General features: G+C 52.2%; 32 protein-coding genes and 1 pseudogene (1 of these 33 cut by a window edge). 12 read left to right on the forward strand and 21 right to left on the reverse strand.

What is annotated here, in order from left to right; translation table 11 throughout:
* From msbA to ACLD11_RS14135, 9 genes are all read right to left on the reverse strand, one after another.
* Nucleotides 1-1,686: the 5' portion of a lipid A ABC transporter ATP-binding protein/permease MsbA gene (gene msbA, locus ACLD11_RS14095; RefSeq protein WP_183059723.1), read on the reverse strand. The gene continues 63 nt to the left of window position 1, outside the view; only the first 1,686 of its 1,749 coding nucleotides appear in the window; it begins with the start codon at nt 1,684-1,686; its stop codon lies beyond the left edge, outside the window.
* A gap of 36 nt (nt 1,687-1,722) precedes the next feature.
* Nucleotides 1,723-3,987 carry a ComEC family protein gene (locus ACLD11_RS14100; protein ID WP_156010150.1) on the reverse strand — a complete coding sequence of 755 codons (2,265 nt, stop codon included), beginning with the start codon at nt 3,985-3,987 and terminating at the stop codon, nt 1,723-1,725.
* A gap of 229 nt (nt 3,988-4,216) precedes the next feature.
* Nucleotides 4,217-4,501: an integration host factor subunit beta gene (gene ihfB, locus ACLD11_RS14105; RefSeq protein ID WP_000167332.1), complete on the reverse strand. Its 285-nt coding sequence runs from the start codon at nt 4,499-4,501 to the stop codon at nt 4,217-4,219.
* A gap of 155 nt (nt 4,502-4,656) precedes the next feature.
* Nucleotides 4,657-6,330 carry a 30S ribosomal protein S1 gene (gene rpsA / locus ACLD11_RS14110; RefSeq protein ID WP_000140324.1) on the reverse strand — a complete coding sequence of 558 codons (1,674 nt, stop codon included), beginning with the start codon at nt 6,328-6,330 and terminating at the stop codon, nt 4,657-4,659.
* 113 nt (nt 6,331-6,443) lie between these two features.
* A complete protein-coding gene (gene cmk, locus ACLD11_RS14115; protein WP_411011861.1) occupies nt 6,444-7,127 on the reverse strand; it encodes a (d)CMP kinase in 684 nt (227 codons plus the stop codon).
* A gap of 172 nt (nt 7,128-7,299) precedes the next feature.
* Nucleotides 7,300-8,061, reverse strand: a complete 762-nt coding sequence (locus tag ACLD11_RS14120; protein ID WP_080160292.1) for a M48 family metallopeptidase — start codon at nt 8,059-8,061, stop codon at nt 7,300-7,302.
* A gap of 142 nt (nt 8,062-8,203) precedes the next feature.
* Nucleotides 8,204-9,487: a 3-phosphoshikimate 1-carboxyvinyltransferase gene (gene aroA, locus ACLD11_RS14125; protein WP_000445190.1), complete on the reverse strand. Its 1,284-nt coding sequence runs from the start codon at nt 9,485-9,487 to the stop codon at nt 8,204-8,206.
* Nucleotides 9,488-9,556: 69 nt separating this feature from the next.
* Nucleotides 9,557-10,645: a 3-phosphoserine/phosphohydroxythreonine transaminase gene (serC, locus tag ACLD11_RS14130; protein ID WP_000079590.1), complete on the reverse strand. Its 1,089-nt coding sequence runs from the start codon at nt 10,643-10,645 to the stop codon at nt 9,557-9,559.
* Nucleotides 10,646-10,830: 185 nt separating this feature from the next.
* Entirely contained in the window at nt 10,831-11,523 is a 693-nt protein-coding gene (locus ACLD11_RS14135; RefSeq protein ID WP_411015028.1) for a DUF421 domain-containing protein, read from the reverse strand.
* A 136-nt stretch (nt 11,524-11,659) separates the two neighbouring features.
* On the opposite strand from ACLD11_RS14135, the gene ycaO reads away from it, so the two are divergent.
* From ycaO to pflB, 3 genes are all read left to right on the forward strand, one after another.
* Entirely contained in the window at nt 11,660-13,420 is a 1,761-nt protein-coding gene (gene ycaO / locus ACLD11_RS14140) for a 30S ribosomal protein S12 methylthiotransferase accessory factor YcaO (protein WP_411011863.1), read from the forward strand.
* Nucleotides 13,421-13,824: 404 nt separating this feature from the next.
* The gene (focA, locus tag ACLD11_RS14145) at nt 13,825-14,682 is read left to right on the forward strand and encodes a formate transporter FocA (RefSeq protein WP_183059717.1); all 858 of its coding nucleotides are present in this window, start codon (nt 13,825-13,827) and stop codon (nt 14,680-14,682) included.
* 59 nt (nt 14,683-14,741) lie between these two features.
* Nucleotides 14,742-17,024: a formate C-acetyltransferase gene (pflB, locus tag ACLD11_RS14150; RefSeq protein WP_183059716.1), complete on the forward strand. Its 2,283-nt coding sequence runs from the start codon at nt 14,742-14,744 to the stop codon at nt 17,022-17,024.
* Nucleotides 17,025-17,095: 71 nt separating this feature from the next.
* On the opposite strand, the gene sopD2 is transcribed toward pflB, so the two are convergent.
* Nucleotides 17,096-18,058, reverse strand: a complete 963-nt coding sequence (gene sopD2, locus ACLD11_RS14155) for a type III secretion system effector SopD2 (RefSeq protein WP_411011864.1) — start codon at nt 18,056-18,058, stop codon at nt 17,096-17,098.
* A 121-nt stretch (nt 18,059-18,179) separates the two neighbouring features.
* Here sopD2 and ACLD11_RS14160 point away from each other — a divergent pair.
* Together ACLD11_RS14160 and pflA are read left to right on the forward strand one after the other, a co-directional pair.
* Nucleotides 18,180-18,510: pseudogene (locus ACLD11_RS14160) on the forward strand (cytoplasmic protein); the annotation flags it as partial.
* Nucleotides 18,511-18,628: 118 nt separating this feature from the next.
* Nucleotides 18,629-19,426: a pyruvate formate lyase 1-activating protein gene (pflA, locus tag ACLD11_RS14165; protein WP_000067928.1), complete on the forward strand. Its 798-nt coding sequence runs from the start codon at nt 18,629-18,631 to the stop codon at nt 19,424-19,426.
* A 281-nt stretch (nt 19,427-19,707) separates the two neighbouring features.
* Here pflA and ACLD11_RS14170 read toward each other — a convergent pair whose 3' ends face one another.
* The 10 genes from ACLD11_RS14170 to lrp all read right to left on the reverse strand — a co-directional run bounded on the left by ACLD11_RS14170 (nt 19,708) and on the right by lrp (nt 35,206).
* Nucleotides 19,708-21,129, reverse strand: a complete 1,422-nt coding sequence (locus ACLD11_RS14170) for an APC family permease (protein ID WP_411015029.1) — start codon at nt 21,127-21,129, stop codon at nt 19,708-19,710.
* Between the two features lie 217 nt (nt 21,130-21,346).
* Nucleotides 21,347-22,495 (reverse strand): MFS transporter, encoded by a 1,149-nt coding sequence (locus ACLD11_RS14175; RefSeq protein WP_411015030.1) that lies wholly within the window; start codon nt 22,493-22,495, stop codon nt 21,347-21,349.
* 349 nt (nt 22,496-22,844) lie between these two features.
* Nucleotides 22,845-23,708, reverse strand: coding sequence for a dimethyl sulfoxide reductase anchor subunit family protein (locus ACLD11_RS14180; RefSeq protein ID WP_411015031.1), 864 nt, complete (start codon nt 23,706-23,708; stop codon nt 22,845-22,847).
* Nucleotide 23,709: 1 nt separating this feature from the next.
* Nucleotides 23,710-24,327: a dimethylsulfoxide reductase iron-sulfur subunit DmsB gene (dmsB, locus tag ACLD11_RS14185; protein WP_000213069.1), complete on the reverse strand. Its 618-nt coding sequence runs from the start codon at nt 24,325-24,327 to the stop codon at nt 23,710-23,712.
* 10 nt (nt 24,328-24,337) lie between these two features.
* Nucleotides 24,338-26,782, reverse strand: a complete 2,445-nt coding sequence (gene dmsA / locus ACLD11_RS14190) for a dimethylsulfoxide reductase subunit A (protein ID WP_000850250.1) — start codon at nt 26,780-26,782, stop codon at nt 24,338-24,340.
* Between the two features lie 237 nt (nt 26,783-27,019).
* On the reverse strand, nt 27,020-28,312 hold the full coding sequence (gene serS / locus ACLD11_RS14195; protein ID WP_411015032.1) for a serine--tRNA ligase: 1,293 nt from the start codon (nt 28,310-28,312) through the stop codon (nt 27,020-27,022).
* A 258-nt stretch (nt 28,313-28,570) separates the two neighbouring features.
* Nucleotides 28,571-29,914: a replication-associated recombination protein RarA gene (gene rarA / locus ACLD11_RS14200; protein ID WP_411015033.1), complete on the reverse strand. Its 1,344-nt coding sequence runs from the start codon at nt 29,912-29,914 to the stop codon at nt 28,571-28,573.
* A gap of 9 nt (nt 29,915-29,923) precedes the next feature.
* Entirely contained in the window at nt 29,924-30,535 is a 612-nt protein-coding gene (gene lolA / locus ACLD11_RS14205; protein ID WP_183059710.1) for an outer membrane lipoprotein chaperone LolA, read from the reverse strand.
* A gap of 142 nt (nt 30,536-30,677) precedes the next feature.
* The gene (gene ftsK / locus ACLD11_RS14210) at nt 30,678-34,577 is read right to left on the reverse strand and encodes a DNA translocase FtsK (RefSeq protein ID WP_411015034.1); all 3,900 of its coding nucleotides are present in this window, start codon (nt 34,575-34,577) and stop codon (nt 30,678-30,680) included.
* Between the two features lie 134 nt (nt 34,578-34,711).
* Nucleotides 34,712-35,206, reverse strand: a complete 495-nt coding sequence (gene lrp / locus ACLD11_RS14215; protein WP_000228469.1) for a leucine-responsive transcriptional regulator Lrp — start codon at nt 35,204-35,206, stop codon at nt 34,712-34,714.
* Between the two features lie 543 nt (nt 35,207-35,749).
* On the opposite strand from lrp, the gene trxB reads away from it, so the two are divergent.
* The 5 genes from trxB to infA all read left to right on the forward strand — a co-directional run bounded on the left by trxB (nt 35,750) and on the right by infA (nt 41,598).
* The gene (gene trxB, locus ACLD11_RS14220) at nt 35,750-36,718 is read left to right on the forward strand and encodes a thioredoxin-disulfide reductase (protein ID WP_000537406.1); all 969 of its coding nucleotides are present in this window, start codon (nt 35,750-35,752) and stop codon (nt 36,716-36,718) included.
* Nucleotides 36,719-36,831: 113 nt separating this feature from the next.
* Nucleotides 36,832-38,598 carry a heme ABC transporter permease/ATP-binding protein CydD gene (gene cydD / locus ACLD11_RS14225; RefSeq protein ID WP_411015035.1) on the forward strand — a complete coding sequence of 589 codons (1,767 nt, stop codon included), beginning with the start codon at nt 36,832-36,834 and terminating at the stop codon, nt 38,596-38,598.
* Entirely contained in the window at nt 38,599-40,320 is a 1,722-nt protein-coding gene (cydC, locus tag ACLD11_RS14230; protein WP_183060097.1) for a heme ABC transporter ATP-binding protein/permease CydC, read from the forward strand.
* A gap of 44 nt (nt 40,321-40,364) precedes the next feature.
* A complete protein-coding gene (gene aat / locus ACLD11_RS14235) occupies nt 40,365-41,069 on the forward strand; it encodes a leucyl/phenylalanyl-tRNA--protein transferase (protein ID WP_183060098.1) in 705 nt (234 codons plus the stop codon).
* A gap of 310 nt (nt 41,070-41,379) precedes the next feature.
* A complete protein-coding gene (gene infA / locus ACLD11_RS14240; protein ID WP_001040187.1) occupies nt 41,380-41,598 on the forward strand; it encodes a translation initiation factor IF-1 in 219 nt (72 codons plus the stop codon).
* A gap of 90 nt (nt 41,599-41,688) precedes the next feature.
* Here the strand turns inward: infA and ACLD11_RS14245 are convergent, their stop codons facing one another.
* Complete coding sequence (locus tag ACLD11_RS14245; protein ID WP_183060099.1) at nt 41,689-42,600, reverse strand: LysR family transcriptional regulator; 912 nt, start codon at nt 42,598-42,600, stop codon at nt 41,689-41,691.
* Between the two features lie 108 nt (nt 42,601-42,708).
* Between ACLD11_RS14245 and ACLD11_RS14250 the strand changes: the two genes are divergently transcribed.
* The gene (locus tag ACLD11_RS14250) at nt 42,709-43,569 is read left to right on the forward strand and encodes a pirin family protein (protein ID WP_000809969.1); all 861 of its coding nucleotides are present in this window, start codon (nt 42,709-42,711) and stop codon (nt 43,567-43,569) included.
* Nucleotides 43,570-43,588: 19 nt separating this feature from the next.
* The gene (locus ACLD11_RS14255; protein WP_000097893.1) at nt 43,589-44,266 is read left to right on the forward strand and encodes a hydrolase; all 678 of its coding nucleotides are present in this window, start codon (nt 43,589-43,591) and stop codon (nt 44,264-44,266) included.
* The last annotated feature ends 209 nt before the right edge of the window (nt 44,267-44,475 follow it).

A 44,475-nucleotide genomic window follows, 5' to 3' on the forward strand; every position in this document is an offset into this window, starting at 1 on the left:
ATGAGTGCCGCGCTCAACGATAATGCCGTCTTCGACTACAACGATCTCATCCGCCTGTTCGATGGTGGAGAGACGGTGCGCAATCACCAGAGAGGTACGGTTTTTCTGCAGCTCATCCAACGCTGCCTGAATCGCACGTTCAGACTCGGTATCCAGCGCAGACGTAGCTTCATCAAGGATCAGAATCGGGCTGTCGCGCAGTAAGGCGCGGGCAATCGCGATACGCTGGCGCTGACCGCCGGAAAGCAGTACGCCGTTTTCGCCGATAATGGTATCCAGGCCATTATCCATCTTGTTGATAAAGTCCATGGCATAGGCCATGCGCGCCGCCTCTTCAATCTGCTTGCGGCTGTATTCTTCCGTCCTGGCATAAGCAATGTTATTGGCGACCGTGTCGTTAAACAGATGCACGTTTTGCGAAACCAGCGCCACCTGATTACGCAGAGAGGCCAGAGTGTATTCGCGTAGATCGTGACCATCCATCAGGATGTGTCCTTCATCAATATCGTAGAAACGGGTGATCAGGCTGGCGATAGTTGATTTACCCGATCCGGAACGCCCCACCAGCGCCACGGTTTTCCCGGCAGGAATTTTCAAATTGATGTTACGCAATGCCGGCACTTCACGGCCCGGGTAAGTAAACGTCACATTGCGGAATTCGAGATCGCCGGTCGCGCGGTCAATGACACGTTTACCTTCATCTTTCTCCTGTTCGCTGTCCAGAATCGCAAACAACGTCTGACAAGCCGCCATCCCACGCTGGAACTGCGCGTTAACGTTTGTCAGCGATTTTAATGGACGCATCAGCGCGATCATGGAGGAGAACACCACGGTGATGGTCCCTGCCGTCAGGCTATCCATTACGCTTGGGAAGCTCGCAGCATAGAGGACAAACGCCAGCGCCAGCGAGGCAATGAGCTGAATGATAGGATCGGAAATTGACGAGGCAGAGACCATTTTCATGCCTTGCAGTCGCATCTTATTGCTGACTTTATCAAAGCGTTTCGTTTCGACTTCCTGACCGCCGAAAATCAGTACCTCTTTGTGTCCTTTCAGCATTTGTTCAGCGCTGGTAGTCACTTGTCCCATCGTGTTCTGCATATTTTTACTGATGCTGCGGAACCGCTTTGAGACAACGCGAATCGCAATCGACACAATCGGCGCTAAAACAACCAGGATGATCGACAGCTGCCAGCTGTAATAGAACATCATGATAAACAATCCGATGATCGATGCCCCTTCACGCACCACGGTAATCAGCGCGCCAGATGAAGAAGAGGCAACCTGTTCTGAATCGTATGTAATACGCGACAGCAGCGTACCGGTAGACTGTTTATCAAAGAAGGCGACGGGCATTCCCATCATATGGCCAAACAGGCGACGGCGCATGGTCATTACCACCTTGCCTGACACCCATGAAATACAGTAGCTGGAGATATAGCTAGTGATGCCTCGTAATATCATCAGCCCAATAACCACCAGCGGCATCCACAGCAACACTGAGCGATCCGTTTTACCGAAACCATCATCCAGTAATGGCTTGAGGAGCGATAGCATGAAGGTATCGCTGGCTGCGTTGAGAATTAACGCTATGCCCGCCACGATCAGACCTGCTTTAAAAGGCGCTATGGTTGGCCACAGTCGGCGGAAGGTCTGCCACGTAGAGAGATCTTTATCGTTATGCATTCAAAAAACCAGCATTTGTTGAAATAGCCGCATATTCTACCCGTTATCCTCGGACACGCCAAACCACTGATGATACCAGCGAGGTAAAATTTGATCCCGTAAGCCTTGTATGCGCCAGCCCTGCGGAGAAAACAGCAGCGAAATTTGCCCCTGGTGGGGTGTATCAAACCACTGATACGCCTGCTGTCGGTAGCGCTGTTTTACCTTGCGGGACGGCAGCCGCCATGCGTTATAGCGCGATGCGGACGCCAGCGCCGCTTCACCATGTACGCGCTGAATAAATGGTAGCGACGACGACGTATTACTACCATGATGCGGCACCTGGATAAACGTCGCCGCAAGATGTCGCCAGTAACGACTTAGCATTTTTTGTTCAGCGCCCGCTTCGATATCGCCCGTGAGCAGGATGCTATGTACACCGTCATCCACTTTGACCACACAAGAACGGTTATTTCCTCGATCGGCACTTTCGCGTAACGGCCAGTGCGCCTGAAACGTTAGCCCCTGCCATTGCCACTGCTCGCCGCGAAAACAGGGCAAATGTCCCTGCCAGCCTAACGGGCTGCGAATCCACATTGACGGCCAGACCTGCTGTAGCGAACGCAGCCCGCCCCGATGATCCAGATGCTCATGACTCAAAATAACGCCCTCCGGCGTCAGATTATGCCAGCGCAACCAGGGAATAATAACCTGTTGCCCGCTGTCGCCCTCCGGCCATGCCCGACCGGTATCGTAGAGTATTACTTTATCGCCCCTGACGATCGCTATCGCCAGCCCCTGACCGACATCCAGCATATGCACCTGCCATCCGCTGGCGTTTATCGGCCGCCAGAGTGGCCAGCTCATCAACAATAACCCGCATAAACAGACCGCCGGCCAGGTACGCCAGACGTTTAATCGCCACGCGATAAGCATTAGCCAGGGCAAAAACGTCAGCCACTGCCAACGGTTATCAATATTCACCCAGCCCTGCGGTAAAGCATTCAACAGGTAAAATAGCGCGGCTAACGCGCGATCGGTCAGGTACCATACCCACTCTTCAAGAAAAAACGGCCCGGTTAAATGCAGAATCATTCCCGCCAGGATGAGTGGAACCGTCACAAATGTGACCCAGGGTACGGCAAAAAGATTCGCCAGCATTGCGGTAACGCTTATGCCATGAAAAAGCGCCACCTGGAGAGGCAAAAGCAGAAGTGTAATGCCTGCCTGTAGGTGAAGCAGGTTAAGCAACCAACGTAAGCCCCGTGGAAAATTTCCGTTTGGCGCAGGAAACCACTGATACCAGAATAACAGGCCGGCAACCGCAAATGCTGACAGCCAAAGACTTTGTGATATAACCGCCACAGGATCGGCGAAAATAATCGCGGCCAGACAGCAGCACCAGACTTGCCAGCCGCTCCACTGTCGTCCGCTTAATTTTAATCCTCCCCAGACGCTCAGTGCCGCCACCGTGCGCAGCGCAGGCGGTTGTAAGCCGGTAAGCCAGGCATAACATATCGCGCAAAGAATGCCGCCCAGCAATGGCGTCTGCCAACGAATCCATCTGACCGGCAAAAAGAATTGTCCACCACGGATTAATCCGGCAGCCAATAACGCGGCAAAAGCGATATGCAGGCCGGAAATCGCCATCAAATGGGCAGTCCCCGTATCGCGCATAACGGCCTTCACCTCCTGCGACACCTCTCCCCGCTCCCCCATTCCCAACGCCAGAATAACCTGTTGCCACGGATAAGGCGCAAGCGTAGCGCGAATCGAAGCAAGATAGCGCCCACGCAAGCTACACTCAGGGTTAATCGCTTTAGCCTGTAGAAAACGCCCGGTCAATGGTTGGTGCTGCGCCAGCGCGTAACGTTGGCTATCAAAACCGCCTTCGTTAAGCTGTCCGTGTACCGCTCTGACCTTCAGCGTCATCGCCCACTGTTGCCCGGCACACACTTCCGTGGGTAAGTACTGGCCATGCAGGACAATCCCTACAGCAGGAAAGAGCGGCTTTCCACGCAAATGGGTGATTCGCCCATAATGAGTGGTCATATGATCGGTGGCAGTAATGACGACTGTCGCCTCCTGCGTCGCGGCGGGCAGGACGTTTCCCGCCCAGATGGCCTGCCTGGCGGCAAATATCCCCCACATGAAAAAGAGCAAGGTTAATGCCGCGTAGCGCGCATAGTGATGGGGTATGAGGCAAAGCAAACATGCCAGACAAAACAGCACCGCGAGAATCCACGTGTCAGGTAATACTGGCAATATCATGAGCGGAAGTATTCCGCATACTACGCATACGCTGACCGTCGTTATCTTCATAGACACCTCCCTGTGCGGGAAAGTGTGCAGGTTCAGGACGCCATTGTCTGGAGGGGATTTTGTGCTATACGGCGCGGATTCCAGGTTTTTTACCTGATAAATGTAAGACGCAGCAAAAAATGCGAAACGTTTTCCAGTTTTCAGTCGAATAGCGTTTGCGCCTGACGGCGTATAAATGAAAAAAGCACCCTGACGGTGCTTTTTTCGGGTTCAAGTTTTGCGTTAAAACTTAACCGTAAATATTGGCGCGATCGCGCAGTTCTTTACCCGGTTTAAAGTGAGGAACGTATTTTCCTTCCAGTTCCACTTTATCGCCGGTCTTGGGGTTACGTCCGGTACGAGGCGCGCGGTAATGCAAAGAAAAACTGCCGAAACCGCGGATTTCAATACGCTCGCCCTGCGCAAGAGTCGAGGCCATATGCTCCAGCATCTCTTTTACCGCGTCTTCAACCGCCTTAGCGGGAATGTGAGATTGCTGGGTTGCAAGTCTTTCAATCAATTCTGACTTGGTCATGATTCCTCCGGTTCCTTAAAGACAAATTGGCTGCAGCCGTTAGATTGATTAAGGGCGGCCGTAGCCGCCCTTAGTGCTTGATTACAGGCCGAAATCTGCAATCTGTCAAGTAATCTCGTTATACTTCGGACTAAAAGGCCCGAAATTTCAGAGGATTACTCGCCTTTAGCTGCTTTGAATGCTTCAGCCATTGCGTTGTTAGAGAAGTTTGCATCTTCCTGTTTGTTAACAGTTGCGATGGCATCTTTCTCGTCAGCTTCGTCTTTCGCGCGAACAGACAGGCTGATTGCGCGGTTTTTACGATCAACGCCAGTGAATTTAGCTTCAACGTCGTCGCCAACGCTCAGAACCAGAGTCGCATCTTCAACGCGGTCACGGGATGCTTCAGAAGCACGCAGGTAACCTTCAACGCCGTCAGCCAGTTCTACAGTTGCGCCTTTAGCGTCAACGGCAGTGACTTTACCGGTTACGATAGCGCCTTTCTTGTTCAGAGCAACCCAGTTGTTGAACGGATCTTCTGCGAGCTGTTTAACGCCCAGGGAGATACGTTCACGTTCTGCGTCAACCTGCAGAACAACTGCAGCGATCTCGTCGCCTTTTTTGTATTCACGAACTGCTTCTTCGCCTGCAACGTTCCAGGAGATGTCAGACAGGTGAACCAGGCCGTCGATGCCGCCGTCCAGGCCGATGAAGATACCGAAGTCAGTGATAGACTTGATTTTACCTTCAACGCGGTCGCCCTTGTTGTGGGTTTCTGCGAACTGCTGCCACGGGTTAGATTTGCATTGCTTCAGACCCAGGGAGATACGACGACGTTCTTCGTCGATATCCAGAACCATCACTTCCACTACGTCGCCGACGTTAACCACTTTGGACGGGTGGATGTTTTTGTTGGTCCAGTCCATTTCGGAAACGTGAACCAGGCCTTCAACGCCTTCTTCGATTTCAACGAAGCAGCCGTAGTCGGTCAGGTTGGTCACGCGACCGGTCAGTTTGGTACCTTCCGGATAACGTTTAGCGATAGCTACCCACGGATCTTCGCCCAGCTGTTTCAGGCCCAGGGATACACGGGTACGCTCGCGGTCGAATTTCAGCACTTTCACGTTGATTTCGTCGCCAACGTTCACGATTTCGCTCGGATGCTTAACGCGTTTCCAGGCCATATCAGTGATGTGCAGCAGGCCGTCAACGCCGCCCAGATCAACGAATGCACCGTAGTCAGTGAGGTTCTTAACGATACCTTTAACTTCCATGCCTTCCTGCAGGTTTTCCAGCAGCTGATCGCGTTCTGCGCTGTTTTCGGATTCGATAACGGCACGACGAGAAACCACAACGTTGTTACGTTTCTGGTCCAGCTTGATTACTTTGAATTCAAGCTCTTTGCCTTCCAGGTGCAGAGTGTCACGCACCGGACGAACGTCTACCAGAGAACCCGGCAGGAACGCGCGAATACCGTTCAGCTCAACAGTGAAGCCACCCTTAACTTTGCCGTTGATAACACCGGTAACAGTTTCAGCATCTTCGTAAGCTTTTTCCAGCGTGATCCATGCTTCGTGACGTTTAGCTTTCTCACGAGAGAGCAGAGTTTCACCGAAGCCGTCTTCTACTGCATCCAGAGCAACGTCAACTTCGTCACCAACCTGGATTTCCAGTTCGCCCTGGGCGTTTTTGAACTGCTCAGCCGGAATGGCAGACTCAGATTTCAGACCGGCGTCAACCAGTACTACGTCTTTGTCGATAGCAACAACAACACCACGAACAATGGAACCCGGGCGGGTTTCGATTTCTTTTAAGGATTCTTCAAAGAGTTGAGCAAAAGATTCAGTCATGTTTAATCTTCAGGTTTCATATTTAACGTCCACCTGGCTCCGTGCCGGATGGGGTTGTTTAACATACCCGCTGTCAATCCTTTGCAACGGGGGTACTACAAATTCGGTCGCATTTAAGCGAGAGCCAATTTTTGGCGCGCATATTGTAACGCTTTTTCAATCACTTGCTCAATGCTTAATCGGGTAGAATCCAAAACTAATGCATCAGCAGCAGGAACTAACGGCGCTACAGCGCGATTACGATCGCGATCGTCGCGTTCCTTGATCTCGGCCAAAAGGCGTTCAAAGTTAACACTAAAGCCATTCTCCTGCAACTGTAGCATACGTCGATGCGCACGTTCCTCCGAGGAGGCGTCAAGGAAAATTTTTACCGGCGCATCCGGGAAGACCACGGTCCCCATATCGCGTCCATCGGCGATTAAACCAGGCGCTTCGCGGAATGCACGTTGGCGGCGAAGAAGCGCTTCACGCACGCGTGGGAATGCCGCCACCTGGGATGCCGCGTTCGCGACTTCCTGCGTACGAATTTCGCTGCTAACGTCCTCGCCTTCCAGGATAACTTCCAGGTTGCCGTCCGTTGAGACAAAACGCACGTCCAGATGGGACGCCAGCGGCACCAGCGCATCTTCAGAGGCGAGATCGACATGGTGGTGCAATGCCGCCAGCGCCAGTACGCGGTATATCGCGCCGGAATCCAGCAGATGCCATTGCAATGCTTCCGCCATTGCTTTGCACAAGGTGCCTTTACCTGCACCGCTTGGGCCATCAATGGTTATTACCGGGGCAATTGCCGTCATCTTTATCTCCTTAAACAGGCGTACCGTTAACGTAAACGCCGCGCATTATACGCGCCAACGCTCGCGACCGTTAACGTTGCGTGCAAAAACCAGTTTTGTCTGTAATCAGATGCGGAATAATTGCGCAATTATAGCGGGCCGGCGAGAAACCAGCCCGAAAGATGACAATGATTTACTTTTTATCTTCGGCAATTCTGTCGCGCATATGCTGCGCGCGATCGGCTGAGGCCGGGTGGGAGTCCATCAATGATTTTGCATGACCTGCGTCCATTGTGGCGAATTTATCGAATGCCGTGACTAAGCCCTGGGTGTTAATCCCGCGTTTTTTCAGCAGATCGTAAGAGAAGTCATCCGCATCCGACTCCTGACTGCGAGAAAACGCCGAATTGATGACGTCTTCCGCCAGATCGCCCAATTGAGACTGGGAAAGCTGCGCTGCGACGCCGCTGGTGGCGGAAATCGCATCGCGAGCCGCCAACGTGGCATAGGCGGTCTGCATCGCCTTGCGGGAGTGCCCTAAAGAGACATGGCCCAGTTCATGGCCCAGTACGCCTTCAATTTCATTATCGGTCATCAGATCCATCAGGCCGGAGTATACGCGAACGCAACCGTTCGCCATTGCCCATGCGTTGATATCGCTGGTCATATAGACTTTATAGCTAACCGGCGTACCGTCAATGTTGTTACCCAGCGCTTTGGCGATTTTGCTCAGACGTTTGGTGTATTTGCTTTTTGAACCTGCCAGTTGATTCTCGCTGTCCATTTGTTTACAGGCATTATTAGATAATGCCTTAACATCCGCATCGGACAGTGTGGCGGCTTTGTAGGCTGACATGCCGGAACTGGCGATTAAATTGCCATTCACGCCATTTTTACATCCTGCCAGTAGCGTAGCGGAAATCGCCACCGCCAGTAGTAATGATTTATTTTTCATACTAATCTTCCGTTGATAACTATTATAAAAAACACATAAATCAATGTGTTAAATCATCAACAAATTAGCATTAGTCATAATTGTAAAAATAGTGCGAATGCGGACTCGGCGCGCCAGCCTGTCGACTGGCGCAACAGAAAAATTAGGCAGGCGTGCTCATCCGCGCCAGTTGTTCGAAATAATCAGGGAACGTTTTTGCGGTACATTTAGGGTCCAGGATCGTGACTGGCGTATCGGACAGTGCGACCAGTGAGAAACACATCGCCATACGGTGGTCGTTGTACGTGCCAATATCCGCGTGTTGGAGCTTCGCCGGCGGCGTGATACGAATATAGTCGTGCCCTTCTTCGACTTCAGCGCCCACTTTACGTAGCTCGGTCGCCATCGCGAACAGGCGATCGGTTTCTTTCACTCGCCAGTTATAAATATTGCGCAGCGTCGTGGTTCCTTTCGCAAACAACGCCGTGGTGGCAATCGTCATCGCCGCATCCGGAATATGGTTCATATCCATATCTATGGCGTGCAATTCGCCGCGCGTGCAGGCAATAAAATCATCGCCCCAGGTAATAGTCGCGCCCATTTTCTCCAGCACATCGGCAAAACGAATATCGCCCTGCATACTTTTGCGGCCAATCCCGGTCACTTTTACCGTGCCGCCTTTTATCGCCCCGGCGGCGAGAAAATAGGACGCTGACGAGGCATCGCCCTCGACCAGATAGCGACCCGGAGAGTGATACTGTTGACCGCCCTTCACGACAAATTGTTGGTAGTGATGGTTCGTTATCTCCACACCAAAGGTTTTCATTAAATTTAGCGTGATATCGATGTAAGGTTTTGATACCAGTTCGCCTTTAACGCGAATAGTTGTGTCTTCAGGCGCCAGCGGCGCGGTCATCAGCAGAGCGGTCAGGAACTGGCTGGAAACGCTACCATCAACCTCAATGTCGCCGCCGGTAAAACCGCCGCGCAAACGCAGGGGCGGATAGTTTTCCTGCTCCAGGTAATCAATATTCGCCCCGCCCTGACGCAGCGAATCAACCAGATGGCCTATCGGACGCTCTTTCATACGCGGTTCGCCGGTTAACACTATCTCATTTTGCCCCAGACATAGCGCTGCCGCTAACGGACGCATCGCGGTTCCGGCATTACCGAGAAACAGTTCCAGAGCGCCTGGCGCGCGTAATGCGCCGCCATTACCCGTGATGTCACAGCGGGTGCGATCGGCAGAAAGGGTGTAATTGATCCCCAACGCGCTCAGGGCATTGAGCATATGGCGGACGTCATCGCTATCCAGCAGATTCGTCAGAACGGTTTTACCACAAGCTAAAGCCGCCAGGAGCAAAGCACGGTTTGAAACACTTTTGGAGCCAGGTAAATTAATGGCGCCATCGACCCGCGCGATGGGTTGTAACGTCAGGGATTCCATGAAACTCAACTCTCAAAAAACAGAAATAAAAACCCCACAGACTGGCCGTGGGGATGAAAAAGAAACGTTTTAGCCGTGGCGACGCTCAAAATCGATCATGAAATCGGTCAGCGCTTTCACCCCTTCAATCGGCATGGCGTTATAGATAGAAGCGCGCATACCGCCAACAACACGGTGCCCTTTTAAGGCGTGCAGACCGGCAGCGAAAGACTCTTCCAGAAAGACCTTGTCCAGCGCATTGTCCGCTAACTGGAACGGAACGTTCATCCGCGAACGGTTAGCCTGCGCGACATCATTACGGTAGAAATCGCTGTTATCAATCACACCGTACAGCAACTCCGCTTTTTGCTGATTGATTTTGTGCATCGCCGCCACGCCGCCCTGCGCTTTCAACCATTTGAACACCAGACCGGAAAGATACCAGGCGAAAGTCGGCGGCGTATTAAACATTGAGTCGTTATCATTCAGGACGGTGTAGTCGAGGATGGACGGGCAGCTCTCATGCGCCTTGCCTAACAGATCCTCCCGGACGATAACCAGCGTCAGTCCTGCCGGACCGATATTCTTCTGCGCGCCAGCATAAATTACGCCATAGCGAGAGACATCCAGCGGCGCAGACAGAATGGTAGAAGAAAAGTCCGCCGTGACGACCACCTCCGGGCCAAAATCAGGCGTTTCATCGATGGCGATGCCGTCAATGGTCTCATTCGGGCAATAGTGTAAATAAGCGGCGTTATCGGAAAGCTGCCACTCGCGCATCGGTTTTACGGCACGTTTGCCGTCAACGGTGATTTTGGCGTCGATAATCTGCGGCGCACAGTATTTTTTGGCTTCTTTGATGGCGCTCGCCGCCCAGTAACCGGCATCGACATAATCCGCCGTGGTTTTATCGCCCAGCAGATTGAGCGGCACGCCAGCAAACTGCCCGCGACCGCCGCCGTGACAAAATAAAACTTTATAGTTGGAGGGGATATTAAGGAGATCGCGAAAATCCTGCTCCGCCTCTTCAGCGACCTGGATAAACTCTTTGCCTCGATGGCTAATTTCCATTACCGACGTACCAAGACCGTGCCAGTCACGCAGTTCCTGTTGCGCCAGTTTAAGTACTTCCGCCGGTAGCATCGCCGGACCTGAACTAAAATTAAAGACCTGAGCCATTTCCCCTCACCACGCTGCATTGTTTCCTGCCTGACAGACATCAGGCAAACGTTATTCATGTGAATATCGGTTTTATCATTCAGTGACACGCGCCGCAATGGGTAAAACAATGCGAGGAGAAAATGCGGCGTGCGTCACACAACAGAATCTTCCGGATTAACCGTATAAATCCGATATTTTCGCTGTTAAACAACGCGTTTAGCCCGGCTTGCCTTCGTCCATTCTGGATTTGCGCAGCGCGGACATAATTGCTTTTCCTCGGCGTTCATGCGTATCACTTCACTGCAACGCACGCAGGCATAGTCGCCAGCCTCCGGCGCCACGATAAAGCGTGGCGTACAGTACTCAGGAAGAATGCTTAATCCCGGTTTAACGTCTTTATTTTCAAAGAAATAGACGCTGATTTGTCCGTTTGTCTCCAGGATGGCCAGTCTGACCTGCCCCAGTTGCTCAACGCCATTCAAGCGAAGCTCCATAAAAAATTCAAACTCCGTCATGTTCGAGCGCTGCAGTTTTTCCCACGCCAGTTCGCCGTCTTCAACAATGACCACCGACTTGCCTTCCAGCAGATCTTCCAACTTTTCACTATGCGCCATCAGCCACATGACCAGGCGATAGAGCAGCGCCAGGGTGATGAATACCACCAGAACAGGGAGCATCGGAACGTCATCATAAAACGCGACGTCGCCTGCCGCCGACCCCAATGTCAAAATGATCAGCACTTCAAAAAGCGACATTTGCCGTACGCCGCGTCGTCCTGTCACCTTTAAGAAAAGAAACACCAGAGCAAAGGTGTAAAAGCTACGTAGCGCCACTTCCCCCAAAAACGCTACCGGCACGTTATCCAGCGCCATTCGTTGCAAATCAAATGCTTTCATTTTTTATGCTCTTCCTGTGAATTCCTGTGTAAAAGCATAGCCAATACTTTTATTTCCGCCGTTGTCCCGCTGAGATAGCGCCCGTCACATAAAACCCGTATCATTGCGCGCTTTCCGTACGATAAAAGTGATTTTCATGACGCAAACATTTATTCCCGGCAAAGACGCCGCGCTGGAAGACTCCATCGCCCGCTTCCAACAAAAGTTACTCGACCTTGGCTTTCACATCGAAGAGGCCTCCTGGCTGAACCCGGTGCCAAACGTCTGGTCAGTGCATATTCGCGATAAAGAGTGCGCGTTATGCTTTACCAACGGAAAAGGCGCGACCCAAAAAGCGGCGCTGGCCTCGGCGTTGGGCGAATACTTCGAGCGTCTGTCAACCAACTACTTCTTTGCTGATTTCTGGCTTGGCGAAACGGTCGCCAATGGGCCATTCGTGCATTACCCGAACGAAAAGTGGTTCCCGCTGACTGAAAATGACGACGTACCGGAAGGCTTGCTTGATGCCCGTCTGCGCGCGTTTTACGATCCGGAAAATGAACTCACCGGAAGCCAGTTAATTGATCTTCAGTCCGGCAATGAAGCACGCGGCGTCTGCGGTCTGCCATTTACCCGTCAGTCCGATAACCAGACCGTGTATATTCCGATGAATATCATTGGCAACCTGTACGTCTCTAACGGAATGTCCGCCGGCAATACGCGTAATGAAGCCCGCGTTCAGGGACTGTCGGAAGTCTTCGAGCGTTATGTGAAAAATCGCATCATTGCGGAAAGTATCAGTCTGCCGGAGATTCCCGCAGAGGTGATGGCGCGTTATCCGGCGGTAATGGAGTCAATCGCCACGCTGGAAGCCGAGGGTTTCCCGATTTTCGCCTATGACGGCTCGCTGGGCGGTAAGTATCCGGTTATCTGCGTCGTGCTGTTCAACCCGGCTAACGGTACCTGCTTTGCTTCTTTTGGCGCGCATCCTGACTTTGGCGTTGCGCTGGAACGTACAGTGACCGAGCTACTCCAGGGACGCGGTCTGAAAGATCTTGATGTCTTCACGCCACCAACGTTCGATGATGAAGAAGTCGCGGAGCACACTAATCTGGAGACCCACTTCATCGACTCCAGCGGCCTGATTTCCTGGGACCTGTTCAAACAGGACGCCGATTACCCGTTCACGGACTGGAGTTTCTCCGGCACTACCGAAGAAGAATTCGCCACGCTGATGGCCATCTTTGCTGCTGAAGATAAAGAAGTTTACATTGCCGATTACGAGCATCTCGGCGTATACGCCTGTCGTATTATCGTACCGGGAATGTCTGATATTTATCCTGCAGAAGATCTGTGGCTGGCCAACAACAATATGGGTAGCCATCTTCGTGAGACTCTGCTTTCGCTGCCCGGTAGCGCCTGGAATAAAGAAGACTATCTCAATCTGATTGAACAATTGGATGAAGAAGGTTTTGACGATTTCACCCGCGTGCGTGAACTGCTGGGTCTGGCGACCGGGGCGGACAATGGTTGGTATACACTGCGCGTCGGCGAATTAAAAGCAATGCTAGCGTTAGCGGGCGGCGATTTGGAGCAGGCGCTAATCTGGACAGAATGGACGATGGAGTTCAATTCGTCGGTCTTTAGTCCGGCACGCGCAAACTATTACCGTTGCCTGCAAACGCTGCTGCTCCTGTCGCAAGAAGATGCACGTCAGCCGCTGCAATATCTCAATGCTTTTATAAAAATGTATGGCGCGGAGGCTGTAGAAGCCGCCAGCGCTGCGCTTAGCGGTGAAGCGGCTTTTTACGGACTACCGGCTGTCGACCGCGATCTACAAGCGTTCCCGGCGCATCAGTCTTTGTTAAAAGCGTATGATAAATTACAGCGCGCGAAAGCGGCATACTGGTCAAAATAAGGCCATATGAGTGACTTAGGGTAGGTTTACCCTCTCGGCTGCGTTATATTACGGGGCGCCTTTGCGGCCCCGTTTTATTTATTTTCGCTAAACGGCGAAAAATGTAATAGCCAGGTTAAATATTGGTTGTTGATATTAAATTAATTGACATAGTGATGTTACTTTATTTGTTGATTACTCCATATTAATTAACCGTGCAGCAGGAGGATTCAGGAAAAAATTCAACTCTATTTATAATTTTTAAAATTTATTTTTATTAGGATAATCAAAAAGTTACACCGTAATTGCATAAAAGCCATGCGATTTACGGGCCTATAAGCCAGGCGAGATATGATCTATATCAAATTCTCATCTATAATGCTTTGTTAGTATCTCGTCGCCGACTTAATAAAGAGAGAGTTAGTGTGAAAGCTGACAACCCTTTTGACCTTTTACTCCCTGCAGCAATGGCCAAAGTGGCTGAAGAAGCAGGCGTCTATAAAGCAACGAAACATCCGCTTAAGACTTTCTATCTGGCGATTACCGCCGGCGTATTCATTTCAATTGCCTTTGTTTTTTATATTACTGCGACAACCGGTACTGGCGCGATGCCTTATGGCATGGCGAAACTTATCGGGGGTATCTGTTTCTCTTTGGGACTGATTCTCTGTGTTATTTGCGGCGCTGATCTTTTCACCTCTACTGTTCTGATCGTTGTAGCTAAAGCTAGCGGTCGCATCACCTGGGGGCAACTGGCTAAAAACTGGTTAAACGTCTATTTTGGTAACCTGATTGGCGCTCTGCTTTTCGTGTTACTGATGTGGCTTTCCGGCGAGTATATGACTGCCAACGGTCAATGGGGACTTAACGTCCTGCAAACCGCCGACCACAAAATGCACCACACTTTTATTGAAGCTGTCTGCCTCGGTATTCTGGCGAACCTGATGGTTTGTCTGGCCGTGTGGATGAGCTACTCAGGTCGTAGCCTGATGGACAAAGCGTTCATCATGGTACTGCCCGTCGCCATGTTTGTCGCCAGCGGTTTTGAGCACAGTATCGCAAACATGTTTATGATTCCTATGGGTATTGTAATACGCGATTTCGCTACACCGGCGTTTTGGACCGCGGTTGGTTCGTCTCCGGAAAGTTTTTCTCACCTGACCGTGATGAGCTTCATCACTGATAACCTGATTCCGGTCACGATCGGTAATATTATCGGCGGCGGTTTGTTGGTCGGGTTGACATACTGGGTCATTTACCTGCGTGGTAACGAGCATCATTAATCTGTTGATGCCCATTACACGCAGTAAATAAAAAATCCACTTAAGAAGGTAGGTGTTACATGTCCGAGCTTAATGAAAAGTTAGCCACAGCCTGGGAAGGTTTTACCAAAGGTGACTGGCAGAATGAAGTAAACGTCCGTGACTTCATTCAGAAAAACTACACTCCGTATGAGGGTGACGAGTCCTTCCTGGCTGGCGCTACTGACGCGACCACCAAGCTGTGGGACAGCGTAATGGAAGGCGTTAAACAGGAAAACCGCACTCACGCGCCTGTTGACTTTGACACCTCCGTTGCTTCCACCATCACTTCTCACGACGCTGGCTACATCAACAAAGCGCTTGAGAAAATTGTTGGTCTGCAGACTGAAGCTCCGCTGAAGCGTGCGATCATTCCGTTTGGCGGCATCAAAATGGTTGAAGGTTCCTGCAAAGCGTACAATCGCGAGCTGGACCCGATGCTCAAAAAAATCTTCACCGAATACCGTAAGACCCACAACCAGGGTGTATTCGACGTTTATACTCCGGACATCCTGCGTTGCCGTAAATCTGGCGTTCTGACCGGTCTGCCGGATGCGTATGGCCGTGGCCGTATCATCGGTGACTACCGTCGCATAGCGCTGTACGGTATCGACTACCTGATGAAAGACAAATTTGCGCAGTTTACGTCTCTGCAATCCGATCTGGAAAACGGCGTAAATCTGGAAGCGACTATCCGTCTGCGTGAAGAAATCGCTGAACAGCACCGCGCTCTGGGTCAGATCAAAGAAATGGCGGCTAAATACGGCTGCGATATCTCTGGTCCGGCGACTAACGCTCAGGAAGCAATCCAGTGGACTTACTTCGGCTACCTGGCTGCGGTTAAATCTCAGAACGGCGCAGCAATGTCCTTCGGTCGTGTATCCACCTTCCTGGATGCGTACATCGAACGTGACCTGAAAGCAGGCAAAATCACCGAGCAAGACGCACAGGAAATGATTGACCACCTGGTCATGAAACTGCGTATGGTTCGCTTCCTGCGTACCCCTGAATATGATGAACTGTTCTCCGGCGACCCGATTTGGGCAACCGAATCTATCGGTGGTATGGGCGTTGATGGCCGTACTTTGGTTACCAAAAACAGCTTCCGCTTCCTGAACACCCTGTACACCATGGGGCCGTCCCCGGAGCCGAACATCACCGTTCTGTGGTCTGAAAAACTGCCGCTGAACTTCAAAAAATTCGCCGCTAAAGTGTCCATCGACACTTCTTCTCTGCAGTACGAGAACGATGACCTGATGCGTCCGGACTTCAACAACGATGACTATGCTATCGCGTGCTGCGTAAGCCCGATGATCGTTGGTAAACAAATGCAGTTCTTCGGCGCGCGTGCAAACCTGGCGAAAACCATGCTGTACGCAATCAACGGCGGCGTTGATGAAAAACTGAAAATGCAGGTTGGTCCGAAATCCGAACCGATCAAAGGCGATGTTCTGAACTTCGACGAAGTGATGGATCGCATGGATCACTTCATGGACTGGCTGGCTAAACAGTATGTCACCGCGCTGAACGTTATCCATTACATGCACGACAAGTACAGCTACGAAGCCTCTCTGATGGCGTTGCACGACCGTGACGTTATCCGCACCATGGCGTGTGGTATCGCAGGTCTGTCCGTTGCGGCTGACTCCCTGTCTGCCATCAAATATGCGAAAGTTAAACCGATTCGTGACGAAGATGGTCTGGCTATCGACTTCGAAATCGAAGGCGAATACCCGCAGTTTGGTAACAACGACGCTCGTGTAGATGACATGGCAGTTGACCTGGTAGAACGTTTCATGAAGAAAATTCAGAAACTGACCACCTACCGTGGCGCTATCCCGACGCAGTCTGTTCTGACCATCACCTCTAACGTTGTGTATGGTAAGAAAACCGGTAACACCCCGGATGGTCGTCGCGCTGGCGCGCCGTTCGGACCTGGTGCTAACCCGATGCATGGTCGTGACCAGAAAGGCGCTGTCGCTTCTCTGACCTCCGTTGCTAAACTGCCGTTTGCTTACGCGAAAGATGGTATTTCTTATACCTTCTCTATCGTTCCGAACGCACTGGGTAAAGACGACGAAGTTCGTAAGACTAACCTGGCAGGTCTGATGGATGGTTACTTCCACCACGAAGCGTCCATCGAAGGCGGTCAGCACCTGAACGTCAACGTCATGAACCGTGAAATGCTGCTGGACGCGATGGAACATCCGGAAAAATATCCGCAGCTGACCATCCGTGTATCTGGTTACGCAGTACGTTTTAACTCCCTGACGAAAGAACAGCAGCAGGACGTTATTACTCGCACCTTCACGCAGACCATGTAATGGGTTTGACTGAAATTACGCTATAAAAAGCGTACAAAAAAGGCTCCATGTCTGTGGGGCCTTTTTAATTTTTATAAAAGCATATTTCGACAACCAGAATTTTTACTTATAAATAAAGTGTTATTATGTAATCTATATATTCTTCTCAGAATAGCATCAATTTCTCTTTTATTATTTTGATACTCATCATAATCCTTATTTAATACATCAGAAAACAGCATGGTGTTAGCTTTTGTAAAATCACATAACAATGACGGTATATATCCATGTAGCAGATAGATAAGTGTTGGATGAAACATATCAAACAGGACTTCCTCCTCCTCTAATTCCCAGTAACCTATTTTACAAAATTGGGTAGAAATCTCAAAAGACCCCATTTGAAGACAGCGTAGTTTATCCATCTCATCCTCAGTAAGCGTACCATTCCATTCAACACATGCCATTTTTCGATTTTCTCCAGATCGCATAAGCTTATAAACTTCATCCCTAATTTCATCATCCTCATTAACTGCCCCTCTAAGTTTATTAGCAAAGCCTTCTAATAATTCAGGATAGCGAGAAATTTTTTCTCCATACTTAGTACATATTTTAAAAAACAACTCTTCTTCATCTTCTTCCATCACTTTAAAAATACAGTGTTCTGAAACGTTGAGGAGACGATGCAAATTAATTTTATCAATAACATTGCCATCAATCTCAAATAAAACTTGTGTCTGATTCATATCAAAACGCATAACAAAGCGCTCTTGTTGGGATGGATCAGCGTATTGTTTTAATTGTACAAAGGCATGTATCTTCTCCATGCCGACTATATCAACATTAAGTTCAGCTTGATTTTCACGTTCACATCCATGGATGAGTGTATATAATACCTTCAGCACCTCTTGTTTTTTTTGTGTTCTGAAGTTGTCCTTAAATCTATCCCATACCCCCATGTATAGCGCTTGTTCTTTATCAGAATTCATCAAACGGACTAGCCGTGAATGATTAATTTCATAGTGATGATGATTACCAAAACTTAACGTAACTGGCATAATAACTCCCTTGATTATTTACCGCGAAAGCAAAATCCAATCCGTTGCTCTCATTCACTCTATTTAAGAGATTGAATCAGTCCGGGTTTAGAAATGGCATCAGATTTACACCTGATAACACGTTGAATGCAACGCCAGGCACTGGACAGGCATAACGTTCTTTGGACACATCTGAATTATGTTGAGAATTATTTTCGTTCTGACCACAACAAAACGGCGCCAACCATTCGAAAAAAGAGGTGGATCATAAACAGCAAAACCAGGGCGCTATGGATGATACACTTGCAGTATGTATTGCGGTTCGGGCGTTAAACAGAGGTACTGGGCTGATTAATGAGCCAGAATTTCTGGCGGTGCAAGTTATGCAGCATAGATTTGCCGTATATTTTATACTGAATAGAGGTAAAATAGCTCCATTGCAGCACATTCTGGAACAGCCACACATTCTGTAGTCCAAAATTTACGCTCGCAGTACCGCTTTTTTACAGGATGCAACCCCCTTAACAGGGTGCTCAACATGCCCGGAATGTGTCCATAAACCCCATGTTATTTAGAGCTAGCCGAAGCGATATGAGTAACTTAACCGATTGTATTACAAATGAAAGTGTTGCAGTAACTGCTGATAAAAAGCCGGTTATTGGTCGCATTCACTCCTTTGAATCCTGTGGCACCGTTGATGGCCCAGGCATCCGCTTTATTACCTTTTTCCAGGGCTGCCTGATGCGCTGCCTGTATTGCCATAATCGCGACACATGGGATACGCATGGCGGTAAAGAAATCACCGTTGAAGACTTAATGAAAGAGGTGGTGACCTATCGGCATTTTATGAATGCTTCTGGCGGCGGCGTGACGGCATCCGGCGGCGAGGCCATTTTGCAGGCAGAATTTGTACGCGACTGGTTTCGCGCCTGTAAAAAAGAAGGTATCCACACCTGTCTCGACACCAATGGCTTTGTGCGCCGTTATGACCCGGTGATTGATGAACTGCTGGACGTTACCGATCTGGTGATGCTCGATCTCAAGCAGATGAATGATGAGATCCACCAGAATCTGGTCGGTGTCTCTAATCACCGGACGCTGGAATTCGCGCAGTATTTATCAAAGAAAAATGTGAAGGTCTGGATCCGTTACGTTGTCGTTCCCGGCTGGTCTGACGACGATGATTCCGCGCATCGCCTGGGTGAGTTTACCCGCGATATGGGGAATGTCGAAAAAATCGAACTGCTGCCCTATCATGAGCTGGGCAAACATAAATGGGTGGCAATGGGCGAAGAATATAAACTGGACGGCGTAAAGCCGCCTAAAAAAGAGACCATGGAGCGTGTAAAGGGTATTCTTGAGCAGTATGGTCATAAAGTGATGTATTAATCGCCTGCTATCTTACCCGCTTTTAAACGGCTACCCATGACGGTAGCCGTTATGCTGTCTGGATAACGCTCTTACCGCTAAAATACCCGACCCTGCCGTCAGACAGGCCTGGTTAACAATATTGCGCTTACCAGGAATTAAACTTATCTGCTGCTGAGTTGAAGGTCTGACAACTATTGCTGCCCCGGCGCCTGTTAATACCGTTGTCTCCGCCTGGAACCCAGGCACCTGCAACCTTAAAAGGCGCTCGCCTGGCAGGAGCGCCGTGGAAAAGAGCGTCGTTATGTGTTTCTACGCGCCAGCAGTGGGAAAATTAATCCCAACCCGACCAGGACAAAAGGCGTCACGATGTTCAACGTCAGCTGGAATGTCCACTCCGGCGTGAACGCCTCCATTTTGGGGAAAATACCGGTAAGGCAGGCAAACGCGGTGAAGGCAAAACACCATATTCCCACAGTTAACGCCAACGCCCGGTTGCGAATAAACACATATTCGGGGTTGTACTTTTGTGCCAGTCGAATGACAGCAATAAAGGCGACAAATACCCACAGATAGCGCAGCGGCATAACAACTGAGTTGAGATTAAGCAGCCATTTGTACAGGTTGTTCATATCGCCGATGCCAAGCGTTGGCAACATAATCAAGATAGCGACCAACACCAATGTCAGCAAATAACCGTTAACTGGCGTACCTGAAGCGTTAGTACGACATAAGCGCTGCGGGATATATTTACTGTCTGCATCACCCAGCAATACTTTTAGTGGCGCATCAATAGAAAACACCAGCGCGGCGATTTGCCCCAGAGTATTGGCAATGGCATAAATCACCATTAATGCATTACCCATATGGTAATACTCACCCAATTTCTGAAATGCGTAATATTGCCCATTGGTCATTAAATCGTCAGGTATATGCCGGGAATCAAACATCATTCCCATCGCCAACGAACCGAGGATAGCACAGACCGCAACCATGACGGCTAAAAAGAGCATCCCCTTCGGGAATTCTTTTCCTGGATTCCGCGTCTGGTTGACGTAAGGCGAGATCTTCTCCGCCCCACCAACCGCAAAGACCAACATAGAGATGGTGGTGATATAGGTAAAATCGATATGAGGAATAAATGACTGCCAGGTGATGTTTGCGGTCGCAATTTCAACGTTTGTAATTGCTGGCGCGGTCACTGCCATCACAACATATAAAATTGACATGATAAACATGGCAATTCCGGCCACAGACCCAACAACCTTTAGCGATTTCATCCCCCTGGAAGCAACCCACATAAAGAAAACAAACAATGCCAGCGTCAGCCCCTGCAAGGCAACGACGGTATATTCTTTTATCAACGAGCCATCGCCTTTTAAAGCCCATCCCAATGCAATGAGTATCGCCTGCGGCTTTTGCGCCAGGTAAGGAATATGCACGACCCAATAAGTCCATGCCGCAAGGTAAGCCAACCCCGGCCCCATCGTATGCTTAATCCATGTACTGACGCCCCCTTTTCCCTCTTTGAAGGTTGAGCCCAGTTGCCCCACGATTAAGGCATAAGGAATAAAATAGAGCGCAAAAATAAACACCCAGGAGAAGACAACCACTAACCCCTGGTTAGCATAGTTATTGACAACATTGCCGAATCCCCAAACGGTAATAAACGACATCAAGGCGATGTTGTACCATCGCAACTGTTTTTCCTGCACATTCGGCATAACGCGATCCTTCGTGAACACAATGCTATTACTATAAATGAAGCGGGGAATTATGCGCGGTAAAGACGAAGAGAGAAAATAGAGGAACGCAAAATTATAACCTTCGACACATTTTATTTTTCAGCAAAGCAAGAAAATTATGCAGGTCAATTATTTTACGTAAAACATAAACAAAGAGTATGCAAGACTCACGTCCTGCATACGATTCAGAGAACAGTTAGGTATGGGCGACAGGATTGGGCGTCTGGCCGGCGTTACGTAACAGCATCAGCAGATAAATAAACGATACGCTGGCGATCATAATAAACAGCAGATTATCTGAATAATTCTGCATTAACATCGCAGCAAAAGACGGCCCCAACAGGCTCCCTACCGTATAACTTAACAGCAGCGCCTGGTTCATTGCCACAAGCTGGTGATGTTCGACTTTTTCACAGGCCCAGGCCATTGCAACGGGATAAAGCGTAAAACCCGCCGCCCCCAGAATAAACAGAGCTGGCGCCATCGCCGCCTGGGTTAACATAGCAATACTGCCGAGTATGACAACGAATACCTGTACGCGTAACACCAGCAAGCGACCAAATTTGTCCGCCAGACGTCCCATTGGCCATTGCCCCAAAATACCGGCGCTCACCAACACCGCCATCCAGAAACCAATGCTGGCGTTAGCCATCCCCTGATGCTTCAGATATAACGGCATCAGACCATATAATGAACCAAGAACAATGCCGGAAATAATACAACCATTCACACCAAGACGCGCCTGACGTAGCTTCAGCATGGCGCTAATAGAAGTGGAATGACGTGTCTGCGTTTGCTGATTTACAATCCGGGTAAAGAGTAGCGGCAGAATTCCCGCCAGAATCATTCCGGTCACCCAGGGAAGGACGTGCAGCAATTCACCAGACACTTTACTGACCAATAATTGTCCAAGGAAGGTCCCCATGTAGTAGACCATCATATAAGCAGCAAGCAGGCGCCCGCGATTATGCGAGGTTCCGCTGCACATCAACGCGCTTTCGACAACAACCCAAATCATGGCGCAGCCGATACCGGCAATAAAACGCCAGCTCATCCAGCTCCAGAACCCCACCATCACGCCCAACCCGACACAACCCGCGGCGAAGATCAGCGAGGCAAGATAATAGCTACGGTTAAACCCAATGCGTTTAATTAAATACCCGGTAAATAACGTCCCGACCAGATTGCCGGTAAAATAAGACGAGCTGACCATCCCCACCTGCCAGGTCGGAAGGTTTGCCTGAGCAAGCCACAGCGGCACAAGCGTATTCAGTACCGCAATGGCCAGAGTCAACAAAAGTAGCCCGCACAGCAAAAGCATGACGGGACGGGTATAGGTGGACATGAATAAAAACCGTGAGGAAGTTCAAATTTCATGCGCATCATGCCATCGCCAAAAACATTGTCAATCGGCTCCGCATGGGCGATCCGCAAGTTTTGAGACTATCGATTTGATTTACTTATTCTGCACGTGAATATATTAAAAGGCTAAAAATTCATCCCCTTGTTTTTATTGATCTAACCCGCAAAATCGGCGTTTTGTTCAGTCGAAAAATTTCATGGTTCCTTTAGCTTCGTTTTCTTCTCTATGGATTTATATGCGCCTTCTCCGCCCCGGTTATATTCCTTAGATTGATGGCGGCTAAAGGCGAATTCGGCCTGCACGTTCTGCAGGCCGAATGCACGTCAACGCGTTAGCTGGCTACCGCCATGCCCACGGTCATATGCAGCCCATAGAATACGCCGCGGCCAATCAATTCCCCCGCCAGCATCAGAATGAAGGCGACAGAGAGCAACGGTACCGCAGGTTGATACCCTTTTAACTGTGGCACAATCCAGCAGCACAACGCCGCCGCAAGCAGCACCATACGCCAGGCCATCAGGGAACCATAATCCGGCACCAGAGCAGACGCCTGCTGAATGGAACTGTGAATCGTCGCCAGTTCCGCGCCCTGCATGGCCACCATAATGGCAATAACCACCAGCGCCAGCACCGACACCGCAGGCAACAGACGCATCGCCCAACCGTTCACGCCCGCGATGCGCAGCAGCAGATAACCCAGTAACGGGCCACCCATAAAGAGCGTCAGGAAGAAGCCCAGCGGCGTCCAGAAGCTATACCAGGTCGGTACTGTATCGATGCTGTTATAGACGCGTACCATCATCCAGACGAAGACGACGCCCAGTACCATCGTGATAATCAGCCAGAGTGTGCGCAGTGCCGACGGCAGTTTTTTCAATACCGCCAGCAGCCAGCCAATCCCGCCGACCGCAAAAAACACCGAGCCGCTGGCAATTTCATTGCTCAGTGCGGAAGCACCCACGCGGTTAAGCGAGTTAAACGCGCGCATCGGCGAGCCCAGATGCAGCATCGAGGCGATAAAGCCAATCCCCATCAGCACCCACAGACCAAACATACAGGCGATCACCCGCTGCTGCGTTTCCGCACGCAGGTCGCCCTTCATCAGCGCCAGAGCCAGAACAATAAAACCACCGGCCACGCACTGACCAAAGACCGTGAAGATCATCAACGGCCATTCATGCCATCCACTTCCCATCTTATACCTCCTTCGGATTGGCCAGATAACCGGTGGTGTCCCCGGTCGGGCGGCTGTTGGCGTTGGGTTTAATCACAATATTCGGCTTCGTGAAATGCGCGCGCGGCAACGGCGCGACGGCAGCCAGCTCACCGTGTTTTTTGCGCAGTTCGTCTATCGGGCCGAAATCCAGCGCCCGCAGCGGACAGGATTCGACGCAGATCGGTTTCTTGCCTTCCGCCACCCGGTCATAACAGCCGTCGCACTTGGTCATATGACCTTTGGCCGCGTTGTACTGCGGCGCGCCGTACGGGCAGGCCATGTGGCAGTAGCGGCAACCGATACAGACCTCTTCGTTCACCACCACAAAACCGTCATCGCGCTTGTGCATCGCGCCGCTCGGGCAGACTTTGGTACAGGCCGGGTCTTCGCAGTGGTTACAGGAGATGGAGAGATAGTAGGCAAAGACGTTCTGGTGCCAGACGCCGTTATCTTCCTGCCAGTCGCCGCCCGCATACTCATAAATGCGGCGGAAGCTGACATCCGGGGTCAAATCTTTGTAGTCCTTGCAGGCCAGTTCGCAGGTTTTGCAACCGGTGCAACGGCTGGAATCAATAAAAAATCCATACTGGGTTGTCATCGGTTACTCCTTACGCCTTTTCAACCTGAACGAGGTTCGTATGTGACGGGTTCCCCTTCGCCAGCGGAGAAGGACGTTGGGTCGTCAGTACGTTAATACAGCCGCCCTGATCCACGCGTTTTGCATCCGGGTCATACCATGCGCCTTCTCCCAGGGCGACCACGCCCGGCATCATGCGCGGCGTCACTTTAGCCTCGATATGTACTTCGCCGCGATCGTTGAAGATGCGGACTTTATCGCCATTGTTGATACCGCGTTTCTGCGCATCCATGGGGTTAATCCACATTTCCTGGCGACAGGCGGCTTTCAGTACGTCTACGTTGCCATAAGTGGAATGTACACGCGCTTTATAGTGGAAACCCGTCAACTGCAGCGGGAATTTATCCGTTAGCGGATCGTTATAGTTTTCAAAACCTGGCGTGTAGATCGGTAATGGATCGATCACGTCGCCTTCCGGCAGCTCCCAGGTGGCGGCGATATCCGCCAACGCCTGTGAATAGATTTCAATCTTGCCCGATGGCGTTGTAAGTGGATTCGCTTGCGGATCTTCGCGGAAGTCTTTATAGGCGACATGGTGGCCTTCGGGGTCACGCTGTTTGAAGATGCCTTGCTTACGGAACTCCTCAAAGGTGGGCAGATTCGGAATGGATTTACGCGACTGTTCGTACAGATGACGCATCCACTCTTCTTGCGTCCGTCCTTCGGTAAACTGTTGTTCCACGCCAAGACGTTTCGCCAGTTCGCTGGTCATCTCATAAATCGTCTTACACTCGAAGCGCGGTTTAATCGCCTGGTCAGTGAAGATAACGTAAGACATGTTTCCGCAAGAGGCATCCAGCGCAAAGTCCATCTGCTCAGAAGCAGTGCAATCAGGCAACAGAATATCGGCGTATTTTGCCGACGAAGTCATATGACAGTCGATAACGACGATCATTTCGCATTTCTTGTCATCCTGCAGGATTTCGTGGGTGCGGTTAATCTCAGAGTGCTGGTTAATCAAACAGTTGCCAGCATAGTTCCAGATCATTTTGATCGGCACGTCCAGCTTATCTTTCCCCCGCACGCCATCACGCAGCGCCGTCATTTCCGGGCCGCGTTCAATGGCATCGGTCCACATAAACATGGAGATGCTGGTTTCAACCGGGTTTTCCAACGTGGGCATACGTTCAAATGGCAGAGCATAAGACCCTTCGCGCGCGCCGCTGTTACCGCCGTTAATCCCAACATTACCCGTCAGGATCGCCAGCATCGAGATGGCGCGCGTGGCGATTTCTCCATTAGCATGACGCTGTGGCCCCCACCCCTGGCAAATATAGGCGGGTTTAGCGCTGCCGATTTCTCGCGCCAGTTTAATAATGCGATCTGCCGGAATACCGGTAATTTGCGCCGCCCACTCCGGCGTCTTCGCGATACCGTCTTTACCCTGGCCCAGAATATAGGCTTTGTAGTGACCGTTTTTCGGCGCGCTGGCAGGCAAGGTTTTTTCGTCATAACCGACGCAATATTTATCCAGGAACGGCTGATCGACCATGTTCTCGGTGATTAAGACATATGCCAGACCATTGACCAGCGCCGCATCGGTACCTGGACGAATCGGAATCCACTCATCTTCGCGACCGGCGCCGGTGTCGGTGTAACGAGGATCGATAATGATCATCCGCGCGTTTGATTTCTGCCGCGCCTGTTCAAGATAATACGTTACACCGCCCCCGCTCATGCGGGTTTCGCCAGGGTTATTGCCAAACAACACCACCAGCTTACTGTTTTCAATGTCGGATGGACTATTGCCATCCGCCCAGCCGCCATAGGTGTAGTTCAGACCCGCTGCGATTTGCGCGGAAGAGTAATCACCGTAGTGGTTAAGATAACCGCCGCAGCAGTTCATCAGACGGGCGACCAGCGTTTTTCCCGGCGGCCATGAACGTGTCAAAGTACCGCCCAGCGTTCCCGTGCCATAGTTCAGATAAATGGACTCGTTGCCATACTCTTTGATAAGACGCTGCATATTGGTGGCAATGATATCGTAGGCTTCGTCCCAGCTAATACGCTCAAATTTACCTTCGCCGCGCGCGCCGACGCGCTTCATCGGATACTTGAGCCGATCCGGGTTATAGACGCGGCGACGCATAGAACGACCACGCAGGCAGGCACGAACCTGATGCAGGCCATCATAATCATCGTTTCCGGTATTATCCGTTTCTACATATTTGATTTCACCATCCACAACATGCATACGTAGTGGACAACGGCTGCCACAGTTTACCGTACAGGCGCTCCAGACGACTTTCTCGCCGGTTTTCGCCGGGCTTATCGCCTCTGCGGCGTTAGCGATGCGGGTAAATGGCAGGGTAAATGCGCTACTGGCCATCGCCAGGCCGCCTATCGCGGTGGTTTTGACTAAACCACGACGGCTCACCTCGGCTGCCAGCACGGCATCAGGGATCTTAGTTTTCATAAGGGCTCACTCTGCTGCTCACAATAAAAAAAACAATAAACCGATGTATAGAATTTTATATAGCGATAACGTCGCTATAAAGTCTGATATATATCGAAAAAGTAGAAAAATAGCGTTAAAAACTGACCTTCATTCGAAATCAGTATTACCCCTAATAGGGTAGGGATTATTGTCCGGTATCAAACTGGCATAAAAAAAGCGCCCGAAGGCGCTTTTTAGAAGAAGAGAAAGCGAGGATTAGCCGATATATTCCAGTCCGTTCATGTACGGACGTAATACTTCCGGCACTTCAATGCGACCATCAGCCTGCTGATAGTTTTCCATCACGGCCACCAGGGTACGACCTACCGCCAGACCAGAACCATTCAGGGTATGGACCAGACGGGTCTTTTTGTCGGACTTGCTGCGACAGCGTGCCTGCATACGACGCGCCTGGAAGTCCCAGACGTTAGAGCAGGAAGAGATCTCGCGGTAGGTATTCTGCGCCGGAACCCAGACTTCGAGGTCATAGGTTTTGCAGGCGCCGAAGCCCATATCGCCAGTACACAGAATGATTTTACGGTACGGCAGTCCCAGTAGCTGGAGCACTTTTTCCGCATGGCCGGTCATCTCTTCCAACGCCGCCATAGAATCTTCCGGGCGAACGATCTGCACCATCTCCACTTTGTCAAACTGATGCATACGAATCAGGCCACGGGTATCACGACCATAAGAACCTGCTTCAGAACGGAAACAAGGCGTATGCGCCGTCATTTTAATCGGCAGATGATCTTCGTCGATGATTTCATCGCGTACCAGATTGGTCAGCGGAACCTCCGCCGTCGGGATCAAAGCATAGTTGCTGCTGTCTGCTTCTTCTTCCAGCGGACGGGTATGGAACAAGTCGCCTGCGAATTTCGGCAGTTGACCGGTGCCATACAGCGTGTCGTGGTTAACCAGATACGGCACGTAGTTTTCGCTATAGCCGTGCTGTTCCGTATGCAGATCCAACATGAACTGCGACAATGCGCGATGCATACGCGCAATCTGTCCTTTCATCACCACAAAACGGGAGCCGGTCAGCTTAACCGCAGCGGCAAAGTCGAGGCCGGAGTGCATTTCCCCTAAGGTGACGTGATCGCGGATTTCAAAATCAAACTCACGCGGGGTACCCCAGCGGCTGACTTCAACGTTGTCGTTTTCATCTTTACCTACCGGCACTTCATCCGCAGGCAGGTTTGGGATGGTCAGCGCGATATCGCGGATCTCCGCCAGCAAGGTATCCAGCTCGGCTTTCGCCGCATCCAGCTCTTCGCCCAGTTTATTCACTTCCAGGCGTAAAGGCTCAATATCTTCCCCGCGCGCTTTCGCCTGGCCGATGGATTTCGATCGAGAATTACGCTCCGCCTGCAGGTTTTCCGTGTTGACCTGCAAAACTTTACGACGCTCTTCAAGAGCGCGCAGCTTATCTACATCCAGCTTAAAGCCCCGGCGTGCCAGTTTTTCAGCGACTGCGTCTGGCTCATTACGCAGCAGATTGGGATCGAGCATGCTTATCCTGTGCTTATCGAATAATAAAAGGAAACGCGATCAATTGATGATCGCCTCTGATTGTATTGATGAACGTAAACCCCGTTTACGTAATAGCGACGTTTTCGCCTTACCTGACCGACGACAGCAACAACGCATCCATTGCGCTATACCCGCGGACCTCATAAGCAACGTGCTATCAGGCATAACGAGGTTCATCATCAACGCCATGATACCTGGAGCATCATATTTAGAGATAACCTTACCGCAACGTTTACACTAGCGGTAGCGTTTTGTGGGGCTATTTTGATCCTGTTCAGCCAGCCAGGCGAGCTTTTCGCCAATCTTGCCTTCCAGACCACGATTTGTCGGATGATAATAGCGCGTTTGCGCGATTTCCGGCGGGAAGTACACTTCACCCGCAGCATAGGCATTGGGCTCATCGTGGGCATAGCGGTACTCCTGGCCATAGCCCATCTCTTTCATCAGTTTGGTTGGCGCATTACGCAGATGGACAGGAACGTCATAATCAGGACGTTCGCGCGCGTCGGCCAGCGCAGCCTTAAAGGCGGTATAGACGGCGTTGCTCTTCGGCGCGCAGGCGAGATAAACGATAGCCTGCGCGATCGCCCTTTCGCCTTCAGCCGGACCGACGCGGGTGAAACAATCCCACGCGGCAATAGCGACCTGCATCGCGCGCGGATCGGCATTACCCACATCTTCCGAGGCAATCGCCAGGCAGCGACGCGCCACGTACAGCGGATCGCCTCCCGCGGTAATGATACGGGCATACCAATAGAGGGCGGCATCCGGCGCGCTGCCGCGCACTGATTTATGTAAGGCGGAAATAAGATCGTAGAAGCGATCGCCTTTGTTATCAAAACGCGCGCTGCGTTCGCCGGCGATCTCGGTCAACAAGGCGGGCAATAAAACGCGTTTGCCGCTATCATCCGCCTCCGCCATATCGGCCATCATTTCCAGCGTATTTAAGGCGCGCCGCGCGTCGCCATTGACCAGCTCAGCAATCGCTCGCCGTGTTTCATCCGGTAACACGATATCCTGATCGCCGTAACCACGCGTTTTGTCCTGCATCGTCTGGTCCAGTACTTGCTCAATATCGTCAGTGGACAACGATTTCAGTAGATAGACCCGCGCTCGCGACAATAGCGCCGAGTTCAGCTCAAAAGAGGGATTTTCCGTGGTCGCGCCGATAAAGGTGATAGTGCCATCTTCGATATGCGGTAAAAAGGCGTCCTGCTGGCTTTTGTTAAAGCGATGCACTTCATCGACAAACAGGATGGTACGGCGACCGGCATTACGATTCTGGCGGGCGCGCTCGATAGCTTCGCGAATCTCTTTTACCCCAGAAGTGACGGCGGAAATACGCTCGACATCGGCGCTGGCGTAGCGGGCGATCACTTCAGCGAGCGTGGTTTTCCCCGTCCCTGGCGGCCCCCATAAAATCATGGAGTGCAGATGCCCGGCCTCAATAGCGCGAGGCAACGGTTTACCTGCGGCCAGCAAATGCTGCTGGCCGATATACTGCGCTAAATTTTCCGGCCGCATTCGCGCGGCCAGCGGTTGAAACGTATTATCAGAAAAATCGAGCGACAGATTGCTCACTCATCGCCTCTACTTACGTTGGTCATCTATCGTTACCCCTTGCGGCGGAGTAAACGTAAATTTTGACGGATCAACAGCGCCGTTTTGCTGGGATTTTAGCTGATAGGCGCTACGCTGATCGTCTTGTTCTACGGCGCTAAACTGGTGGATAGTCCCGTCGCGTCCCACATTGATGGTGAACTGTTTCAGATTGCCGTTGCTGGCTTTCGGCGTCAGCACAAAATTATCGCCATCCTGCTTAATATTATACTGCTGCCAGTCGCTGGCCTGGTTGCGGGCAATCAGCATAAACGGTGTATTTCCGGTGGCATCTTTCAACCACGTGGCGGTAGCCTGTTCTACAAACGGGTTATAGAACCATAACGTTTTGCCGTCAGAAACCAGAATACTCTCGTCAGGTTGCGTCATATGCCAGTTGAATAGATTTGGCCGCTTAACCCATAAATCACCCTGTCCCTCCTGCACCGCGGCACCGCTGCCATCGGTGACTTTTTGAGTAAAGCTGGCATGAAAGCTGCTCACTTTATCCAGGCGGCTTTTCAGAGAGCTGGCGGCGTCAGCCCATACGCTGCTGGCTATAACGCTTGAAAGTAATGCACAGGCGATTGCCATTTTTTTCATCATTATTCCTCAAGTTTCGACACTCCCGACCAGGAGCTCCTTTTACTTTCTATTCCAGGCCAAAAATCAGCATGAGGAAAGAAGAAAATACTGAATTTTGTTGCCGGATGGCAGCCTGTACAGCGCCATCCGGCTTACAGGTTTACTCAAAAGGCGGCGGAGCCAACACTTCACGATTACCGTTATGCCCCTGAGCGCTGACAATACCCTGCGCTTCCATCTGTTCGATAATACGCGCCGCACGGTTATAGCCGATACGGAACTGACGCTGAACGCCGGAAATGGACGCTTTACGCTTCTGGGTGACGAAATTAACGGCCTGATCGAATAGCGCATCTAATTCTTCGCCGCCGTCAAAACCGCCACCGCCACCGTCGCTTTCACTGTCGGAGGTAATGCCATCCACATATTGCGGACGACCGCGCGCTTTCCAGTCCTGAACCACCGCATGGACTTCCTGGTCACGCACAAACGCCCCATGGACACGTACCGGCATGGTGGAGTTTGGTCCGGAATAGAGCATGTCCCCCATTCCCAATAGCGACTCAGCGCCACCCTGATCAAGAATGGTGCGGGAGTCGATCTTGCTGGATACGGTAAAAGCGATACGGGTTGGTATGTTGGCTTTAATTAAACCAGTAATCACATCGACCGACGGACGCTGCGTCGCCAGTACCAGGTGAATCCCCGCGGCGCGCGCTTTCTGCGCCAGACGCGCGATCAGCTCTTCAACTTTTTTACCGACGGTCATCATCAGGTCGGCAAATTCATCAACCAGTACCACGATATACGGCAGTTTTTCCAGAACCGGATGCTGAACATCCATACTGTCGCCCGGCTTCCAGTACGGGTCCGGAATCGGACGTCCCATGCGGGCCGCTTCGGCGATTTTCTCGTTATACCCAGCCAGATTACGCACGCCGAGCGCGGACATCAGCTTATAGCGACGCTCCATCTCATTGACGCTCCAGCGTAACGCGTTAGCCGCGTCTTTCATGTCGGTAACAACTTCTGTCAGCAGATGCGGTATACCCTCATAGACCGAGAGTTCTAACATTTTCGGGTCGATCATGATAAAGCGAACGTCTTCCGGCTGCGCTTTATACAGCATACTGAGGATCATGGCGTTAACCCCGACCGACTTACCGGAACCGGTCGTACCGGCCACCAGCAGGTGAGGCATTTTCGCCAGATCCGCCACTACCGGATCGCCCGCGATATCCTTACCTAACACCACGGTAAGCGGCGACGGATTCTCGCGGAATTTGGCGTTATCCAACACTTCGCGCAGATAAACGGTTTGCCGTTTCTTGTTCGGCAATTCCAACCCTACGTAAGGTTTGCCTGGAATGACCTCCACAACGCGTACGGCTACCGTTGACAATGAGCGCGCCAGATCCCGGGAAAGGTTGGAGATACGCGCCGCTTTAACGCCCGGGGCCAGATTCAGTTCAAAGCGAGTAATGACCGGGCCTGGCGAATAGTTCACCACATCAGCTTTAATGCGGAAATCCGCCAGACGCGCTTCAACCAGACGCGCCATTTGCTCCAGCGCAAAGGTATCTACCGGTTCAACTTCGCTCGGCGGCGGCGTCAGAAGATCTAACGAAGGCAGCGGCGTCGTCGGACGCTGTAATGGACGACTGTCGCCGTTACGCATCAACAGCGGGTGGATCAGGCTGTCTTGCGGCGCTGTCGGCTGTTGCGGCTGCTGATACTGCGGCTGCGGCGCTACCGGCTGTTGCGGCTGCTGATACTGCGGCTGCGGCGCTACCGGCTGTTGCGGCTGCTGGTACTGTGGCTGAGGCGCTACCGGCTGCTGATACTGCGGCTGCGGCTGCGGCGCGACCGGTTGCTGAACAGGCGTTGATTCGGGCATGACACCCGGCGTGAACAGCGGTTCGTGCGGACCTTCATCAACCAATACTTTCATTGGCGAGAAATCAAGATCGTCCAGTGAGAACGGCTGCGCGCCAGCGGGTTGCTCGCCGGAATAGCGCTGCTGTTGCGAAGCGGCAAACTGGCGGGCTAATTCAGCTTCCGCAGCGGTATCGTCATCTTCTGCCTGTTGAGTATCGTGCTGATACGTCTCACCATAACGATGCTGCTGCGACTGCGCAAACTGACGGGCTAACTCGTCCTGATGCATTGCATCTATTTCTTCATCTGTTAGCTGCGCGCCCGTCTCGTACTGATTGCGCCCTGCCTCGCGGGCTTTTTCTTCTGCAATCCTCTGCGACGGCAGCTTAATACCGTACGACGCCAGTTCCCGTCGGGTCGGCACGCGAACGCGGTTCGGACGCGGCAGTTGCGGACCAATTCCCTCTTTCACCTGCGGACGCGGCGCGCCGCCGGTAGCCAGACCAAATGCAGGCGCAGCGGCCGCGGGGCCGGCTGCCAGGGCGCCACTCTTAATACCTGCGTCAAGCGACGCGGCGGCGGCTACCGCTTCCACTGGCGGTATGGACGGCGCGACAGATACCGTAGGTTTGGCCGGCACGTTCTCTTTTACCGGCTCCGGAATCGGTTGATACCATGCCGCCAGTTGTTCGCGCTCACGGGCGCGTTTCTCTTCCACCTCTTCAAAATAGTAAAGCGGAGGACGGGCGGGTCTGGTCTCTTCTATGCCAGGTTCAGGCTCGGTGGCAACTGGCTGTTCGATAACCGGCGGCGGCATGTGGGAAGGTTCAGCCGCTATCGGCTCCGGCTGATGGGGCGGCTCCGACTGCCAGTGTTGTTCCGCATCCGGCGTCTGCCATTGCGACTGTGTTTCCTGCGGCGCAAGAGAGTCATATTCTGCGGTGGTCTCTGGCGTCGCGGCGTATTGCGGCGCGGAAGCGACAGGCACAGGTTGCTGCCACGGCGCACTTTGCGCCTCCTGCGGTTGAGCATATTGCGGATGCGGCTGATACCCCTCCGGCGCAGGTGCGATAACCGGTTCGCCGGTTTGCGGTCCCGGTACGGGCTGCCACTCCACGGTCGGTTGCGCGACAACCGGCTCAGCCCCCGGCATAGGCGGCGTGTGCATTATGGGATCGGCGGACGCTGCCCACGTCTGGGTGACGGCAGTTGCAGCCGCAGCGGCGGCGACCGGTTCGGTGACAGAATGGCCGTTTAACAGCGGATCATATTCATCATATTCCGGCTGCGTCGCACGGTTGCCCGAAAACAGAACGTCGTCGGGATCGGCAGCGACGCCGCGCGCGCTATACTGAATGTCCTCGTCATCATCCATCCGTTTGCCGGAAAAGAGCGCGGCATCGGTCTGACGGCCCCGTGGATTGCTGAATTTTTCAGCCAGTCGCTTACGACGCGCCAACGCGCCGCGCAAAATACGCGCCCGGCGAGATTCACGCTGCACGCCGTCGGTTTCTTCATCGTATTCGTCATCATACTCTTCGTCGTCAACCCACGTATCATCACGCCGGGTACGGTTGCTGGCGAAGGTCAGTATATTAAGCAGCCAGCCGCCTAATTTTTCGGCGATACTAACCCAGGACCAACCGGTAAAGAGCGTCAGCCCGGCAGCCCAAATACAGAGAAGCATTATCGTTCCGCCGCTACTATGCAACAACGGCTGCAGCGTGGTGCTTAACAGGCTGCCAATGACGCCGCCAGAGGCGAAATACCAGATATCGTCGGCATTAATGGCTGCCAGACCGCAGGAAGTGAGAATCAGCGCCAGCACGCCGATAAGGCGTAGCGACACAGCAAAATAGTCGATGTAATCATCCGTAGACTGATGACGCCACGCAAACCAGCACCCACCGACAATAATGACAGGGATGGTGTAGGCCATTACGCCAAAAATAAAGAACAGTGTATCGGCCAGCCACGCGCCCGGCGCGCCGCCTAAATTATGGATGGGTTCATGCCAGGCGGTTTGCGACCAACTGGGGTCCGAAGGGTTAAAGCTCAACAAGGCCGCCATCAACCAGACGGCAAAAAGGGCAATAAGTATCAACAACGCTTCCAGAAGTCGGCGCCCGCTGCTTAACTTCGTCAATGTGACGTCTTTGTCTTCAGTATATTCCTGGCTCAAAAAAGGCTCTCCAGGTTCCAGGCTTTTCCCGCCCGATGCTAAAACGGACAACAGCACCGGGTTGCCCCGGCACTGTTGCTGTATGGATTAACAGGAGTGTAATCAAACTACAGCGATTTTGCACCTGTTCCGTGTTAGCGTGTCTTAATAACCAGACGATTACTCTGTTTTACCTCTTCCATCACTACGTAAGTTCGGGTGTCGTTCACACCTGGCAAGCGCAGCAACGTCTCTCCCAATAGTTTTCGATACGCTGACATATCCGGTACACGGGTTTTCAACAGGTAGTCGAAATCGCCGGAAACCAAATGACACTCCTGAATCTCTTCAAGCTTTTGCACGGCAGCATTAAACTGTTCAAACACATCCGGCGCGCCGCGATTTAAGGTAATCTCAACGAATACCAGAAGTGATGCATCCAGATAATGCGGGTTCAACAGCGCCGTATAGCCCTGGATAAACCCCTGTCGCTCCAGCCGACGCACACGCTCAAGGCAAGGTGTCGGCGAAAGTCCTACTCGTTTAGAAAGCTCGACGTTGGAAATACGCCCATCCTTTTGCAGTTCATTAAGAATGTTACGATCGATACGGTCGAGATCTTTGCCAGGGCGCTTCTTGCTATCTACCATTATTATTGTCTCTCTGTATTCCTTCCCTACTCCTGCCTGACTCTACTCACATCACTGTTCAGAGTCGCTGCCCATCACAATAGACCGAAACCCAGAGGGATTAACGGCGCGCAATGCCTGGTCTATGGTGAGAAGACCGTTGCCTCGCGGCAGCTATCGACATCACGAATGGCGTCTGTCCACGCCATGCGTAGATTTCACTAGCCCGGTAAACATGGTATTTACATGCATTATGCAGCACATACATAACACAGTTTTTTTCTTCCTCGAATGTTTTCGCAAAACAGCAGGTGATTGTCAAAGCAAAACATCGATTTTTAGTACAACATGCCAGTTATTCATTAGAGAGGGCGGTAAACTGTCATTTCGTCATCTTATAAGTTACCAATTTTAAGTAAAATTTGTGATGATAACGTCGCTGTCGCGGTCATTCATCGGTTCATGCTATTACACATATTGTTAACAAAATCGTTATGCTCTTTTTTTACGTCTGTAAATTCCCTACAATTCTGCTCATTGTCTGCCAACAACTATGGGGATCTCATGGGCACGACCAAACACAGTAAGCTGCTTATTCTGGGCTCAGGACCGGCGGGATATACCGCGGCGGTGTATGCCGCGCGCGCAAATTTACAGCCGGTACTTATTACCGGTATGGAAAAAGGCGGTCAACTGACGACCACGACGGAAGTGGAAAACTGGCCCGGCGATCCAAACGATTTGACCGGCCCGCTACTGATGGAACGCATGCATGAACATGCGGCAAAATTTGAAACCGAGATAATCTTTGATCACATCAACAAAGTGGATCTGCAAAATCGTCCGTTCCGTCTGACAGGTGACAGCGCAGAGTACACTTGTGATGCGTTGATCATTGCGACCGGCGCTTCCGCGCGCTATCTGGGGCTGCCATCGGAAGAAGCCTTTAAAGGGCGCGGCGTTTCCGCCTGCGCAACCTGCGACGGTTTCTTCTACCGCAACCAGAAAGTGGCGGTGATCGGCGGCGGCAACACTGCAGTTGAAGAAGCGCTTTATCTGTCCAACATCGCTTCGGAAGTGCATCTTATCCATCGCCGTGACGGTTTCCGCGCTGAAAAAATCCTCATTAAGCGCCTGATGGATAAAGTCGAAAATGGCAATATCATCCTGCACACCAACCGGACGCTGGAAGAAGTGACCGGCGATCAGATGGGCGTTACTGGTCTGCGTCTTCGCGACACGCAGCAAAGCGACAATATTGAGACGCTGGACATCGCCGGACTTTTCGTAGCCATCGGTCATAGCCCAAACACGGCGCTCTTCGAAGGCCAGCTTGAGCTGGAAAATGGTTATATCAAAGTTCAGTCCGGCACCCATGGCAACGCCACACAAACCAGCATCCCTGGCGTATTCGCGGCGGGTGACGTCATGGATCATATTTACCGTCAGGCGATCACCTCTGCAGGTACGGGCTGTATGGCGGCGCTGGATGCTGAACGCTATCTCGATGGTCTGGCCGACGCGAGCAAATAGTTTTTACAAATCAGTAACAAAAGTAAAAAAGGCGACTATAAGTCGCCTTTATTTTTGCGTCGTTGTAACATTGCCCTGCCTGAAATTCCAATAACTCACCTGCTAAGCGTGCAATGAATAAAACCCGTCAAAAAGAGCTGACCCGCTGGTTAAAACAGCAAAGCGTAATCTCCCAACGGTGGTTGAATATTTCCCGCCTGTTGGGGTTCATGAGTGGCGTATTAATTGTCGCTCAGGCCTGGATCATGGCGCGTATCCTGCAACATATGATCATGGAGAACATTCCACGGGAAGCGCTGTTGCTCCCTTTTATCCTGCTGATACTGGTCTTTGTCCTCCGCGCCTGGGTGGTGTGGTTGCGCGAGCGCGTCGGTTTTCATGCCGGACAGCATATTCGCTTTGAGATCCGCCGTCAGGTGTTGGATCGTCTGCAGCAAGCCGGCCCAGCCTGGATTCAGGGCAAGCCCGCCGGTAGCTGGGCGACGCTGGTGTTGGAGCAGATTGACGATATGCATGACTATTATGCGCGCTATCTGCCGCAAATGGCGCTTGCCGTTTGCGTACCGCTCTTAATCGTGGCGGCGATTTTCCCGTCAAATTGGGCGGCGGCGCTGATTCTGCTGGGCACCGCCCCGCTCATTCCCCTATTTATGGCGATGGTAGGAATGGGCGCGGCTGACGCCAACCGCCGCAATTTCCTGGCGCTTGCCCGGCTAAGCGGCCATTTTCTTGACCGTCTGCGCGGGATGGAAACGCTGCGAATTTTCGGTCGTGGAGAAGCGGAAACCGAGAGCATTCGCGCAGCATCGCAGGATTTTCGTCAGCGCACGATGGAAGTACTGCGCCTCGCCTTTTTATCTTCCGGCGTGCTGGAATTTTTCACCTCGCTTTCTATTGCGCTGGTCGCCGTTTATTTTGGCTTCTCTTACCTGGGCGAGCTGAACTTTGGCCATTACGGTACCGGTGTGACGCTCGCCGCCGGGTTCCTCGCCTTGATCCTCGCGCCGGAGTTTTTCCAGCCATTACGCGACCTCGGCACGTTTTATCATGCTAAGGCGCAGGCGATTGGCGCGGCGGACAGTCTGAAGACGTTTCTGGAAACGCCCCTCGCCCACCCGGCGCGCGGCGAAGTTGAGCTGGCGGAAAACGAACCTGTAACCATTGACGCAGTCAATCTTATTATCACCTCGCCAGAAGGCAAAACGCTTGCCGGGCCGCTGAATTTCTCATTAGCGGCAGGAGAACGCGCCGTCCTGGTAGGACGCAGCGGTTCCGGTAAAAGCTCTCTGTTGAATGTATTATCCGGTTTTCTCTCCTATCAGGGCTCTTTGCGTATTAACGGTGTTGAACTTCGCGATCTCTCGCCGGAATCCTGGCGCCAGCATCTCTCCTGGGTTGGGCAAAACCCGCAATTACCTGCAGCGACGCTACGCGAAAATGTATTACTGGCGCGCCCGGACGCCAGCGAGCAGGAACTTTATGCCGCGCTTGACGCCGCATGGGTAAGCGAGTTTTTACCGCTGCTGCCGCAGGGAGTAGACACCCCGCTCGGCAATCATGCCAGCAGACTTTCCGTCGGCCAGGCACAGCGTGTAGCGGTCGCCCGCGCGCTACTTAATCCCTGCCAACTGCTACTGCTGGATGAACCGGCGGCAAGCCTGGACGCTCACAGCGAGCAACGCGTCATGCAGGCGTTAAAAGCGGCGTCAAAACGCCAGACCACATTAATGGTGACGCATCAGTTGGAAGATCTCGCCGACTGGGACGCTATCTGGGTTATGCAAGATGGCGCGATTGTCGAACAAGGCAGTTATGCTGAACTCAGCGCCGCCAACGGCGCTTTTGCGACGTTATTGGCTCACCGTCAGGAGGATATTTAAATGCGCGCGCTACTCCCTTATCTGACGCTTTATAAACGCCACAAATGGATGCTAACGCTGGGAATTGCGCTGGCAATCCTGACCCTGCTTGCCAGTATCGGGCTGCTGACGCTTTCCGGCTGGTTCCTGTCCGCGTCCGCTATCGCAGGCTTCGCGGGAATTTACAGTTTTAACTATATGCTCCCGGCAGCCGGCGTGCGCGGCGCGGCCATTACCCGTACCGCTGGTCGTTATTTTGAACGTCTGGTAAGTCATGACGCCACGTTCCGCGTACTGCAACATCTGCGTATTTATACCTTTAGCAAACTTCTACCGCTCTCCCCCGCGGGTCTGGCGCGTTATCAGCAAGGTGAACTGCTGAACCGCATCGTTGCCGACGTCGACACGCTGGACCATCTCTATTTGCGCGTCATCTCCCCGCTGGTCGGCGCTTTTGTAGTGATTATGATTGTCACCCTGGGGCTTAGCGTTCTCGACGTGACGCTGGCGATCACGCTGGGCGGCATTATGCTGTTGACGCTGTTTATTATGCCGCCGGTGTTTTATCGCGCCGGCAAAAATACCGGCCAAAATCTGACGCATCTACGAGGTCAGTATCGCCAGCAACTCACGTCATGGTTACAGGGCCAGGCGGAACTCACCATTTTTGGCGCCAGCAAACGCTATCGGGCGCAAATGGAAGCCACTGAATTACAATGGCATGAGGCCCAACGTCGACAGTCTGAACTGACCGCCTTATCGCAGGCGTTAATGCTGCTGATTGGCGCGCTGGCGGTGATGTTAATGTTGTGGATGGCCTCCGGCGGCGTTGGCGGCAATACGCAGCCCGGCGCGCTCATCGCGCTGTTTGTCTTCTGCGCGCTGGCGGCTTTCGAGGCGCTTGCGCCCGTTACCGGCGCATTCCAGCATCTGGGGCAGGTTATCGCCTCTGCGCTTCGTATCACTGAATTAACGGAGCAAAAACCGGAGGTGACCTTTCCGCAGGCAGAAACTCCCGCGCCGGAAAAGGTCACACTCACCCTGCGGGACGTTTCGTTTCGTTATCCCGACCAGCCGATTAATGCGCTCAATGCCCTCTCATTACAGGCTAATCCTGGCGAGCATGTCGCTATTCTGGGGCGTACCGGCTGCGGAAAATCAACGCTGTTGCAGCTACTCACCCGCGCCTGGGACCCGCAACAAGGCGAAATTCTGCTCAACGATCTTCCGCTATCCTCGCTGAGCGAATCCGCCTTACGCCGGACTATCAGCGTGGTGCCGCAGCGTGTCCACCTGTTCAGCGCCACGCTGCGTGATAATTTATTACTGGCGGCGCCCAATGCCTGCGACGAAGCCCTTTCCGACATGCTGCGTCGCGTCGGCCTCGAAAATCTGCTCGAAGATAGTGGGCTTAATAGCTGGCTCGGCGAAGGCGGTCGTCTGCTATCCGGCGGCGAACTTCGTCGCCTGGCCATCGCCCGCGCGCTGTTGCATGATGCTCCGTTAATGCTGTTGGATGAGCCCACTGAGGGGCTGGATGCGACCACCGAGAGCGAAATGCTGGAATTACTTGCCGATGTGATGCGCGAGAAAACCGTCCTGATGGTGACTCACCGTTTGCGCGGCCTGGCCCGTTTTGATCAAATCATCGTAATGGACGACGGGCGCATCATTGAGCGAGGCACTCATGCAGAATTGTTAGCCGGACAAGGGCGCTATTATCAGTTTAAACAACGTCTGTAAGCTATTATTGAACGATCCGACTTGCGTACTGGAGTTTCGCCGTCATGCGTCTGGTTCAGCTTTCCCGACATTCTATCGCCTTCCCTTCGCCGGAAGGCGCTTTACGCGAGCCTAACGGTTTACTGGCGCTGGGCGGCGATCTCAGCCCTGCCCGGTTGTTAATGGCCTACCAGCACGGGATTTTCCCGTGGTTTTCGCCGGGCGACCCGATTCTGTGGTGGTCGCCCGATCCGCGCGCCGTGCTTTGGCCTGAAAAGTTTCACCTCAGTCGCAGCATGAAGCGCTTTCACAACGCATCCCCTTACCGCGTGACGCTCAATTACGCTTTTGACCGGGTCATTGATGGATGCGCCAATCACCGTGACGAAGGCACCTGGATAACGCGTGGCATTGAGGAAGCCTATCGCCGATTACATGAATTGGGCCACGCGCACTCCATTGAAGTGTGGCGCGATCGGGAACTGGTCGGCGGGATGTATGGCGTCTCGCAGGGGGCGCTGTTTTGCGGCGAATCGATGTTTAGCCGCCAGGAGAATGCCTCTAAAACCGCACTGCTGGTTTTTTGCGCTGAATTTATCCGTCACGGCGGTAAACTTATTGATTGTCAGGTACTTAATAGTCATACCGCCTCGCTCGGCGCCATTGAAATTCCACGTCGTGACTATCTCGATCACCTCGCGGGTTTACGCCAACAGCCGCTGGCCTCCCGTTTTTGGGTGCCGCGGACATTATTTTTGCCCCGGAAGTAAATGTTTTCGGCACATTTTTTATTGGGGTGTTATAATTGCTGCCGCAGAATTGGTTTAGCATATTATCCCGCAGCCCGTTGTCAGGTAACGCCCATCGTTTATTTCATCGTTCCCTTATATGTTGCGCTTATGTCGATACATCAGGGGTAGTATCAGGGAAGAGGTGTATAACGCGGCGTTGTCGTGTGTCGCGGAATCATGTGCTAAACCTGGTTTGCTGTGTTTTAAACGCACAAATCTTTACTTATCAAAAGAAGTTCGGCATTATCTTGCCGGTTCAAATTATGGTAGTGATACCCCAGAGGATTAGATGGCCAAAGAAGACAATATTGAAATGCAAGGTACCGTTCTCGAAACGTTACCTAATACCATGTTCCGCGTAGAGTTAGAAAACGGTCACGTGGTTACTGCACACATCTCCGGTAAAATGCGTAAGAACTACATCCGCATCCTGACGGGCGACAAAGTGACCGTTGAGCTGACCCCGTACGACCTGAGCAAAGGCCGCATTGTCTTCCGTAGTCGCTAATTGTCTCCTCACGCCCTGAAGGGCGGCTGGATAAAAGGTCGGTTTAACCGGCCTTTTTTGCGTCCATTAAGTCGATGAATGACGAGCTGGTTACTCTTCCACCATACGCGCATACTCTTCCGTCAAAAAATCGACCAACGCGCGTACGGAAGGTAATAATCCTCGCCGGGATGGGAACACAGCATGAATGACCTCCCGCCGGGGCTCCCACTCTTCCAGCACCGCGACCAGTTCACCGGCGGCCCATTGTTCTTTCACCATTAAGACAGGTAACTGCACAAGCCCCACGCCCGCTATCGCCGCCTCGCGTAGCGCCAACATGTCGGTGGTAATCATACGCGGGGTAAAATGGACTTCCGCACGCGCGCCCTGCGGGCCATAAAGTTCCCAGCGGTGGATATGCTTACCGGATGCAAGACTTAGCCCTGGCCAATGGCTCAACTCCGCCGGCGCGGAAGGGCTTCCCATCCGTGCGATGAGATCCGGGCTGGCAAACAGACGATGCCCCCTGTCAGCCAGGACGCGCATCACCAGGTCGCTATCTTCAAACGGGCGCGGCCTGACGCGAATCGCCACATCCACACCCTCCCCTACAACGTCCACCCGACGATTGGTCGCTTCAAGCTGTAGCGAAACATCAGGATAACGCGCCATAAATTTCGCCAGCATTGGGCCGATGTGTACATGCAGCAGCGTCACCGGGCAGGTCAGCTTCACGATACCGCGAGGCTCTACCTGCAATGCGGCAATGGCATCCTGCGCCGCCTGAGCTTCCACCAGCATCGCTTTACAGTGCTCATAGAATGTTTGTCCCACTTCGGTAACATTAAACTGCCGGGTAGTTCGCTGAATCAATCGCACGCCCAGCCGTTCCTCCAGTTGCGCAATACGCCGGCTCAGTTTTGATTTTGGTTCATCAAGCGCACGCCCCGCCGCGGCAAACCCACCCTCTTCGACCACATGCACAAACCACGCAAAATCATTGAGATCCGTTTTTATCATTACATTGTCCTATTAATGGAACGGTATGAGCCATTTTAGCCACTACCGAACCTTTTGTCATGAATATAAGCTTATTCACATCAAGACAACGCCACTGAGGAGAACACCATGAAACAGATTACAGGCGTCTATACCGCACCTCGCCCGCACTGGGTTGGCGATGGATTTCCGGTTCGTTCACTCTTTTCTTATCAGTCACATGCGCAGCAGTTGAGTCCCTTCCTGCTGCTGGATTATGCCGGGCCGCACACATTTACGCCGGGTAATGAAAAACGCGGTGTTGGGGAGCATCCACACCGCGGTTTCGAGACCGTGACGATTGTTTATAGTGGCGAAGTCGAGCATCGGGACTCTACCGGTCGCGGCGGCGTTATCGGCCCGGGCGACGTTCAGTGGATGACCGCAGGCGCAGGCATTTTGCATGAAGAGTTCCATTCCGACGCGTTTACCCGTCGGGGCGGCGAACTGGAAATGGTGCAGTTGTGGGTTAACCTTCCAATGAAGGACAAAATGACCACCCCGGGTTATCAAAGCATTACCCACGATGTTATCCCGACCGTTACGTTACCGGATGACGCCGGAGTCGTGCGGGTCATTGCAGGGCGTTATGAAGAGACAAAAGGCCCGGCGCACACTTTCTCGCCGCTCAATGTCTGGGATATGCGCCTGCAACGCAATCGCCAGCTTACATTGGCACAGCCGGAAGGATGGAGCACCGCGCTGGTGGTACTGAAAGGCAATATCACGGTGAACGGCACGACGCCGGTCAACGAAGCGCAACTGGTGGTATTGAGCCAGCAAGGGAAAACGCTGCACCTTGAGGCCAGCAGCGACGCCAGCGTATTGCTGTTATCAGGCGAGCCGCTGAATGAACCGATTGTGGGTTACGGCCCATTTGTTATGAACACGAAACAAGAGATCGCAGAAGCAGTCCGCGATTTCAACTCCGGCCGTTTTGGTCAAATCTGAAAACATGAAGGAGAACACGATGTCAAGTCCTGCTAATTTTAATGGTTTGCGCCCGGTAATTGATGTTAACGATTCCGTGATGCTTTTAATCGATCATCAAAGTGGTCTTTTCCAGACCGTAGGCGATATGCCAATGCCGGAATTACGCGCTCGCGCCGCGGCGTTGGCGAAGATGGCGACGTTAGCGAAAATGCCGGTCATTACCACGGCATCCGTACCGCAAGGTCCGAACGGCCCGCTGATCCCGGAGATCCACGCTAATGCGCCACATGCGCAGTACATTGCGCGCAAAGGTGAAATTAACGCCTGGGATAACGAAGATTTCGTTAAGGCGGTAAAAGCGACGGGTCGTAAGACGCTGATCATTGCCGGGACGATTACCAGCGTGTGCATGGCATTCCCGGCCATTAGCGCGGTAGCGGAAGGTTATAAGGTATTTGCCGTGATCGACGCATCCGGTACCTACAGTAAGATGGCGCAGGAGATCACCCTGGCGCGTATCGTACAGGCTGGCGTCGTACCGATGGATACTGCCGCAGTCGCCTCTGAGCTGCAAGGCACCTGGAACCGTGAAGACGCCGCCGCGTGGGCCGACGTTTATACTCAGGTATTCCCGGCCTATCAACTGCTGATCGAAAGCTACAGCAAAGCGCAGGATGTGGTGAAAAACAACGAAATGTTGGATTCACAGCGCTAATTTGCCTCCCCGCGCCAGTTTGGGCGGGGATTATGTCTATTGCATGAGCAAACGACAGTGAATATGTAAATTCTGCTTGACCGTTTTAGCGCAACTCCCTATAGTAGCGCCCCGTTGCCCCCAAGCGGTCAGGCAACAATACAATATGGTGAGGTGTCCGAGTGGCTGAAGGAGCACGCCTGGAAAGTGTGTATACGGCAACGTATCGG

It is taken from the genome of Salmonella sp. 741265116_PST, assembly GCF_046567715.1.
Taxonomy (GTDB): Bacteria; Pseudomonadota; Gammaproteobacteria; order Enterobacterales; family Enterobacteriaceae; genus Salmonella; species Salmonella enterica.

Excerpts from the sequence above, each read along its gene's own strand:
- ACLD11_RS14100 (WP_156010150.1), bottom strand. The coding sequence starts at position 3,987 with ATGAAGATAACGACGGTCAGCGTATGCGTAGTATGCGGAATACTTCCG.
- ihfB (WP_000167332.1), bottom strand. The coding sequence starts at position 4,501 with ATGACCAAGTCAGAATTGATTGAAAGACTTGCAACCCAGCAATCTCAC.
- rpsA (WP_000140324.1), bottom strand. The coding sequence starts at position 6,330 with ATGACTGAATCTTTTGCTCAACTCTTTGAAGAATCCTTAAAAGAAATC.
- cmk (WP_411011861.1), bottom strand. The coding sequence starts at position 7,127 with ATGACGGCAATTGCCCCGGTAATAACCATTGATGGCCCAAGCGGTGCA.
- ACLD11_RS14120 (WP_080160292.1), bottom strand. The coding sequence starts at position 8,061 with ATGAAAAATAAATCATTACTACTGGCGGTGGCGATTTCCGCTACGCTA.
- aroA (WP_000445190.1), bottom strand. The coding sequence starts at position 9,487 with ATGGAATCCCTGACGTTACAACCCATCGCGCGGGTCGATGGCGCCATT.
- serC (WP_000079590.1), bottom strand. The coding sequence starts at position 10,645 with ATGGCTCAGGTCTTTAATTTTAGTTCAGGTCCGGCGATGCTACCGGCG.
- ACLD11_RS14135 (WP_411015028.1), bottom strand. The coding sequence starts at position 11,523 with ATGAAAGCATTTGATTTGCAACGAATGGCGCTGGATAACGTGCCGGTA.
- ycaO (WP_411011863.1), top strand. The coding sequence starts at position 11,660 with ATGACGCAAACATTTATTCCCGGCAAAGACGCCGCGCTGGAAGACTCC.
- pflB (WP_183059716.1), top strand. The coding sequence starts at position 14,742 with ATGTCCGAGCTTAATGAAAAGTTAGCCACAGCCTGGGAAGGTTTTACC.
- sopD2 (WP_411011864.1), bottom strand. The coding sequence starts at position 18,058 with ATGCCAGTTACGTTAAGTTTTGGTAATCATCATCACTATGAAATTAAT.
- pflA (WP_000067928.1), top strand. The coding sequence starts at position 18,629 with ATGAGTAACTTAACCGATTGTATTACAAATGAAAGTGTTGCAGTAACT.
- ACLD11_RS14170 (WP_411015029.1), bottom strand. The coding sequence starts at position 21,129 with ATGCCGAATGTGCAGGAAAAACAGTTGCGATGGTACAACATCGCCTTG.
- ACLD11_RS14175 (WP_411015030.1), bottom strand. The coding sequence starts at position 22,495 with ATGTCCACCTATACCCGTCCCGTCATGCTTTTGCTGTGCGGGCTACTT.
- ACLD11_RS14180 (WP_411015031.1), bottom strand. The coding sequence starts at position 23,708 with ATGGGAAGTGGATGGCATGAATGGCCGTTGATGATCTTCACGGTCTTT.
- dmsB (WP_000213069.1), bottom strand. The coding sequence starts at position 24,327 with ATGACAACCCAGTATGGATTTTTTATTGATTCCAGCCGTTGCACCGGT.
- dmsA (WP_000850250.1), bottom strand. The coding sequence starts at position 26,782 with ATGAAAACTAAGATCCCTGATGCCGTGCTGGCAGCCGAGGTGAGCCGT.
- serS (WP_411015032.1), bottom strand. The coding sequence starts at position 28,312 with ATGCTCGATCCCAATCTGCTGCGTAATGAGCCAGACGCAGTCGCTGAA.
- lolA (WP_183059710.1), bottom strand. The coding sequence starts at position 30,535 with ATGAAAAAAATGGCAATCGCCTGTGCATTACTTTCAAGCGTTATAGCC.
- lrp (WP_000228469.1), bottom strand. The coding sequence starts at position 35,206 with ATGGTAGATAGCAAGAAGCGCCCTGGCAAAGATCTCGACCGTATCGAT.
- trxB (WP_000537406.1), top strand. The coding sequence starts at position 35,750 with ATGGGCACGACCAAACACAGTAAGCTGCTTATTCTGGGCTCAGGACCG.
- cydD (WP_411015035.1), top strand. The coding sequence starts at position 36,832 with ATGAATAAAACCCGTCAAAAAGAGCTGACCCGCTGGTTAAAACAGCAA.
- cydC (WP_183060097.1), top strand. The coding sequence starts at position 38,599 with ATGCGCGCGCTACTCCCTTATCTGACGCTTTATAAACGCCACAAATGG.
- aat (WP_183060098.1), top strand. The coding sequence starts at position 40,365 with ATGCGTCTGGTTCAGCTTTCCCGACATTCTATCGCCTTCCCTTCGCCG.
- infA (WP_001040187.1), top strand. The coding sequence starts at position 41,380 with ATGGCCAAAGAAGACAATATTGAAATGCAAGGTACCGTTCTCGAAACG.
- ACLD11_RS14245 (WP_183060099.1), bottom strand. The coding sequence starts at position 42,600 with ATGATAAAAACGGATCTCAATGATTTTGCGTGGTTTGTGCATGTGGTC.
- ACLD11_RS14250 (WP_000809969.1), top strand. The coding sequence starts at position 42,709 with ATGAAACAGATTACAGGCGTCTATACCGCACCTCGCCCGCACTGGGTT.
- ACLD11_RS14255 (WP_000097893.1), top strand. The coding sequence starts at position 43,589 with ATGTCAAGTCCTGCTAATTTTAATGGTTTGCGCCCGGTAATTGATGTT.